This is a genomic window from Pseudomonas carassii (assembly GCF_036324045.1).
GTDB classification, from domain to species: domain Bacteria; phylum Pseudomonadota; class Gammaproteobacteria; order Pseudomonadales; family Pseudomonadaceae; genus Aquipseudomonas; species Aquipseudomonas peradeniyensis.
Genome location: NZ_JAZDCT010000039.1, coordinates 1 through 56554, shown reverse-complemented (window position 1 = coordinate 56554; position 56554 = coordinate 1). Strand labels below are relative to the sequence as shown.

50 protein-coding genes and 1 riboswitch (1 of these 51 cut by a window edge) are annotated in these 56554 nt (G+C 64.9%); of the genes, 32 read left to right on the top strand and 18 right to left on the bottom strand.

The annotated features are described in order from the left end of the window. On the bottom strand, positions 1 to 1558 hold the 5' portion of the coding sequence (locus V0R62_RS23000; RefSeq protein WP_330105350.1) for an acyl-CoA dehydrogenase. 239 nt of this gene lie to the left of the window's left edge; only the first 1558 of its 1797 coding nucleotides appear in the window; its start codon is at positions 1556 to 1558; its stop codon lies off the left edge, out of view. Between the two features lie 236 nt (positions 1559 to 1794). Between V0R62_RS23000 and V0R62_RS22995 the strand changes: the two genes are divergently transcribed. Next, on the top strand, positions 1795 to 2088 hold the full coding sequence (locus V0R62_RS22995; RefSeq protein WP_330105349.1) for a helix-turn-helix domain-containing protein: 294 nt from the start codon (positions 1795 to 1797) through the stop codon (positions 2086 to 2088). 9 nt (positions 2089 to 2097) lie between these two features. On the opposite strand, the gene V0R62_RS22990 is transcribed toward V0R62_RS22995, so the two are convergent. Together V0R62_RS22990 and V0R62_RS22985 are read right to left on the bottom strand one after the other, a co-directional pair. Then, entirely contained in the window at positions 2098 to 2700 is a 603-nt protein-coding gene (locus tag V0R62_RS22990; protein WP_330105348.1) for a hypothetical protein, read from the bottom strand. Then, the gene (locus tag V0R62_RS22985) at positions 2701 to 2874 is read right to left on the bottom strand and encodes a hypothetical protein (protein WP_330105347.1); all 174 of its coding nucleotides are present in this window, start codon (positions 2872 to 2874) and stop codon (positions 2701 to 2703) included. It abuts the gene before it with no gap. Between the two features lie 425 nt (positions 2875 to 3299). Between V0R62_RS22985 and V0R62_RS22980 the strand changes: the two genes are divergently transcribed. Continuing rightward, complete coding sequence (locus V0R62_RS22980; protein WP_046854291.1) at positions 3300 to 3542, top strand: hypothetical protein; 243 nt, start codon at positions 3300 to 3302, stop codon at positions 3540 to 3542. A 40-nt stretch (positions 3543 to 3582) separates the two neighbouring features. Then, positions 3583 to 3846 carry a DUF3077 domain-containing protein gene (locus V0R62_RS22975; RefSeq protein ID WP_050704112.1) on the top strand — a complete coding sequence of 88 codons (264 nt, stop codon included), beginning with the start codon at positions 3583 to 3585 and terminating at the stop codon, positions 3844 to 3846. A 182-nt stretch (positions 3847 to 4028) separates the two neighbouring features. Here the strand turns inward: V0R62_RS22975 and putA are convergent, their stop codons facing one another. Beyond that, a complete protein-coding gene (putA, locus tag V0R62_RS22970; RefSeq protein ID WP_330105346.1) occupies positions 4029 to 7979 on the bottom strand; it encodes a trifunctional transcriptional regulator/proline dehydrogenase/L-glutamate gamma-semialdehyde dehydrogenase in 3951 nt (1316 codons plus the stop codon). Positions 7980 to 8092: 113 nt separating this feature from the next. Then, positions 8093 to 8338: a hypothetical protein gene (locus tag V0R62_RS22965; protein WP_330105345.1), complete on the bottom strand. Its 246-nt coding sequence runs from the start codon at positions 8336 to 8338 to the stop codon at positions 8093 to 8095. Between V0R62_RS22965 and putP the strand changes: the two genes are divergently transcribed. From putP to V0R62_RS22920, 9 genes are all read left to right on the top strand, one after another. Beyond that, the gene (gene putP / locus V0R62_RS22960; protein ID WP_330105344.1) at positions 8337 to 9815 is read left to right on the top strand and encodes a sodium/proline symporter PutP; all 1479 of its coding nucleotides are present in this window, start codon (positions 8337 to 8339) and stop codon (positions 9813 to 9815) included. The genes V0R62_RS22965 and putP overlap by 2 nt on opposite strands. Positions 9816 to 9958: 143 nt before the next feature. After that, entirely contained in the window at positions 9959 to 10795 is an 837-nt protein-coding gene (locus V0R62_RS22955) for a 23S rRNA (adenine(2030)-N(6))-methyltransferase RlmJ (RefSeq protein WP_330105343.1), read from the top strand. A 238-nt stretch (positions 10796 to 11033) separates the two neighbouring features. Further along, positions 11034 to 12791 carry a carbamoyltransferase family protein gene (locus V0R62_RS22950; RefSeq protein WP_186715797.1) on the top strand — a complete coding sequence of 586 codons (1758 nt, stop codon included), beginning with the start codon at positions 11034 to 11036 and terminating at the stop codon, positions 12789 to 12791. Further along, positions 12775 to 13905 (top strand): glycosyltransferase, encoded by a 1131-nt coding sequence (locus V0R62_RS22945; RefSeq protein ID WP_330105342.1) that lies wholly within the window; start codon positions 12775 to 12777, stop codon positions 13903 to 13905. Before V0R62_RS22950 ends, V0R62_RS22945 begins: the two co-directional genes overlap by 17 nt. Beyond that, the gene (locus V0R62_RS22940) at positions 13905 to 14801 is read left to right on the top strand and encodes an antimicrobial resistance protein Mig-14 (protein ID WP_330105341.1); all 897 of its coding nucleotides are present in this window, start codon (positions 13905 to 13907) and stop codon (positions 14799 to 14801) included. The genes V0R62_RS22945 and V0R62_RS22940 overlap by 1 nt, the downstream gene beginning before the upstream one ends. A gap of 2 nt (positions 14802 to 14803) precedes the next feature. Next, positions 14804 to 16231, top strand: coding sequence for a PIG-L family deacetylase (locus V0R62_RS22935; protein WP_330105340.1), 1428 nt, complete (start codon positions 14804 to 14806; stop codon positions 16229 to 16231). Continuing rightward, positions 16228 to 17190: a glycosyltransferase family protein gene (locus tag V0R62_RS22930; protein WP_330105339.1), complete on the top strand. Its 963-nt coding sequence runs from the start codon at positions 16228 to 16230 to the stop codon at positions 17188 to 17190. The genes V0R62_RS22935 and V0R62_RS22930 overlap by 4 nt, the downstream gene beginning before the upstream one ends. Positions 17191 to 17211: 21 nt before the next feature. Next, on the top strand, positions 17212 to 17979 hold the full coding sequence (locus V0R62_RS22925) for a glycosyltransferase family 2 protein (protein ID WP_330105338.1): 768 nt from the start codon (positions 17212 to 17214) through the stop codon (positions 17977 to 17979). Then, positions 17972 to 19132 carry an O-antigen ligase domain-containing protein gene (locus tag V0R62_RS22920; protein ID WP_330105337.1) on the top strand — a complete coding sequence of 387 codons (1161 nt, stop codon included), beginning with the start codon at positions 17972 to 17974 and terminating at the stop codon, positions 19130 to 19132. The genes V0R62_RS22925 and V0R62_RS22920 overlap by 8 nt, the downstream gene beginning before the upstream one ends. 65 nt (positions 19133 to 19197) lie before the next feature. Here V0R62_RS22920 and V0R62_RS22915 read toward each other — a convergent pair whose 3' ends face one another. After that, a complete protein-coding gene (locus V0R62_RS22915) occupies positions 19198 to 19836 on the bottom strand; it encodes a phosphotransferase (RefSeq protein WP_330105336.1) in 639 nt (212 codons plus the stop codon). Between the two features lie 109 nt (positions 19837 to 19945). Between V0R62_RS22915 and msbA the strand changes: the two genes are divergently transcribed. After that, positions 19946 to 21748 (top strand): lipid A export permease/ATP-binding protein MsbA, encoded by a 1803-nt coding sequence (gene msbA / locus V0R62_RS22910; protein ID WP_330105335.1) that lies wholly within the window; start codon positions 19946 to 19948, stop codon positions 21746 to 21748. A 132-nt stretch (positions 21749 to 21880) separates the two neighbouring features. Continuing rightward, positions 21881 to 23302 (top strand): bifunctional D-glycero-beta-D-manno-heptose-7-phosphate kinase/D-glycero-beta-D-manno-heptose 1-phosphate adenylyltransferase HldE, encoded by a 1422-nt coding sequence (gene hldE / locus V0R62_RS22905; RefSeq protein ID WP_330105334.1) that lies wholly within the window; start codon positions 21881 to 21883, stop codon positions 23300 to 23302. Positions 23303 to 23365: 63 nt separating this feature from the next. Here hldE and V0R62_RS22900 read toward each other — a convergent pair whose 3' ends face one another. The 4 genes from V0R62_RS22900 to V0R62_RS22885 all read right to left on the bottom strand — a co-directional run bounded on the left by V0R62_RS22900 (position 23366) and on the right by V0R62_RS22885 (position 26885). Next, a complete protein-coding gene (locus V0R62_RS22900; protein ID WP_330105333.1) occupies positions 23366 to 24334 on the bottom strand; it encodes a metal ABC transporter ATPase in 969 nt (322 codons plus the stop codon). A 37-nt stretch (positions 24335 to 24371) separates the two neighbouring features. Continuing rightward, positions 24372 to 25184, bottom strand: a complete 813-nt coding sequence (locus V0R62_RS22895) for an aldo/keto reductase (protein ID WP_330105332.1) — start codon at positions 25182 to 25184, stop codon at positions 24372 to 24374. Next, positions 25181 to 26356: an NAD(P)/FAD-dependent oxidoreductase gene (locus V0R62_RS22890; RefSeq protein ID WP_330105331.1), complete on the bottom strand. Its 1176-nt coding sequence runs from the start codon at positions 26354 to 26356 to the stop codon at positions 25181 to 25183. The genes V0R62_RS22895 and V0R62_RS22890 overlap by 4 nt, the downstream gene beginning before the upstream one ends. A gap of 196 nt (positions 26357 to 26552) precedes the next feature. Further along, a complete protein-coding gene (locus tag V0R62_RS22885; RefSeq protein ID WP_110734838.1) occupies positions 26553 to 26885 on the bottom strand; it encodes a DMT family transporter in 333 nt (110 codons plus the stop codon). A 90-nt stretch (positions 26886 to 26975) separates the two neighbouring features. On the opposite strand from V0R62_RS22885, the gene V0R62_RS22880 reads away from it, so the two are divergent. Beyond that, complete coding sequence (locus V0R62_RS22880) at positions 26976 to 27866, top strand: LysR family transcriptional regulator (RefSeq protein WP_050707182.1); 891 nt, start codon at positions 26976 to 26978, stop codon at positions 27864 to 27866. A 38-nt stretch (positions 27867 to 27904) separates the two neighbouring features. Then, positions 27905 to 29176: a lipid IV(A) 3-deoxy-D-manno-octulosonic acid transferase gene (waaA, locus tag V0R62_RS22875; RefSeq protein WP_330105330.1), complete on the top strand. Its 1272-nt coding sequence runs from the start codon at positions 27905 to 27907 to the stop codon at positions 29174 to 29176. A gap of 117 nt (positions 29177 to 29293) precedes the next feature. On the opposite strand, the gene V0R62_RS22870 is transcribed toward waaA, so the two are convergent. Further along, positions 29294 to 30727: a TolC family outer membrane protein gene (locus V0R62_RS22870; RefSeq protein WP_330105329.1), complete on the bottom strand. Its 1434-nt coding sequence runs from the start codon at positions 30725 to 30727 to the stop codon at positions 29294 to 29296. Between the two features lie 160 nt (positions 30728 to 30887). Next, positions 30888 to 30994: riboswitch (TPP riboswitch) on the top strand. A gap of 156 nt (positions 30995 to 31150) precedes the next feature. Between V0R62_RS22870 and thiC the strand changes: the two genes are divergently transcribed. Both thiC and cytX read left to right on the top strand, forming a co-directional pair. Next, the gene (gene thiC, locus V0R62_RS22865; protein ID WP_330105328.1) at positions 31151 to 33031 is read left to right on the top strand and encodes a phosphomethylpyrimidine synthase ThiC; all 1881 of its coding nucleotides are present in this window, start codon (positions 31151 to 31153) and stop codon (positions 33029 to 33031) included. Positions 33032 to 33196: 165 nt separating this feature from the next. Beyond that, positions 33197 to 34480: a putative hydroxymethylpyrimidine transporter CytX gene (gene cytX, locus V0R62_RS22860; RefSeq protein ID WP_330105327.1), complete on the top strand. Its 1284-nt coding sequence runs from the start codon at positions 33197 to 33199 to the stop codon at positions 34478 to 34480. Here the strand turns inward: cytX and V0R62_RS22855 are convergent. Continuing rightward, a complete protein-coding gene (locus V0R62_RS22855; protein ID WP_330105326.1) occupies positions 34449 to 35195 on the bottom strand; it encodes an RsiV family protein in 747 nt (248 codons plus the stop codon). The two genes, cytX and V0R62_RS22855, sit on opposite strands and share 32 nt — an antisense overlap. Positions 35196 to 35380: 185 nt before the next feature. Here V0R62_RS22855 and V0R62_RS22850 point away from each other — a divergent pair, with 185 nt between their 5' ends. The 9 genes from V0R62_RS22850 (at position 35381) to V0R62_RS22810 (ending at position 44684) form a co-directional block, all read left to right on the top strand. Next, on the top strand, positions 35381 to 35998 hold the full coding sequence (locus V0R62_RS22850; RefSeq protein WP_330105325.1) for an NUDIX domain-containing protein: 618 nt from the start codon (positions 35381 to 35383) through the stop codon (positions 35996 to 35998). Next, a complete protein-coding gene (locus tag V0R62_RS22845; protein ID WP_330105324.1) occupies positions 35989 to 36441 on the top strand; it encodes a DUF1249 domain-containing protein in 453 nt (150 codons plus the stop codon). Before V0R62_RS22850 ends, V0R62_RS22845 begins: the two co-directional genes overlap by 10 nt. 85 nt (positions 36442 to 36526) lie before the next feature. After that, positions 36527 to 37330, top strand: coding sequence for a 3',5'-cyclic-AMP phosphodiesterase (gene cpdA / locus V0R62_RS22840; RefSeq protein WP_330105323.1), 804 nt, complete (start codon positions 36527 to 36529; stop codon positions 37328 to 37330). A gap of 154 nt (positions 37331 to 37484) precedes the next feature. Next, positions 37485 to 38093: a YqiA/YcfP family alpha/beta fold hydrolase gene (locus V0R62_RS22835; RefSeq protein ID WP_330105322.1), complete on the top strand. Its 609-nt coding sequence runs from the start codon at positions 37485 to 37487 to the stop codon at positions 38091 to 38093. A gap of 33 nt (positions 38094 to 38126) precedes the next feature. Beyond that, positions 38127 to 40031: a DNA topoisomerase IV subunit B gene (parE, locus tag V0R62_RS22830; RefSeq protein ID WP_186716226.1), complete on the top strand. Its 1905-nt coding sequence runs from the start codon at positions 38127 to 38129 to the stop codon at positions 40029 to 40031. Further along, positions 40028 to 41014, top strand: a complete 987-nt coding sequence (locus V0R62_RS22825) for an esterase-like activity of phytase family protein (protein WP_330105321.1) — start codon at positions 40028 to 40030, stop codon at positions 41012 to 41014. The genes parE and V0R62_RS22825 overlap by 4 nt, the downstream gene beginning before the upstream one ends. Then, positions 41011 to 41529, top strand: coding sequence for a retropepsin-like aspartic protease family protein (locus tag V0R62_RS22820; RefSeq protein ID WP_050707170.1), 519 nt, complete (start codon positions 41011 to 41013; stop codon positions 41527 to 41529). Before V0R62_RS22825 ends, V0R62_RS22820 begins: the two co-directional genes overlap by 4 nt. A 10-nt stretch (positions 41530 to 41539) precedes the next feature. Next, a complete protein-coding gene (parC, locus tag V0R62_RS22815) occupies positions 41540 to 43798 on the top strand; it encodes a DNA topoisomerase IV subunit A (protein ID WP_330105320.1) in 2259 nt (752 codons plus the stop codon). Between the two features lie 175 nt (positions 43799 to 43973). Continuing rightward, complete coding sequence (locus V0R62_RS22810) at positions 43974 to 44684, top strand: PqiC family protein (RefSeq protein WP_330105319.1); 711 nt, start codon at positions 43974 to 43976, stop codon at positions 44682 to 44684. 236 nt (positions 44685 to 44920) lie between these two features. Here V0R62_RS22810 and V0R62_RS22805 read toward each other — a convergent pair whose 3' ends face one another. Continuing rightward, the gene (locus tag V0R62_RS22805) at positions 44921 to 46372 is read right to left on the bottom strand and encodes a histidine kinase (protein WP_330105318.1); all 1452 of its coding nucleotides are present in this window, start codon (positions 46370 to 46372) and stop codon (positions 44921 to 44923) included. 136 nt (positions 46373 to 46508) lie between these two features. Here V0R62_RS22805 and serB point away from each other — a divergent pair, with 136 nt between their 5' ends. Continuing rightward, positions 46509 to 47723 carry a phosphoserine phosphatase SerB gene (gene serB, locus V0R62_RS22800; RefSeq protein ID WP_330105317.1) on the top strand — a complete coding sequence of 405 codons (1215 nt, stop codon included), beginning with the start codon at positions 46509 to 46511 and terminating at the stop codon, positions 47721 to 47723. A 172-nt stretch (positions 47724 to 47895) separates the two neighbouring features. On the opposite strand, the gene asd is transcribed toward serB, so the two are convergent. From asd to V0R62_RS22785, 3 genes are read right to left on the bottom strand one after another with little or no spacing between them, the layout of a single operon-like run. Next, entirely contained in the window at positions 47896 to 48759 is an 864-nt protein-coding gene (asd, locus tag V0R62_RS22795) for an archaetidylserine decarboxylase (protein WP_028688274.1), read from the bottom strand. 9 nt (positions 48760 to 48768) lie between these two features. Further along, on the bottom strand, positions 48769 to 49578 hold the full coding sequence (gene rhdA / locus V0R62_RS22790; protein WP_330105316.1) for a thiosulfate sulfurtransferase: 810 nt from the start codon (positions 49576 to 49578) through the stop codon (positions 48769 to 48771). Between the two features lie 44 nt (positions 49579 to 49622). Next, positions 49623 to 51158 carry an HDOD domain-containing protein gene (locus V0R62_RS22785; protein WP_330105315.1) on the bottom strand — a complete coding sequence of 512 codons (1536 nt, stop codon included), beginning with the start codon at positions 51156 to 51158 and terminating at the stop codon, positions 49623 to 49625. A gap of 130 nt (positions 51159 to 51288) precedes the next feature. Between V0R62_RS22785 and motA the strand changes: the two genes are divergently transcribed. Then, the gene (gene motA, locus V0R62_RS22780; RefSeq protein WP_023630652.1) at positions 51289 to 52140 is read left to right on the top strand and encodes a flagellar motor stator protein MotA; all 852 of its coding nucleotides are present in this window, start codon (positions 51289 to 51291) and stop codon (positions 52138 to 52140) included. Positions 52141 to 52143: 3 nt separating this feature from the next. Further along, complete coding sequence (gene motB, locus V0R62_RS22775; RefSeq protein WP_330105314.1) at positions 52144 to 53160, top strand: flagellar motor protein MotB; 1017 nt, start codon at positions 52144 to 52146, stop codon at positions 53158 to 53160. Positions 53161 to 53192: 32 nt separating this feature from the next. Here motB and V0R62_RS22770 read toward each other — a convergent pair whose 3' ends face one another. Then, positions 53193 to 53672 carry a molecular chaperone Tir gene (locus V0R62_RS22770; RefSeq protein WP_330105313.1) on the bottom strand — a complete coding sequence of 160 codons (480 nt, stop codon included), beginning with the start codon at positions 53670 to 53672 and terminating at the stop codon, positions 53193 to 53195. 145 nt (positions 53673 to 53817) lie between these two features. Further along, positions 53818 to 54849 (bottom strand): small ribosomal subunit biogenesis GTPase RsgA, encoded by a 1032-nt coding sequence (rsgA, locus tag V0R62_RS22765; protein ID WP_330105312.1) that lies wholly within the window; start codon positions 54847 to 54849, stop codon positions 53818 to 53820. Positions 54850 to 54958: 109 nt separating this feature from the next. Between rsgA and orn the strand changes: the two genes are divergently transcribed. After that, positions 54959 to 55501: an oligoribonuclease gene (orn, locus tag V0R62_RS22760; RefSeq protein WP_028688268.1), complete on the top strand. Its 543-nt coding sequence runs from the start codon at positions 54959 to 54961 to the stop codon at positions 55499 to 55501. Positions 55502 to 55593: 92 nt separating this feature from the next. Then, positions 55594 to 56205 (top strand): trimeric intracellular cation channel family protein, encoded by a 612-nt coding sequence (locus V0R62_RS22755; RefSeq protein ID WP_023630647.1) that lies wholly within the window; start codon positions 55594 to 55596, stop codon positions 56203 to 56205. The last annotated feature ends 349 nt before the right edge of the window (positions 56206 to 56554 follow it).

Sequence of the window (56554 nt, the reverse complement as noted above, 5' to 3'; positions counted from 1 at the left end):
CCAGCGCGCCAGCGACCTTGCCGGCGGCCAGGTCGCCGAGCAGGGCGAGGGTCACGCTTTGCAATCGGTTAACCAGGTGCTCCAGGGGCTGGCGCAACGGATCGAGGTTCGGGTGATGGCTGGCGCGCTCGCAGGTGCCGGCGATCAGGCGAATCAGTTGCTTGAGCCCGGCGCCGTTGTTCTGCGCCAGCTTGCGCCCGAGCAGGTCGAGGGACTGGATACCCTCGGTGCCTTCGTGGATCGGGTTGAGACGGTTGTCGCGATAGTACTGCTCGACCGGGTACTCGCGGGTGTAGCCGTGGCCGCCAAGGATCTGGATCGCCAGTTCGTTGGCCTTCAGGCAGAACGCCGAGGGCCAGGACTTGACGATGGGCGTGAGCAGGTCGAGCAGTTCCAGGGCTTGTCGGCGTGTGTCTGCATCCGCGGCGGTGTGGGTGTCATCGAACAGCCGGGCCGCGTACAGGCCCAGGTCGAAAGCACCCTCCACGTAGGCCTTCTGTGCCAGCAGCATGCGCTTCACATCGCTGTGCTCGATGATCGGTACGGCGGGGCTGTGCGGGTCCTTGTTGTCCGGCAGGCGGCCCTGTGGACGTTGACGGGCATAGTCCAGGGAATACAGGTAACCGGCGTAACCCAGCATCACCGCGCCCATGCCGACGCCGATGCGCGCCTCGTTCATCATCTGGAACATGCAGGCCAGGCCCTGGTGCGGCTGGCCTACCAGGTAGCCGACGCACTGGCCGTTGTCACCGAAGTTCAGCGCAGTGGAGGTGGTGCCGCGCCAGCCCATCTTGTGGAACAGGCCGGCCAGCAGCACGTCGTTGCGTGGCCCGAGGCTGCCGTCGGCATTGACCAGGTACTTGGGCACGATGAACAGCGAGATGCCCTTCACCCCGGGCGGTGCGTCCGGCAGCTTGGCCAGGACCATGTGCACGATGTTCTCCGAAAGCTCGTGGTCGCCGCCGGAGATAAAGATCTTGTTGCCCTTGAGCCGGTAGGTGCCGTCGCCTGCAGGTTCGGCGCGGGTGCGGATATCGGCCAGGGACGAGCCGGCATGGGGCTCGGTCAGGGCCATGGTGCCGAAGTAGCGGCCTTCGATCATCGGTTGCAGGAGCAGGCGTTGCTGTTCGTCGCTGCCGAAGCTCTCGATCAGGTTGGCCGCGCCCATGGTCAGGAACGGGTAGGCCGTGGTCCCGGCGTTGGCGGCCTGGAAGTGGGCGAAGCAGGCTTGCGATACCAGGCTGGGCAACTGCATGCCGCCGACTTCGAAGTCGCGGTTGGCGTTGAGGAAGCCCGCTTCGAGGAATGCGTCGACCGCAGGTTTTACCTCCGGGATCAGCTCGGCACGGCCGTCCAGGTAGCGCGGCTCGTGTTCATCGCCCTTGCGGTTGTGCGGGGCGAAGTACTTTTCGGCAATGGTGCGGGCGGTGGTCAGCGCCGCGTCGAAGGTCTCGCGGCTGTGCTCGGCGAAGCGCGGGCGCTGGGTCAGGGCCTCGGCGTCGAGGACTTCGTAGAGTTCGAAGGCGAGGTTGCGGCTGCTGAGGAGTTGCTCGGACATGGCGGCATTCCTGGGTCGGGATGCAGCGAGTCTAGGCAAGGTGATGGGGCAGGGGACAGGTTAATTGGTTTGGGTGATATGGGGGCAGAAGTTGCCATCGCCCAGGCCGTTTTGGGTTGCGCCGGGCGGTATGGGCGTGGGTGTTACCCGTCGCAAAGCCTTGTCACGCAATTGCACTTATATCGATAACGATATGGAGCTATTTTTGCCGCTCACGGTGGATGGAGGGCTTTGCGATGACAAACGAACGCTCCACTTCGGTGTGGGATGCGCTGTTCGACTCACCCGAAGAGGCCGAGAACCTGTGGCTTCGGGCGAATCTGATGAAGGTGTTGACCAGGATTGTCCGGTCCTGGGATCTGCCACAGAAAGACGCAGCACGGCGACTGCATCTGACTCAGCCACGCTTGAGTGACTTGCTCAATGGCAAGATCGACAAGTTCTCGCTGGATGCATTGGTGAATATTCTGGCGAACGCAGACCTGGAAGTTGACTTCACGGTGAGAGCGAAATCTGCCTGCTGCCGCTAAAGGCATTCATCAGGATTGGAGCAACGTGCCGTCGGAATCCAAGGGGCGAAAAAAGCCTTTGATACAACTGACATCGCGTACACAAAGCTGAATGTGCGTCTCCTGTCGGAAGGCGGTACCGGGGTAAAGCTCGGCGCCTTCCAGAAATGGAGAGCGGATAGATTGATAGGGCTCTAATTCAACAAGCTCTCGGGCTGTGTGAAGGAGTTGGAAGACAGCGCAGTCCAGATACCGCTTGAGGTTGTCCATATCGCCTGGGAAGCCCAGTGCGTTTTGAGGAATTACGCCACCTTTATCTATCAGCAACTGGTAGGCGATACCAAGCTCTTGTAGTGCGCCTTCGTCCGTAAGGTTCAGACACAAGCCGAGGTTGATTACCGCTCCAATTACATAGGGGCTCTTTATACTTCCTTGGCCGCGTTTATGCTCCTTCAGGCGTCGGGCATAACTAAGCGCGCGGTCGGGGCTGTTTTCCCAGAAATAGGCGCCTTCACCGAGCCAGTCGTAAGCATTGACACTGGGTGAAATAGGTTCGCCAGCGAGGATGGCTTCGCCTACCTCGCGATCACAGCCATGGAAGCCCAAGACGAATGATGGAAGGCATCGATACATCTAGCGGTAAGGCGCCTTAAGTTCACCTTCTTCAGTGAAAACCCCGGTTTTTACCCAGAATGCCCTGGCTTCGTCGGGGTTGCGTGACAGAATCTGTGCGAGCTGACGAATGCGCTGGACTGCCTCGATGTGTGGGTTTTCGGCTCTCGACCTGTTCTGTGCTTTTGCACTCATGAAGACCTCCCTGCAATCAATGTCGGCGGATGCGGTAAGGTCGATTGTAGTGTTGATTGGTCTCGGGCGTCAGTATGCCTTTGCTGGCTAAGTACTCGGTATTTGGTTGCCATTTGTGAGCAAATTTCAGCTTTTCCCTATTGCTTGTAGTCCATTTCCCAAACAAGCTTTTCACCCCTTTCAAGCCATTGCGGTGCTCTGGGTTGGCCTCTAGTCTCGGACGGTCGCTGCAAAATCAGCGACCGGCTTTGACAGGCCGCTCTGAACAAAACCGCATGGCGCTGTTTTATGGCGGCTGTGCGTGGGGCACCTCGTGTGCGCCGGTTTCTGGTCTTGTTCACCGGTCTGTCAACCCATGTACAGCTGCCACCTTCTTGTTTGACAGCAACCGGTGGTGGTCCTTATCCACGAACAGGACCTTGACCATGCTTAAGATCGTTCCAGATCCACCCCACAACCCTCATTCCCTCGAAGACACCCTCATCCAGGCCACCGAATACGCCCTGTGCGCCTTGACCGTGGCCCATCATGCCGTACAGCTCAAACCCAGGTCGCCAGCTGCCGTGCTGATGATGGCGTCGATGCATGAAATGGAGTCGCTGCGTGTGTTGCTCGAGGCAGCGTTGATCCAGGTGCAGATGCCGGCGCAGGCGCCGACGTTGCATTAAGCCCAATCGCGGGGCACCGACCATTTCAGGGAGAAAAAGCATGACCACAGACAATACCCCCACCACCGTCGGCAAGACCAAGTTCTACCAAGGCGAAGGCATGACCGACCCGCTGTTCTGCATCGAACCCGGCATCCCCTGCCAGCATGCCCGCGACCAGGCGTCAGAGCTGATGGGCTGCGTACGCGACCTGACCATCACCGGGATCATGGAGGAGAAGCCCCAGCTGCTCTGGGCGTCGTATTACCTGAGCGCCCTGGCCAAGGCGCTGATGGATGATGCCGAGCTTGGCATGAAGCACTGAGACTTGTGCTGCCAGTGCCGCGAAAGGGCTGCGTAGCAGTCCCAGGATTTCAAAGATTGCTGGGGCCGCTTTGCGGCCCTTTCCCACAGGGACCGTGCCAGGTTGAGAAATCTTGGCAAGACAGTTGCTCCCACAAAAAAGGAGAGCCTGAGCTCTCCTTTTCCGTTCAACGACCGTCAGCGTCAGCCGATGGTCATCAGGCTGGCGTTACCACCTGCCGCCGCGGTGTTAACACTCACCGCCCGCTCGATCACCAGGCGCTCCAGGGCGATCTGGTGGTCGCCGCTCGACAGCCCGTGCACGCCGACGATCGCGCCGGCACGCTTGGCCACCTGCTCGCAGACGCCGCGCAGTTGGTCGGAGTGACCGTGGTGGATGACCGCGTCGAAGGCCACCTCGTCCTTGCTCCAGTCGGCCACCAGCTTGATCTTCGCTTGCAGCTCCTTCGGCAGACGGCCGCGCACGGTCTTGGCCGGCTCGCCGTCCTGGAACACCGCCGAGCTACCCACGGCCAGTACCGCCGCCAGCTGGGCCAGCAGGTCGGCCTCGTTGTCGGCCAGGCAAAGCACGTGTTCGCGTGGCAGCACGCTGTAGGTGTTGCGCTCGCCGGTCGGGCCTGGCAGCACGCGGGTGATGCCGCTCTGCGACTGCTCGGCGAACTGCTCGCACAGCGCGACCAGGTCGCTCATCTGGCTGCTGGCCGCCCAGGTCTTGAGGGTGGTCAGCGGCTTGAGCTGCTGGTCGCGCAGGGTGGTGTCGGCCTGGCTGCGCGCATCGTCGGCCTGGAAGTGGCGGGCGATGGCGTCGGCCGGGCGGGTCGACAGCAGGCGGTACAGGTACAGCGGGCCGCCGGCTTTCGGGCCGGTGCCCGACAGGCCTTCACCGCCGAACGGCTGCACGCCGACCACGGCCCCGACGATGTTGCGGTTGACGTACATGTTGCCGGCGTTGACGTTGTCCACCACCTTGGCGATGGTCTCGTCGATGCGGGTGTGCACGCCCAGGGTCAGGCCGTAGCCGGAAGCGTTGATCTGCTCGATCAGCTGGTCCAGGTCCTTGCGGTTGTAGCGCACCACGTGCAGTACCGGGCCGAAGATCTCGCGCTTGAGCTCGTCGAAGCTTTCCAGTTCGATCAGGGTCGGCATCACGAAGGTGCCGCGCTTGATCTCCTCGCCCTCGGCGATGGCCACCTGGTAGACGGTGCGGCCTTTGTCGCGCATGCCCTGGATGTGCTTCTCGATGCCGGCCTTGGCTTCGGCGTCGATCACCGGGCCGATGTCCACGGACAGGCGCTCCGGGTTGCCCAGGCGGCTTTCAGCCATGGCGCCCTTGAGCATCTCGATCACGCGGTCGGCGGAGTCTTCCTGCAGGCACAGCACACGCAGGGCCGAGCAACGCTGGCCGGCGCTGTCGAAGGCCGAGGAGACCACATCGATCACCACCTGCTCGGTCAGCGCCGAGGAATCGACGATCATGGCGTTCTGGCCACCGGTTTCGGCGATCAGCGGGATCGGACGGCCCTGGTTGTCCAGGCGGCCGGCGATGTTGCGCTGCAGCAGGCGGGCGACTTCGGTGGAGCCGGTGAACATCACGCCCTTGACGCGCTCGTCACCGACCAGGCCGGCACCGACGGTTTCGCCCTGGCCCGGCAGCAGTTGCAGCACGCCTTCGGGGATGCCGGCTTCCAGCAGCAGGCGCACGGCCTGGGCGGCGACCAGCGGGGTCTGTTCGGCCGGCTTGGCCAGTACGGGGTTGCCGGCGGCCAGCGCCGCGGCCACCTGGCCGGAGAAGATCGCCAGCGGGAAGTTCCACGGGCTGATGCACACCACCGGGCCCAGCGGGCGGCAGCTGTCGTTGCGCAGGTCATTACGTGCCTGCACCGCGTAGTAGCGTAGGAAGTCCACGGCCTCGCGCACTTCGGCGATGGCGTTGGCGAAGGTCTTGCCGGCTTCGCGCACCAGCAGGCCCATCAGCGGCTGGATGTCGGCTTCCATCAGGTCGGCGGCGCGCTCGAGGATCGCGGCGCGCTCGGCCGGCGGAGTGGCCTGCCAGATCGGCGCGGCGTTCAGCGCGCACTGGATGGCGTTGTCGACGTCGGCGACGGTGGCTTCCTGCACATGGCCCACGACATCGCGGTGGTCGGCCGGGTTGAGCACCGGTACGGCCGGCTGCTCGCTGGCGGCGCAGGCCAGCAGAGGGGTAGCTTTCCAGTCGTTGTGGGCAGTGGCCAGCAGGGCGCAGGACAGCGACGCCAGGCGGTGTTCGTTGGCCATGTCGATACCGGCCGAGTTGGCTCGCTCGTTGCCGTACAGCTCACGCGGCATCGGGATGCGCGGGTGCGGCAGGCCAATGCTGCCTTCCTGGGTGCCCATGCGCTCGATGCTGGCGACCGGGTCGGCGACCAGTTCCTGGATGGAGATCGAGTGGTCGGCGATGCGGTTGACGAACGAGGTGTTGGCGCCGTTTTCCAGCAGGCGGCGGACCAGGTAGGCCAGCAGGGTCTCGTGGGTGCCGACCGGTGCGTACACGCGGCACGGACGGTTCAGCTTGCCCTCGGAAATCTTGCCCACGACTTGCTCGTACAGCGGTTCGCCCATGCCGTGCAGGCACTGGAACTCGTACTGGCCCGGGTAGTAGTTTTGTCCGGCGATGGTGTAGATGGCCGACAGGGTGTGGGCGTTGTGGGTGGCGAACTGCGGGTAGATGGCTTCTGGCACGGCCAGCAGCTTGCGCGCGCAGGCGACGTAGGACACGTCGGTGTACACCTTGCGGGTGTAGACCGGATAGCCTTCCAGGCCCTCGACCTGGGCGCGTTTGATCTCGCTGTCCCAGTAGGCGCCCTTCACCAGGCGGATCATCAGGCGGTGGCGGCTACGCTTGGCCAGGTCGATGACGTAGTCGATCACGTACGGGCAGCGCTTCTGGTAGGCCTGGATGACGAAGCCGATGCCGTTCCAGCCGGCCAGCGACGGCTCGAAGCACAGGCGCTCGAGCAGGTCCAGCGACAGCTCCAGGCGGTCGGCTTCCTCGGCATCGATGTTCAGGCCGATGTCGTACTGCTTGGCCAGCAGGGTCAGCGACAGCAGGCGCGGGTACAGCTCGCTCATCACGCGCTCGTACTGGGCGCGGCTGTAGCGCGGGTGCAGGGCCGAGAGCTTGATCGAGATGCCCGGGCCTTCATAGATGCCGCGGCCGTGCGAGGCCTTGCCGATCGAGTGGATCGCCTGCTCGTAGGAGGCCAGGTATTTCTGCGCGTCGTGCTCGGTCAGCGCGGCTTCGCCGAGCATGTCGTAGCTGTAGCGGAAGCCCTTGGCTTCGAACTTGCTGGCGTTGGCCAGGGCCTCGGCGATGGTCTCGCCGGTGACGAACTGCTCGCCCATCAGGCGCATGGCCATGTCGACACCCTTGCGGATCATCGGCTCGCCGCTCTTGCCGATGATGCGGGTGAGCGAGGAGGTCAGCCCGGATTCGTTGTGGGTGCTGACTAGCTTGCCGGTCAGCAGCAGGCCCCAGGTGGCGGCGTTGACGAACAGCGACGGGCTGTTGCCCAGGTGCGGCTGCCAGTTACCGGTGCTGATCTTGTCGCGGATCAGCGCGTCACGGGTACCTTTGTCGGGGATGCGCAGCAGGGCTTCGGCCAGGCACATCAGCGCCACGCCTTCCTGGGACGACAGCGAGAACTCCTGCAGCAGGCCCTGGACGATGCCAGCACGGCCGCCGGCGCTCTTCTGGTTACGCAGTTTGTCGGCCAGGCTTGCGGCCAGCTTGTTGGTGGCCTCGGCCTGGGCAGCCGGCAGGCGAGCCTGCTCCAGCAGCATCGGCACCACTTCCTGCTCGGGGCGGCGGTAGGCGGCGGTGATCGCCGAGCGCAGCACCGACTGCGGCAGGATGCTTTCGGCGAATTCCAGGAAGCACTGGTGGGCATGGTCGGCGGCAACTTCGCCGGCGTCGTCGCCAGCGGCGGCATGGCCGTTGAGGTCGTTCAGGGTGGCGCCACCCTCGAGCTTCTCGAGATAGTTGAAGATCGCTTGCTTGATCAACCAGTGCGGCGTGCGGTCGATGGACTGCGCAGCTGCTTTGAGTCGCTCACGGGTCGGGTCGTCGAGTTTGACCCCAAGGGTGGTCGTCGCCATTTCTTATCCTCGTTATTGGCCACGGATGTGGCCTAAGCTGAAGGCAAGATTAGCTGTAGGACAATTCGGGTGCAACCGGGTGCAACCCGAAATCTTCACGGTAAAGGTGCAACTCATCTGAAGGACGTTTCCTTACAGCCGAAACGGTCTTTTTTGCTGCTTTTGCTTATGTAAAACGCTGTGTTTGCTCCGAAAAGGAGCAAAAAAGGGGCTTTATCCGAAAAACCATGGCTGGGTGCAACTTGCAAATGAAAAATGGTTGCACCTCGTTCATGTTGTTGCATAGGATTCGCCGCCTGGGTGCAACCGTCGCGTGCGGCGGTAGCAAGAGATAAAAACAACGCCAGGGCACAACTCATGGGCAATCCACTAACGATCACCTTCGTGATCTACATTGCGGCAATGGTGCTGATCGGCTTCGCCGCCTATCGCTCCACCAAGAACCTTTCCGACTATATTCTCGGCGGCCGTAGTCTCGGCAGCGTGGTCACCGCGCTTTCCGCCGGCGCATCGGACATGAGCGGCTGGCTGTTGATGGGCCTGCCGGGCGCCATCTACTTCGCAGGCCTTTCCGAGGCCTGGATCGCCATCGGCCTGACCGTCGGCGCCTACCTGAACTGGCTGTTCGTCGCCGGCCGTCTGCGGGTGCAGACCGAGCACAACGGTGACGCCCTGACCCTGCCGGACTACTTCTCCAGCCGTTTCGAAGACCAGACCGGCCTGCTGCGGATCATCTCGGCGATCGTCATCCTGGTGTTCTTCACCATCTACTGCGCTTCCGGCATCGTCGCCGGCGCCCGCCTGTTCGAAAGCACCTTCGACATGCCGTACGAGACCGCCCTGTGGGCCGGTGCCGCGGCCACCATCGCCTACACCTTCGTCGGTGGCTTCCTGGCGGTGAGCTGGACCGACACCGTGCAGGCCTCGCTGATGATCTTCGCGCTGATCCTGACCCCGATCATCGTGCTGATCTCCACCGGTGGCTTCGACACCACCTTCCTGGCGATCGAGGCGGTGAACCCGGCGCACTTCGACATGTTCAAGGGCGCGACCTTCATCGGCATCATCTCGCTGATGGGCTGGGGCCTGGGCTACTTCGGCCAGCCGCACATCCTGGCGCGCTTCATGGCCGCCGACTCGGTCAAGTCGATCGCCAACGCCCGCCGCATCTCCATGACCTGGATGATCCTGTGCCTGGGCGGTACCTGCGCCGTCGGCTTCTTCGGCATCGCCTACTTCTCGGCGCATCCTGAACTGGCGGGTCCGGTCACCGAGAACCACGAGCGCGTGTTCATCGAGCTGGCCAAGATCCTGTTCAACCCGTGGATCGCCGGTATCCTGCTGTCGGCCATCCTGGCCGCGGTGATGAGCACCCTGAGCTGCCAGCTGCTGGTGTGCTCCAGCGCCCTGACCGAAGACTTCTACAAGTCGTTCCTGCGCAAGAACGCCTCGCAGACCGAACTGGTCTGGGTCGGTCGCCTGATGGTCCTGGCCGTGGCCCTGATCGCCATCGCCATGGCCGCCAACCCCGAGAACCGCGTGCTGGGCCTGGTGGCCTACGCCTGGGCCGGCTTCGGTGCTGCCTTCGGTCCGGTGGTGCTGATCTCGGTGCTGTGGAAGGGCATGACCCGCAACGGCGCCCTGGCCGGTATCGTGGTCGGCGCGCTGACCGTGATCCTGTGGAAGAACTACGTCGGCCTGGGCCTGTACGAGATCATCCCGGGCTTCTTGTTCGCCAGCATCGCCATCTTCGTGGTGAGCAAGCTGGGCAGTCCGTCGAACAGCATGGTTTCGCGTTTTGAAACCGCTGATGCGGCGTATCACGCTGACAAGTAACGCCTGCTGAATCGGCGTTGTCCCTATCGCGGGGCAAGCCTGCTCCCACGTGTCCTCGGGCATTTGTGGGAGCGGGCTTGCCCCGCGATGCTTTTGTGTCTACTGCAAGGCAAGGTAAACTTGGCGCCCCCGCAGGAGTCCTCATGAACTATCGTCACGCCTTCCACGCCGGCAACCATGCCGACGTCCTCAAGCACATCGTGCACACCCGCCTCATCGCCCTGATGTCGCGCAAGGAGCAGCCGTTCGCCTACATCGATACTCACGCTGGCCTGGGTCTCTACGACCTGCAGGGCGACCAGGCGAGCCGTACCGGTGAATACCTCGAGGGCGTGGCCCGCCTGTGGAACCGCGACGACCTGCCGGAAGCGACCGCCGACTACCTGCGCATCATCAAGCGTCTGAACCCGGATGGCGAGCTGCGCTACTACCCGGGCTCGCCGGAGCTGGCGCGTCGCCTGATGCGCCAGCAGGACCGTGCCCTGCTCAACGAGAAGCACCCTGAAGACGGGGCGCTGCTCAAGGAGAACATGAAGAAGGATCCGCGGGTCACCGTGCACCTGGGCGAAGGCTGGCATATCCCGCGGGCGCTTCTGCCGGTGCAGGAAAAGCGCGCCATCATGCTGATCGATCCGCCGTTCGAGCAGGCCGACGAGCTCAAGCGCTGCACCGTGGCCATGAAAGAGGCGATCGGTCGCATGCGCCAGACTGTCGCGGCGATCTGGTATCCGATCAAGGACCAGCGCTCGCTGACCCGTTTCTATCAAGACCTGACCAGTACCGGGGCGCCGAAGCTGCTGCGGGTCGAGTTGTACGTGCACCACCAGGATAGCCCGCAGGGCCTGAATGGCTCGGGCTTGGCCATCGCCAACCCGCCGTGGGGCTTGGAGGACGAGCTCAAGACGCTGCTGCCCTGGCTGGCCAAGGAGCTGGCGCAGACCGCCGGCAGCTTCCGCATGGACTGGCTGATCGCTGAGTAGGCCGCAGCGCGTGCCCTTGTAGGAGCGGCCTTGCGCCGCGAAAGGGCTGCGCAGCAGCCCCGGCAATTCCAGCGACACAACGGAAGCCTGGGGCCGCTTCGCGCCCCTTTCGCGGCACAAGGCCGCTCCTACAAGGGGGCGGTGTGTCCGCCATCTTTGCGTTATAATCCCGCCCTTTAGCCGCCATCCGCCTGAATGGCCGGTGGCGCACTTCATACCGATTTGAGAGGCTAACCCCTTGGCACTGACGATTCTTGGCCTGTCCGGCGCCCTTAGCCATGACCCTTCCGCGGCCCTGTACATCGACGGCAAGCTGATTGCCGCCGCCGAAGAAGAGCGCTTCGTGCGTGACAAGCATGCGAAGAACCGCATGCCCTACGAGTCGGCGAAGTTCTGCCTGGAGCAGGCCGGCATCAAGCCGTCGGACGTCGACGTGGTGGCCATTCCGTTCGCCCCGATCAGCCTGTTCGGCAAGGCCCGTTGGCACTATGCCAAGCGCTACTGGTACGCCCCGGACCGCGCCCTCGACGCGCTGCTCATGGGCAACCGCCGCTACAAACGCTACCGCAAGAAGATCGTCTGGTGCCTGGAGCAACTGGGCTTCGATCCGAAGAAGATCAAGATCGAGCCGGTCGAGCACCACCTGGCCCACGCCTCCAGTGCCTACCATTGCTCGGGTTTCAAAGAGAAAACCGCGATCCTCGGTATCGACGGCAAGGGCGAGTACGCCACCACCTTCTTCGGCTACGGCGAAAACGGCAAGATCCACAAGATCAAGGAATTCTTCGATCCGGACTCGCTGGGCGGCCTGTATGGCGCGATCACCGAGTTCCTCGGTTTCGAAATGCTCGATGGCGAGTTCAAGGTCATGGGCATGGCGCCGTATGGCGACGCCAGCAAGTATGACTTCTCGCGCCTGGCCAGCTTCGAAAACGGCGAGCTGGTGATCAACACCGAATACGCCAACGTCATCGGCCTGCGCCGCTATAAAGAGAAGGGCAAGGGCTTCTACTTCTCGCCCAAGCTGATCGAGTGGCTGGGTCCGAAGCGCGAAGGCGATATCGCCGACGAGCCGTACATCCACTACGCCGCCAGCATGCAGGCGCTGTTCGAGAAGCTGGCCCTGCAGATGATCGACCATTACCTGGGCGACACGCTGAAAGAGACCGGCAAGCTGGCCTTCGCCGGCGGCTGCGCGCTGAACGTCAAGCTGAACCAGAAGATCATCGCCCGCGACGACGTGAAAGAGCTGTTCGTCCAGCCGGCCTCCGGCGACGCCGGTACTGCGGTAGGTGCTGCTGCCTACGTTTCCCACGCCCGTGGCGTGCCGGTCGAGAAGATGGAGCATGTCTACCTCGGCCCTGCGTACTCCAATGAAGACGTGATCGCCGCCTGTGCCCGTCACCCGAGCCAGCCGACATGGCGCAAGCTCGAGAACATGCCAGAGCAGATCGCCAAGATCATGGTCGATGGCAATCCGGTGGCCTGGTTCCAAGGTCGCATGGAGTTCGGTCCGCGCGCGCTGGGTGGTCGTTCGATCATCGGCTGCCCGAGCGTTGAAGGCGTGGCCGATCGCATCAACCACCAGATCAAGTTCCGCGAGCGCTGGAGACCTTTCTGCCCGTCGATGCTGGACACCGTCGCGCCGCAGATGATCAAGATCGATCACCCCGCGCCGTTCATGACCTTCACCTTCGAAGTCGCCGAAGAGTGGAAGACCCGCGTGCCGGAAGTCGTCCATGAGGACGGCACTTCGCGCGCCCAGGTGCTCAAGCGCGAGTACAACCCGCGCTACTACGACATGATGAAGGCGCTGGAAGACCTGACCGGCAACGGCGTGTCGCTGAACACCTCGCTGAACCGCCGTGGCGAACCCATGATCTGCTCGCCGACCGACGCCCTGAACATGTTCTTCGGCTCGGACCTGCAGTACCTGATCATGGAAGACATCCTGGTGGTCAAGGAAGGCGCCGCGCCGTATGACCAGCCGCTCTGAACCGCGCATCCTGCAGTTCTGCCATGGCTATGACGGGCCGTTTCTCGATTGTGCCCGTCAATACGCCAGCCTGTTCCAGGGCAGCGGCTACAAGGTCACTACCGTGTTCCTCACCGGGGCAGCCGACGCGCAGGTCGCGGCCGGCTGTGCCTCGGACGAGGTGCTGTTTCTCGAGTTCAGCTCCAAGGCCGTGCGCGGCCTGAAGCTGGGTGCGATCCGCGCGCTGCGCAAGATCGCCGCGCAACGCAATTTCAGCTTTTGCATCGCCCACCGCTTCAAGCCGATCTATGTCGCGCTGCTGGGGACCGGCTTGCCGGTAATCGGCGTGCACCATGCCTTCGGCGATTATGAGCGCAAGGGGCGGCGGCTGTTCGCCAACCTGTTCCGCAAGCGCCTGAGCCTGCTCGGGGTATCGGACGCGGTGCGCGACGACATGCGTCGCTGCCTGGGCCAATGGCCGGCCGAGCGTATTCAGACCCTGTACAACCGTATCGACGTCGAGGCACTGCAGGCCAGCCTGGTGTCGCGTGACGAGGCACGCCGTGCCTTGGGCCTGGATGAGCGGGCCTGGGTGGTCGGCAACGTCGGCCGCCTGCATCCGGACAAGGACCAGGCCACGCTGCTGCGCGGTTTTGCCGAAGCCTTGCCGGGGCTGCCGGCCGGCGCGCGCCTGGCGATCCTGGGCAAGGGGCGTCTCGAGGCCAAGCTCAAGGCCCTGGCCGCTGAGCTGGGTATCACCAGTCAGGTCGACTTCCTCGGCCAGGTGCCGGATGCCCGCCGTTATTTCCGTGCTTTCGACGTGTTCGCCCTGAGCTCCGACCATGAGCCGTTTGGCATGGTCCTGCTCGAAGCCATGGTCGCTGGCGTACCGGTGCTGGCCACCGCCTGTGGTGGCGCCCGGGAAGTGGTCGAGGGCGTGGGTGTGCTGTTCCCGCTGGGCGATGCCGCGCAGCTGGCCCAGGGCTTGAAGCACATGGCCGGACTGGACGCGCAGCAGCGCGAGGCATGCGCCGGGCATATGCTGCAGCGTCTGCAGCAGCGCTTCAGCGACCAGGCGGTGCGGGATGCCTTCTGGCAACTGCCGCAAGTCCGTGCGCTGATGGCGGAGGCCTGATGCTCAATCATTTCAAGGCCTGGCGCGAACGCGGCTGGCAAGTGATCGACGCGGCCGCCTACAACGACGCCTGGCAGCGTCATGGCGGCAGTGTCGCCACGCACCCGTTGGTGATCGAGCAACTGGCGGACCTGGCCGGGATCCCGGTGCGTTACCTGGGCTGGTTTCAGGGCACCGAGCTCAAGGCCGCGCTGCCGACCTGGGGGCGCCATCTGGCGCTGTCCAAGGATGTGCTCAAGCGCGAAGGCAAGAAAGGCCTGTTCGACCTGGGCAATGCCGAGATCATCCTGCCGGCCGCCGCCGATGCCGGGGCGCCGCTGCGCCACGCCGGTCGCTACCTGTCGGAGTTGAACCAGGGCCGTTTCGCCGGCCTGAAGGCGCAACCCGAGCAGTTGGCCATGGCGCGGCCCCATGAAGACCTGTCGAAGAAATTCCGCTACAACCAGCGTCGTGAGCTGCGCCTGCTGGAAGAGGCGGGCGGCCAGGTGCGACCGATCGGCGATTTCACGGCAGCCGAGATCGCCGCGATGTACTGTGATCTGTTCCAGCGTCGCTGGGGCTTCCCGGCCACCGGCGCGGCCCGCATGGCCGAGGTGGTCGAGCGCCTGCGCGAACTGCTGATCGGTTCGGTGCTGTTCCTCGAGGGGGCACCAATCGCCATTCAACTGGTGTATCGCGTTGAGGGGGCGCAATGGATCAGCGTCGAATATGTAAACGGCGGTGTCGATCCAGAGACCAAGGCTTTCAGCCCTGGTAGCGTACTGAGTTTCCTCAATACCCAGGCCGCCTGGGAGGATGCCAATGCCCGCGGCAAGGCGCTGCGGTTCTCGTTCGGTCGGGCCGACCGGGAGTACAAGGATCGTTGGTGCAATCCCGTCAACGTCTTCCAGGTCTGAACATGAGCGCCAACAAACAGCAACTGCTCAAGCGTCATCGCAAGCGCAAACGGGTGATCCTGCTGCTGGCGTTGGTCATGCTGCTGCTCTCGGCGTTGTGGGCGCCATGGTTGCCGCCCGTGCTCGCGGTGTTGCTGTGGGTGGCCCATGAGGCCTGGTTTTCCGACCACCTGTTCTATGTGCCGGGCAGCGACTACCAGTACGACCTGCAAGCCAGTGAGCGCCATGCGCTGCGCGGCCAGGATGGCGTGCTGGCCTTGCCGGGCGATTGCTCGCTGGACGGCAGCGAGACCCTGTTGTTGCAGGTGAGCCTGCGTGCCGGCTGGTTGGGGCGGCTGTTCGATCCGGCAGTACGCATCGAAGGTGGTGCAGCCGATTGCCAGGCTTTCGAGCGGGGTGTGCGGGGTGTGCGTTATCTGAATTTGAGCGGGCAGGCCGAGGCGCTGCGCGCCGGGAGGTTACGCCTGAGCGGTCGTCATTGCCACATCGCGCCGGAGATGGAGCTGCTGGTGCTGCGCCACCCCGACTACCTGGCCGGCACCCTGATGGTTATCGCTCCCCATGCCGACGATGCCGAGCTGGCGGCGTTCGCTGCCTATTCCCAGGCGAAGAGCAGCTGGATCGTGACCCTCACCGCTGGCGAGATCGAGAACGAGTACTACCGCGACACCTTTGGCCTCGACCTGGCCGAGGCGGCCCGGCTCAAGGGTCAATTGCGCAGTTGGGACAGCGTCGCCGTGCCGCGTTGGGCCGGCGTGCCTTCCAGCCAATGCGTGCAGTTGGGCTATTTCTGCATGCAGTTGCCCGCCATGCAGGCCGAGCCTGGGGCATCGGTTCCGTCGCGCGAGGCAGACCTGGCCGACACCCGGCCATTCCGTCGTTTCAATGAGGTCGCGTTGCAAAGCGACGCCGATGGCCGACCGACCTGGACCAACCTGGTCCAGGACCTGCGCGAGCTCATCGAGCGCGCGCGTCCGACAACCATCGTGATGCCTCACCCGACCCTTGATCCGCACCCGGACCATGTCTGTGCCCATGACGCCTTGCAGCAGGCGTTGCAGAGCGTCGACTGGCGACCTGAAACCCTGCTGTTCTACGCCAACCACCTGCATGACAATGACCGTTGGCCGATGGGCGATGCCGGTATGGGGGTGCCTTTACCGCCCTTCTTCGATGCAGGCATGCCCATGCGCCCCTGGGTGCTAGGGGTGAGTGCGCAAGAGCAGAGGCAAAAGGCCATCGCTTTGGGTATGATGCACGACCTGCAGCCCGCGGCTCCGCTCAAGCGCCGAATCCGCCGATTCCTGCAGCGCTGCCTCGCCGCCCGGCGCTGGCCCGCATTCGGTGAAAATGAATTCTTCCGCAAGGCCGTGCGGCGCCACGAACTGTTGTGGGTCGGCACAATGATCGACAAGAGAGAGCCACGGTGAAAGTCCTGTTCCTGGTCCAGAAAGAGCAACGCGCCATCCTGGACCGTCTGTACGAAGGCATCGCGGCTGACTGCGAGTGCGATATCCGTTGGCTGACCGATGCCGAGCAGGCGGATCTGCGCGGTTACTTCCGCCAGCATGTGCAGGTCGAGCAGTACGATCGCATCCTGTTTTTCCTGCGGTTCAAGAAAGAGATGCGTCAGGTGCGTTTCATTCGTACGATCCCGAACCTGGTGATCCTCGAGCACGACGCGTACCAGAACTACATCCCCTGCAAGTACACCGGCAAGTTCAGCGAGTACTATCGCCAGTTGCCGTGGGCGCGGGTCATTACCTCGGGCGCGGTGGTTACCCGCCGTCTGCGCGACGAGGGCTTCGACGCGGTATTCGTGCCCAAGGGCTACGACCAGGGGCTGCTGCGCAACGAAAACCGCGAGCGGGATATCGAGTTGGCGTTCGTCGGCAGCCTGCGCAGCGTGGCCTACTCCGGGCGCAAGCAGATGCTCGAGTCGATCGCCGCGGTGGAAAATCTGCTGATCACGCGCACCAAGTCTGGCGAGGAGTACAGCCAGACCCTCAGCCGTATCCGCTTTTTCGTCAGTGCCGACGTCGGCATGGGCGAGTACATGATCAAGAACTTCGAAGCCATGGCCTGTGGCTGTGTCCTGTTCGCCTATGACCAGGGCGAGGAGGAGAACCAGGCGCTGGGCTTCGTCGACATGCACAATATCGTGCTCTACCGCGACCTCGAGCAGTTGCGCGAGAAGCTTGCCCAGCTGCGTGACGATCTCGCCCTGGCCGAGCGCATCTCGCGCAATGGCCAGCAGTTGGTCGAGCAGCGCTACACCTTCCACGCGCTCGGGCAGGCGATCACCGAGGCCATGCGCGCGCCGCTGCGTCCGGCCGCGAAGTCCGGCCTGCTGGAGCGTTTGCTGCTGGCCATCGGCCTGTCGCGTTAGTCCCCACTCATCGAGGAAGCCATGATCTTCAGTGAAAACAGCGAGATCACACTGGTGGTGACCAGCTGTGGTCGATTCGAACTGCTCAAGCGCACGCTCGAAAGTTTCGACCTCTACAACACGGCGCCCATCCGTGAAGTCTTCATCACCGAAGACTCCGGTGACGAGGCGGTGCGCGGCTGTATCCCCGAGCATTGGCGCGAACATACCACCTTCATTGTCAACAACCCCAAGCTTGGGCAGTTGCGCTCGGTGGATGCCGCCTATTCGCAGGTCAAGACGTTCTGGGTGTTCCATTGCGAGGACGACTGGGCCTTCTATCGCCCGGGCTTCGTCGAGGAATCCCAGGCGCTGCTGGAGGCCGACCCGCAAGCGTTGCAGGTCTGGCTGCGCAGCTTCAACCATGACCTGCAGGTACACAGCCCCTATGTGTTCCTCGAGGCGCGTCAGGTGCTGCAGGGTATTGCCTTCCACAAGCTGGGCTCGCACAAGGCGGAATGGCAGGGGTTCTCGTTCAACCCAGGCCTGCGCCGACTCGCCGACTATCAGGCGCATGCGCCCTACGCATCGCACTCCGGCGAAAAGAGCCTGTCGCGGCTATACGCGGAGCGGGACCGCTACGCGTTGATCCTGGAAAACGATGCCGTGCTGCACACGGGTTTCGGCGAGCATGTGGAAATGCCGGAAGAAAAAATCAAGAAGGCACGTCGCAAGCGCATGGATCGCATCCGCTTGTTGGGTGTGCTGGTCGTTGGGCTCTTGCTTGGATGGGTGTTGAAGGATGTTTGAAGGGATTGGCAACGATAACCGCACGAGCCGGCGCTACTTCAGCGCGGCATTGATCGTGTTCCTGGCCAGCTTCGTGCTGATGGCCTCATCGAAATGGACCAACAACCTCTTCTACGCGTTCATCGCGTTGCCAGGCCTGGTATTCCTGGTGAAGGAGCGAGGCGCCGGGCTGTTGAGCGATAAGCTTGGTCTGGCGTGGCTGGTGTTCCTGCTGTGGTTCCTGGTGCCGGCGGCGATTGCCGGTGACGGGCAGTTCTACAAGCACATCGTCTACGTGACGTTGTTTGTCTTCGTCGTGGCCGGCTTGGTGAATCACGAATTTCTGCGTTCCTGGGTATTTGCTCGCGCGCTGTTCTGGGTCATCTGCCTGTATATCTATGGCTATGCGCTCTACGCCTATGCGACAGGGTTGTATGCCGTGGGCCAGCGTGTCGATCTGCTGCCGGCGCGGATGGAAAACGTGATTTACGTCAGCATCTGGCTGCTGTGCGCCCTGGCGCTGGTCATGCCGCACTGGCTGCGTCGGCAGCGCTGGGTCGAGGCCTTTGCCGCCGTGGTGCTTTCGTTGGTGGCGGTGAGCTTCGTGCTGCAGACCCGCACGGCCATGGTCGGTGCTGCCTTCCTGTTCGCTGCCTGGGCGGCTTGGGCGCTGTGGCGCTTCCCGCGAATCGCTGGCGCCTGGTTGCTGGTGTTCGCGGTGCTGGGTGGCGTGGTGCTCTGGTTGATCAAGGACGCTGGTTGGGTGCATTCGGTCATCGCTCGTGGCGACTCCTTCCGTGGTGAGCTGTTCCGCGTCATGGTCGGCGAATGGCAGAACTGCGGCTGGGCCTTGGGTTGCGGCGTCGAGTTCCATACCGACAAGTTGCTTGCCGGCACCATGCCGATCCAGCATCCGCACAACATTTTCGTTGCCTTGGGTCTTTACACCGGCGGTGTCTCGCTGGTGCTGTTCCTGGTGATCGTCGCGATGACCCTGGTCCAGGCTGTGCGTTTGCGTGATCCGTGGGGCATGTACCTGGCCTGCGCCCTGGTGATGCTGAACTTTGACGGCAGCAAGCTGATTGGCAATCCGGATGAGCTGTGGCCGCTGGTACTGCTGCCGGCGGCCATGGTGCTGGGCCGTGGCTTGCAGCAGCGCTGCTCGATAGGCTGATCCCTTACGGGTTGCGAAATTGATAGGGAGCTGCTTGCAGCTCCCTTTTCGTTGTGGCGGAGAGCTCAGGCCAGGGCGCTGGTCAGGTCCTGGCGGCGGCACACCTGCTGGCTGGCCAGGTAAGCCTCGACGAAGGCGTTGTCGCCATCGCCAAGCAGCCACTGACGATCTTCGCGGTAGCGCAGCATGTGGCGGAAATTGCGCAGGCGTTGCGACCTGCGCAGTGGCGAGCGGCTGGTGCGCAGGTCGGCGACGTCGATCAGCCCCAGCTCGCCTTCGGGGGTGAGTACCACGTTACCCAGGTGCGCCGAGCGGAAATACACCCCGGTGTCGTGCAGCCTGGCAATGAAGCGTCCAAGTTGCCCACGCAGCCCGCTCTGCGTGTCGGATTGCTCCAGCAGTTGGCGCAGGGTGTGGCCGGGCAGCGGTTCGTAGTGCACGGCATCGCGGGCAATCTCGGCGATCCGGTAAACCGCCTTGACCTGCGGGCAGGGGATGCCGCGTTCGGCCAGGGCCAGGCAATTGTCGGCGAAGCGCCGGGCATAGGGGTACCAGGCCGCCGAGCTGATCAGGCGCTTGCGCCGGAACAGCTTGAGCATCGAGCCGTCCCTCAGGCGCAGGACCTTGTCGCCAGTGCCATCGGCTTCGAGGACGTGGGCGCCCTCGCGCAGGGCAAGGTAACGGGCGTGGTCAAGTGCGTGCATCAAGCCTCCGGGGCCAGGTTCGGGACAGCCGTCTATCTTAACCTGCGGCGGGCGGTGCAAGACACCGCGTGTGTTATAATCCCGACTCTTTTTGACCCGACGGATTCTCATGACAGTTCCCGAATCGTCTTCCCCTGCAAGCCTGAAGATCTACCTGCGCCTGCTGGGCTACGTCAAACCCTATATCGGCATCTTCCTGCTGAGCATCGTCGGTTTCGTGATCTTCGCCTCGACCCAGCCGATGCTGGCCGGGATCCTCAAGTATTTCGTCGACGGCCTGAGCAATCCGCAGGCAGTACTGTTCCCCGACGTGCCCTACCTGCGTGACCTGCAGTTGCTGCAGGCGGTGCCGCTGCTGATCATCCTGATTGCCGCCTGGCAAGGATTGGGTTCGTTCCTCGGCAACTACTACCTGTCCAAGGTCTCGCTGTGCCTGGTGCACGATCTGCGGGTCGAGTTGTTCAACAAGCTGCTGGTCCTGCCCAACCGCTACTTTGACAACCACAATTCCGGGCACCTGATCTCGCGCATCACCTTCAACGTGACCATGGTCACCGGGGCCGCCACCGACGCCATCAAGGTGGTCATCCGTGAGGGCCTGACGGTGGTGTTCCTGTTCGCCTACCTGCTGTGGATGAACTGGAAGCTGACGCTGGTGATGGTGGCGATCCTGCCATTGATCGCGGTGATGGTGAGCACCGCCAGCAAGAAGTTTCGCAAGCAGAGCAAGAAGATCCAGGTGGCCATGGGCGACGTCACCCACGTGGCCTCCGAGACCATCCAGGGTTACCGCGTGGTGCGCAGCTTCGGTGGCGAAAGCTACGAGGAGCGCCGTTTCGAGAAGGCCAGCCAGAGCAACACCGACAAGCAACTGCGCATGACCAAGACCGGCGCGCTGTACACGCCGATGCTGCAACTGGTGATCTACACTGCCATGGCGGCGCTGATGTTCCTGGTGCTGTTCCTGCGCGGCGAGGCTTCCGCGGGCGACCTGGTGGCCTACATCACCGCTGCGGGCCTGCTGCCCAAGCCGATTCGCCAGCTCTCCGAAGTCAGCTCGACCATCCAGAAGGGCCTTGCCGGCGCCGAGAGCATCTTCGAGCAACTGGACGAGAAGCCCGAAGTCGACAACGGCACCATCGAGAAGGCGCGGGTCGAGGGGCGCCTGGAAGTGCGCAACCTCAGCTTCACCTACCCGGGGACCGAGCGTCAGGTGCTCAGCGATATCAGCTTCACCGCCGAGCCCGGGCAGATGATCGCCCTGGTGGGGCGCTCGGGCAGTGGCAAGTCGACGCTGGCGGCGTTGATCCCGCGCTTCTACCACCACACGGAAGGGCAGATCCTGCTCGACGGCGTGGAGATCGAGGAATACCGCCTGCGCAACCTGCGCCGGCATGTTTCCCAGGTGACCCAGCATGTCACCCTGTTCAACGACACCGTGGCCAACAACATCGCCTACGGCGACTTGGCCGGCGCGCCACGCGCGGATATCGAGGCCGCCGCCGCCGATGCCTATGCCAAGGAGTTCGTCGACCAGTTGCCCAAGGGCTTCGATACCGAAGTCGGCGAGAACGGTGTGCTGCTTTCCGGCGGCCAGCGCCAGCGCCTGGCGATTGCCCGGGCCTTGCTCAAGAATGCGCCGCTGCTGATTCTCGACGAGGCCACCTCGGCCCTGGATACCGAGTCCGAACGGCATATTCAGGCGGCCCTGGACCATGTGATGGAAGGGCGCACCACCTTGGTGATCGCACACCGGCTGTCGACCATCGAGAAGGCCGACCTGATCCTGGTCATGGACCAGGGCCGCCTGGTGGAGCGTGGCACCCACGCCGAACTGCTCAAGGCTAATGGCCATTACGCCCGTCTGCACGCCATGGGGCTGGACGAGGCCGAAAAGGCCAACATCACCTGAGTCAGCGTCACGGCGGGGCCTCGAAGGCCTCGCCGGTCAATCGATACAGCATCGCCGCGGTTGGCCGTAAAGTCCTGCGCATCCCTGTGCTAATATCCTGCCCCTGTTCACTTTTCCAAAAATGGGTTGCCCATGAAGTTGTCCATGCCGCGTTTCGATCAAGCCCCGGTACTGGTGGTCGGCGATGTCATGCTCGACCGCTACTGGCATGGCGGTACTTCGCGTATTTCGCCTGAAGCGCCAGTGCCGGTGGTCAAGGTCGATCAGATCGAGGATCGCCCCGGCGGCGCGGCCAACGTGGCCTTGAACATCGCTGCCCTCGGCGCGCCCGCTTCTCTGGTCGGCGTCACCGGCCAGGACGAGGCTGCCGACAGCCTCGCCAACAGCCTGCACGCCGCCGGTGTGCGCTCGATCTTCCAGCGTATCGCCCACCAGCCGACCATCGTCAAGTTGCGGGTGATGAGTCGTCACCAGCAACTGCTGCGCATCGACTTTGAAGAGCCGTTCGCCACCGACCCGCTGTCGCTGGGTGCGGAGGTCGATGCCCTGCTCGAAGGTATCAAGGTGCTGGTGCTGTCCGACTACGGCAAGGGTGCGCTGCAGAACCATCAGGCGCTGATCCAGGCCGCCCGCGGCAAGGGCATCCCGGTACTGGCCGACCCCAAGGGCAAGGATTTCTCGATCTACCGCGGTGCCAGCCTGATCACCCCGAACCTCAGCGAGTTCGAGACCATCGTCGGCCGTTGCGCCGATGAAACCGAGCTGGTCGCCAAAGGCCTGAAACTGCTCGAAGAACTGGACCTGGGCGCACTGCTGGTGACCCGAGGCGAGCATGGCATGACCCTGCTGCGTACCGGCCACCCGGCCCTGCACCTGCCGGCCCGCGCCCGTGAGGTGTTCGATGTCACCGGTGCCGGCGACACGGTGATTTCCACCCTCGCCGCCGCCATTGCCGCGGGCGAGGACCTGCCGCATGCCGTCGCCCTGGCCAACCTGGCCGCCGGCATCGTGGTCGGCAAGCTGGGTACCGCCGCCATCAGCGCGCCTGAACTGCGTCGCGCCATCCAGCGTGAAGAGGGCTCGGAGCGCGGCGTGCTGGGCCTGGAGCAGCTACTGCTGGCCATCGACGATGCCCGTGCGCACAACGAGAAGATCGTCTTCACCAATGGCTGCTTCGATATCCTCCACGCGGGTCACGTGACCTACCTGGAACAGGCTCGCGCCCAGGGCGACCGGCTGATTGTCGCCATCAACGACGATGCCTCGGTCAGCCGCCTGAAAGGCCCAGGCCGGCCGATCAACAGCGTCGACCGACGCATGGCCGTGCTGGCCGGCCTCGGTGCGGTGGACTGGGTCATCAGTTTCCCTGAGGACACGCCGGAGAACCTGCTGCGCCAGGTCAAGCCGGATGTGCTGGTCAAGGGCGGTGACTACGGTATCGACCAGGTGGTCGGTGCCGATATCGTCAAGGCCTACGGCGGCACGGTGAAGGTGCTGGGGCTGGTGGAGAACAGTTCGACCACGGCGATCGTCGAGAAGATCCGCAAGCACTGATACGTTGCAGATCGCGGGGCAAGCCCGCTCCCACGAAGCATTGGGAGCAGGCTTGCCCCGTATTCATTTATGCAGCGAGGTCCGCGCCCGGGCTAGCAGTTCCCGTGCCTTGTCTCCGAACCGTTCCAGGTGGGACGCCGGCGCGGGCTTGCTTTCGACCAGCCCCTGCTGCTTCAGCCAGTCCTTCCAGCGCACCCGCTCATCCCGCACCACCCAGCCATCCTGGCGGGCGAAGCTCTCGGCCAGCCACAGTCCGCGCGTACCCGCAGGTGTCAGCTGGTCCTTCTTCAAGGTGTACAGTTCGGCCACGGGTTGACCGTCCTTGAGCGGCATCAGGTAAAGGTCCGGCCGCTTGCGATTGAGCCTGGCCACCAGCTGATCGCCCTCCAGGCGCTCGTCAACATGGAACAGGCTCAGCGACTTGGCTTCCCTGGGCACCTGAAGGCGCAGGTCGTAGATCAGCTGCAACGACGCCGTGGGCAGGTGCACATAGGCGCGTGGCCGCTCCAGCAGCATCAGGTTGGCGCAATGCACTGGCCGGGCGGCGCCGGACTCGGGCGACAGCACGAACGGCAGGGCCTCGCGATAATGCAGGGCGTCGGCATAGGGCGCTGGCAGCCAGGTGTCGTTGAAGCGACCGCCCAGCCAGCCCTCGGGGGTTTCCAGCAGGCATTCCTCGGCCACTTCCTGGATCGCCGTGTGCAGCGGCAGGTTCAGCTCGTGGGCCGGGACATAGCCGGAAATCAGCTTGAGCACCACGTCGCCACGGTCCTGGCGGCGCTGGCGGACCAGCACCCAGTAGTCGCGGCCCTGCCAGTGCAGGGTCAGGCGCACCGACACGCCGAGGTTGGCCAGTTCCGCCACGAAGTGCTCGGGGTCGGCGACCTGGATGGCCTTGCGCCGCTGCAGGGTCTGGGCGAAATTCAGCGGCATGCCGATGCTCTGGTAGGTCAGGCCTTCGGGCGTGGCCTCGACGTGCAGCGGCAGAGTCTTGAAGTTGCTCGGATTCTTGCGGATCAGCGTACGCGGCACGAGGCTCCTCCTTGCGTTGGTCCCCCGCCCGGGCGGCTCAGGGCCGGCCCAGGATGCGGGCGACGGTGGCCACGTTGTGGGCCAGATGCAGCGGGTTGATGGTGCCGACAATGGCACTGCTCACGCCCGGGTGGGCGAACAGCAATTCGAAACTGGCCTGCACCGGATCGACCCCGGGCGCCAGGCAGATATGTCCGCTGGCCAGGGCTTTCTTCACCAGAATGGCCTTGCCGTGTTCGGCAGCGTAGTCCAGCACGGGCCGCTCCGCCTGCTCGTTGAGGTTGTAGGTGACCATGGCGCAATCACCTTGCTCCAGCGCCTTCAGGCCGCCGGCGACAGTCTTGCCGGACAAACCATAGCCGAGAATCTTGCCTTCCTGCTTGAGCGCGGCAAGGGTTTCGTACACCCCCTCCTGCTCGAGGATCGCCAGGTCGTTGCCGTCGGAATGCACCAGCACCAGCTCGATGCGGTCGGTCTCCAGGCGCTTGAGGCTGCGCTCGACCGAGCGGCGGGTGTGGGCGGCGCTGAAATCGAAGTGCGACTGGCCGGCTTCGAACTCTTCGCCGACCTTGCTGACGATCACCCACTGGTCGCGCTGGCCGCGCAGCAACGGGCCGAGGCGCTCCTCGCTGCGGCCATAGGCCGGTGCGGTGTCGATCAGGTTGATGCCCAGCTCGCGGGCCTGGGCGAGCAGCAGGCGGGCGGTTTCGTCATCGGGGATGGTGAAACCGTTGGGGTACTTCACGCCCTGGTCGCGGCCAAGCTTGACCGTACCCAGGCCCAGCGGCGACACGCGCAGACCGGTGCTGCCCAGGGGGCGGTGATGATCGTGCAGGGTCGGCAGGCTCATGGCAGCAGTTGCTCCCAGGCAGGCAGTGCCAGTGGTGGGCGGGGCAGGTCGGCGAGGTCCGGCAGGCTCGCCGGGCGAATGCCGTCACGTTCGAAGCTGGCCAACACGCGATCGGCGAAGTCCGGCGCCAGGGCCAGCTTGGTCGGCCAGCCGACCAGCAGGCGCTGCTGGTCGGCGAGGAAGGCGTTGTCCGGGCGCACCAGGCCCGATTGCGCGGGCTCGGCACGGTCGACGCGCAGGGTGGCCCAGCGCACCTGGGCCTGGTCGACCCACGGCAACAGGCTGGCGACTTCCTTTTGCGCCGCGGCGATCTGCGCGGCGGGCTCGCGGGCCACGCCATCGGCCTCGGCGATGTCGCCACCCAGGTACCACACCCATTGGCCATCGGCGGCCAGGTGGGTGGTCACGGTGATGCGCGGCTTGGGCCCGCCGCCCAGGCAGTGGGCGTACAACGGCTTGAGGTTGGGGCCCTTGGCCAGGACCATGTGCAGCGGACGGCGCTGCATGGCCGGTTGGCTCAGCCCCAGGGCGTGCAGCAGCGCTTCGGTGCCGCCGCCGGCGCTGAGGACGATGCGTTGGGCGCGGATCTCGCGGCCATCGACCACCAGCCCGGCCAGTTCGTCGCCGTCGCGCAACGGTTCGATACGCTCGCCGGCCAGCAGGCTGTCGCCCGCCAACTGCGCCAGGTTGGCCAGCAGGCTGGGCACGTCGATGACCAGTTCGGCCAGGCGGTAGACCTTGCCCTTGAACGCGCGGTCTTGCAGGGCCGGCGGCAGTTGCTCGCCCTTGACCTGGTCAACCCGGCCGCGCACGGCCTTGCTGGCGAAGAAACTGGTGAGGTTGCCGGCCAGGGTGCCGGGGGACCACAGGTAGTGGGCGTCGGACAGCAGGCGGGTATCAGTCAGGTCCAGCTCGCCGTTGCCGGCCAGCGCTTCGCGCCAGCGCCGCGGCATGTCGGCGATGGCCTCGGAGGCGCCGCTGAGGGCGCCGTGCAGGGCGTACTTGGTGCCGCCGTGGATGATGCCTTGCGACTTGATGGTCTGCTCGCCACCCAGGCTGGCGCGCTCCACCAGCACCGTCGAATAGCCCAGGCGGCGCAGCCGGGCATTGAGCCAGAGGCCTGCGACCCCGGCGCCGACGATCAGCACGTCAGTGGTAATGGCGGATGGCATGCGGGCACCTCGAAAACTGGGACAGGTGCGCAGTATACAGCGTCGGGGCGGCGTGGGCTTTGCGATCCTGGGGCTGCTGTGCAGCCCTTTCGCGGCACAAGGCCGCTCCTACAGGGGCCGCGCAGGCTTGGGATTGTGGGAGCGGTCTTGTGCCGCGAAAGGGCCGCAAAGCGGCCCCAAAATCCTCAGGGAAGCATCAATGCCCGGCAGTATTGGAAAACACCTGGATCACCACCACCCCGCCGACGATCATGGCCATGCCCAGCATCGCCGGCATATCCAGCTTCTGCCCATAGATCACCAGCGCCGCGATGCTGATCAGCACGATGCCCAGCCCCGACCAGATCGCATAGGCGATGCCCACCGGAATGCTGCGCACCACCAGGGTCAGCATCCAGAACGCCACGCCGTAGCCGCACACCATCAGCAGCAGCGGCAGCGGCGTGTTCAGCCCCTTGACCGCTTTCATGGAGGCGGTGGCGATGACTTCGGCGCAGATGGCGATGGCGAGATAGGTGTAGGCGTTCATGGTGCGGGTCCTCCGTTGCTGGATGGGCATTCTAGGGAATCCCTGGATGCGGTAAAGTCATTACCTATCTGCTTTGGAGATAGGTTGGACATGACTGAACACTGGAGCCTCGAACAACTGCGCCTGTTCGTGCGGGCCGCCGAGTTGCGTTCGTTTTCCGCCGTGGCCCGCGAGCAGCGCAAGGCCCAGTCGGCGATCAGCAGCGCCATCGCCTTGCTCGAGACAGACCTGGGCGTGACCCTGTTCGAGCGCAGCAGCGGCCGGCAGCCGCGCCTGACCGAAAGCGGCGCCGCGCTGCTGGAGGACGCCCGCGAGCTGTTGCGCCAGTGCGAGCGCCTGGATGGCCGGGCGCTGGCCTTGATGCGCGGGCAGGAGGCGTTGCTGCGGGTGGCGCAGGACGAGGCCATGCCCTACCAGCCGGTGATCGACAGCCTTGACGAGCTGGCGGCGCGTTATCCCTACCTGGAGGTGCAACTGGCCAGCGGCGCCCAGGGCGATGTGGCGCGCAAGCTGGTGGAGCGGCGCGCCGACCTGGGCTTGTTCTTCCACCATGAAAGCATCCCCGCCTCGTTGGAGCGGCGCGCTCTGGGCAGTGTCGAGATGGTCACGGTGTGTGCCATCGACCACCCGCTGGCACACCTGGCCAAGGTCAGCCGCCAGCAACTGGCCCGTCACCGCCAGCTGTTGATCACTCCGCAGCAGAGCGGCTACCCCGGCGGCGAGGCGATCAGCCCGCAGGTCTGGCGCGCCGACAGTTTCTACGCCATGGCCGAGTTGCTGATGCGTGGCCTGGGCTGGGCCTGGCTGCCCCGGCATGTGGTGCAGTACCCCACCTACCAGACGCAGATGGTCGAACTGGACAGCGAGTGGCGCCCGCCGGCGCTGGTGGCGGAGCTGGCCTGGCGTCGCGACGAACCGTTGGGGCCGGCCGCGCAATGGCTGGCCGAGCGCTTCGCCGTGCACCTGCGGGCGATTGGCTGACAGGCCTTTTCATCCAGTTCCTAGTAAACTCCGCCGCCATGAACAGAACCCTCTATACCCTGCTGTTTCACCTGGGCCTGCCGCTGGTCGCGCTGCGCCTGTTCCTGCGCGGGCGCAAGGCGCCGGCGTACCGTGCGAGGATCGCCGAGCGCTTCGCCTGCCAGCTGCCGCCCATGCACCAGGGCGGCATCTGGGTGCATGCGGTCTCGGTGGGCGAGAGCATCGCCGCCGCGCCGATGGTGCGGGCCCTGCTCAAGCAGTACCCGGACCTGCCGATCACGCTCACCTGCATGACCCCGACCGGCTCCGAGCGCATCCGCGCGATGTTCGAAGGCGAGCCACGGGTGCAGCACTGCTACCTGCCTTATGACCTGCCGTGGGCGGCCGGGCGTTTCCTCGACCATGTGCGCCCGCGTCTGGGCATCATCATGGAAACCGAGCTGTGGCCGAACCACATCCACCAGTGCGCCAGGCGCGGCATCCCGGTGGCGCTGGCCAATGCCCGGCTGTCCGAGCGCTCCGCCCGTGGCTATGCCCGCTTCGCCGGCCTGACCCGGCCGATGCTCGAGGAGATGAGCCTGATCGCCGTGCAGACCGAAACCGAGGCCGAGCGTTTCCGGGCGCTCGGGGCGCACGACGAATGCGTGCAGGTGACCGGTTCGATCAAGTTCGACCTGAAGGTCGACGATCAACTGCTGCCACGGGCCCGCGCATTGCGGGAACAGTGGGCTGCCCGGCAACGTCCGATATGGATCGCTGCCAGTACCCACGATGGCGAAGACGCGTTGATTCTCGAGGCTCATCGTGAGCTGCTTAAGGTCCACAGCGATGCGTTGCTGATCCTGGTGCCGCGCCATCCCGAGCGCTTCGCGGCGGTGCATGAGCTGTGCGCCGGCCAATTCGCCACGGTGCGTCGCTCGACCGGCGATGTGGTCACGGCGCAGACCCAGGTGCTGCTGGGCGACACCATGGGCGAGCTGCTGTTCCTCTATGCTCTGGCCGACATCGCCTTCGTCGGCGGCAGCCTGGTGGCCACCGGCGGGCACAACCCGCTGGAGCCGGCGGCGCTGGCGCTGCCGGTGCTCATGGGGCCGCATGTGTTCAACTTCCTCGAGATCAGCGCGATGCTGCGCGAGGCGGGGGCGTTGCAGCAGGTGGACGACGCCGAAGGGCTGGCCGGGGCGGTGCGTCGGTTGGTCGAGCTGCCGCAGGATGCGCGGCGCATGGGCGAGGCGGGCAGGGCGGTGATGCGGGCCAACCAGGGGGCGTTGCAGCGGTTGCTGGATGGTCTGGCAGGTTTGATGAAATAAGCGTCCTTGGGAGCGCTTTGCGCTCCTTTCGCGGCACAAGGCCGCTCCTACAGGGGGTTGCGCTCTCCTATAGGAGCGGCCTTGTGCCGCGAATGGGGCGCGAAGCGGCCCCAGCTCTCAAGGCCGGCGTTCGAAGTTCTTCGCCGCCGCCGCCGCCAGGTCCGGTGGCAGGAAATCCTTGTCCGGGTTGTAGTCGGCCTTCAGGTACCGCCCCAGGTCCTGCAGGTCCTGCGGGCTCAGGGTGCCGGCGGCCTGCTTCAGGCGCAGGTTGTCGAGAATGTAGTCGTAGCGGCTGTTGTTGTAGTCACGCACCGAGGTGTACAGCTGGCGCTGCGCGTCGAGCACGTCGACGATGTTGCGGGTGCCGACCTGGTAGCCGATCTCGGTGGCCTCCAGCGCGCTCTGGTTGGAGATGATCGACTGCTTGCGCGCCTGCACCTGTTCCACGTCGGTGTTCACCGCGCGGTGCAGGTTGCGGGTGTTCTCCACCACCTGGCGGCGCAGGCTTTCGCGCTGCTGCTCGCTCTGGGTCAGGCGGGCGTAGGCCTCGCGTACCTGGGAACTGGTCAGGCCGCCGCTGTAGATCGGGATGTTCAACTGCAGGCCGACGCTGGTCTGCTCGACATCGCCGCCGTAGCGCACGCCGTTCTGCGAGGGGTTGGTGAAACCGAGGTTGTCGTTGTCGCCCTTCTGGTACTTGGCCACCGCGTCGAGGGTCGGCGCATGGCCGGCCTTGCGCTGGCGCACGGTCTCCTCGGCGGCCGCCACGGCGTGGTTGGTCGCCAGCAGGTTGAGGTTCTGCCGCCCGGCGGTCTCGACCCAGGCCTTGGCGTCGTTGGGCGTGGGCACCTGCACCGGCAGGGTGTGGACCACGCCCTGGATCGCCGTGTACTGGCGGTTGGTCAGGGTGATCAGGGCCTCGAAGGCATCCTGCACCTGGCGCTCGGCAATGATCCGGTTGGCCCGGGCGGTGTCGTAGCTGGCCTGGGACTGCAGCACGTCGGTCTTGTCCGAGAGGCCGACGTCGAAGCGCTCGTTGGATTGGTCGAGCTGGCGCTTGAAGGCGGCTTCTTCGGCCTTGGTCGAGGCCAGGTTGTCCTGGGCGCGCAGCACCGCGAAGTAGTTCTCGGCGCTCTGCAGGATCAGATTCTGCTCGGTGGCCGACAGTTCCAGGGCGGCCTGTTCGTTGACCGCTTCGGCGGCCTGCAGCTGGAACCAGCGGTCGGCACGGAAAATCGGCTGCGCCAGGGTGGCGCTCCAGGCGTTGCCGCTGCGGTTGGAGGTGACTGACGGCTCGTCGAGCTTGGTCCGGGTGTTCATCATCTCGGCGCCGGCCGAAAGGTTCGGCAACAGGCCGGCGCGGGCCTGGGGCACAACTTCACGGCGTGCGCCGTAGTCGGCGCGGGCGGCGGCCAGGTCGGCGTTGTTGTCGACCGCTTCCTGGTAGACGCTGACCAGGTCGGTCTTCACCGTCGTGGGCGTATCCGCTGCCCAGGCCACTCCGTGGGACGCACAAGACACGGCAATTGCCAGTGAGAGTTTGCGCAGCATAGGGCAATCCTTGATCAAATTTTATTTACTGTACTGTCGGGTATCGAGCGATGCGCCAGTGTAGTGCCGCACGCCGTCATCAACAATCCGCCGCTTGTGCCATTTATCACCCCCGGATTTACCCGCTTGGCTTTGCCGGCCACTCCAGTCTAGACTGCGCATGTTCTTGTCGGGGTGCCTTGAAGCAAAGGCTGAGATCGCAGAGGTGCGGATCCCGTTGAACCTGATCAGGTTAGCGCCTGCGTAGGGAACAAGATTGCTCTCATATCCCGGGAGCCTCTTGTGCCAGGTCCGGGATCGCCACAGCTGTTTACAGCCCACGGCACCCCATGTCCGGCACTGCACTCGTCAACACGGGTGCGTCCACGCCTTTCAGGTTCACCCCGACATTCCACCGCCTGGAAGCTGTCTGGAGAGCCTGTGATGAGCAAACAAGAAAAAACAATCAGTCTGAGCGAGTCGGCCCAAGTCGACCAACAGTCCGTGCAACCCCTGCCCAATTCGCGCAAGGTCTATGTCGAAGGTTCGCGCCCCGATATCCGCGTGCCCATGCGCGAGATCAGCCTGCACGACACCCCCACCGACTTCGGCGGCGAGAAGAACGCCCCGGTGCTGGTGTATGACACTTCCGGCCCGTACACCGACCCCAATGTCATCATCGACGTGCGCAAGGGCCTGGGCGATGTGCGCTCGGCCTGGATCGACGCCCGTGGCGACACCGAACGCCTGGATGGCCTGAGCTCGAACTTCGGCCAGCAGCGCCTGAACGACGCGGAGCTGGCCAAGCTGCGCTTCGCCCATGTGCGCAACCCGCGCCGCGCCAAGGTCGGCGCCAACGTCACGCAGATGCACTACGCGCGCCAGGGCATCATCACCGCCGAGATGGAATACGTCGCCATCCGCGAGAACATGAAACTGCAGGAAGCCCGCGCCGCCGGCCTGCTGAACCAGCAGCACGCCGGCCACAGCTTCGGCGCCAGCATCCCGAAAGAGATCACCCCCGAGTTCGTCCGCGAAGAGATCGCCCGCGGCCGCGCGATCATTCCAGCCAACATCAACCACACCGAGCTGGAGCCGATGATCATCGGCCGCAACTTCCTGGTGAAGATCAACGGCAACATCGGCAACAGCGCCCTGGGCTCCTCGATCGAGGAAGAAGTGGCCAAGCTGACCTGGGGCATCCGCTGGGGCTCGGACACGGTCATGGACCTGTCCACCGGCAAGCACATCCACGAAACCCGCGAGTGGATCATCCGCAACTCGCCGGTGCCGATCGGTACCGTGCCGATCTACCAGGCCCTGGAGAAGGTCAACGGCGTGGCCGAGGACCTGACCTGGGAGCTGTTCCGCGACACCCTGATCGAACAGGCCGAGCAGGGCGTGGACTACTTCACCATCCATGCTGGCGTCCTGCTGCGCTATGTGCCGCTGACCGCCAAGCGCGTCACCGGCATCGTCAGCCGCGGCGGCTCGATCATGGCCAAGTGGTGCCTGGCGCACCATAAAGAGAACTTCCTGTACACACACTTCGACGAGATCTGCGAGATCATGAAGGCGTACGACGTCAGCTTCTCGCTGGGCGACGGCCTGCGCCCGGGCTCGATCGCCGACGCCAACGACGCCGCCCAGTTCGGTGAGCTGGAGACCCTCGGCGAGCTGACCAAGATCGCCTGGAAGCACGACGTGCAGTGCATGATCGAAGGCCCCGGCCACGTGCCGATGCAGTTGATCAAGGAGAACATGGACAAGCAGCTCGAGTGCTGCGACGAGGCGCCGTTCTACACCCTCGGCCCGCTGACCACCGATATCGCCCCGGGCTACGACCACATCACCTCAGGGATAGGCGCGGCGATGATCGGCTGGTTCGGTTGCGCCATGCTCTGCTACGTCACGCCCAAGGAGCACCTGGGCCTGCCGAACAAGGATGACGTGAAGACCGGCATCATCACCTACAAGATCGCCGCCCATGCCGCGGACCTTGCCAAGGGCCACCCGGGCGCGCAGATTCGTGACAACGCGTTGTCCAAGGCGCGCTTCGAATTCCGTTGGGAAGACCAGTTCAACCTCGGCCTGGACCCGGACACCGCCCGCTCCTTCCACGATGAGACGCTGCCCAAGGAGTCGGCCAAGGTCGCGCACTTCTGCTCGATGTGCGGGCCGAAGTTCTGTTCGATGAAGATTACCCAGGAAGTGCGTGAGTACGCGGCCAAGATCGAGACCGTTGACGTGACGGTCGAACAGGGCATGCGTGAGCAGTCCGAGCGGTTCCGCCAGGAAGGCAGCCAGTTGTACCAGAAGGTGTAAGTAGACCTTGGGGGCCGCTTTGCGGCCCTTTCGCGACGCAAGGCCGCTCCCACAGGTCCTGTGTATGGCTCAAGTCATGCACGGAACCTGTGGGAGCGGCCTTGTGTCGCGATACGAGGACGCAGTCCTCGCCAGCAACAACTCCAATATTCCGGCGAGCCTCCCATGACATCACCCAGCCACTTCTCCCCCGACCACCCCGTCCCCACTCATCACCGCCAGTTCGGCGCCCGCGACCTGTTCTCGCTGTGGTTCTCCCTCGGCATCGGCCTGATGGTGCTGCAGGTCGGCGCCCTGTTGGCGCCGGGGCTGGGCCTGGCCGGCTCGATCCTGGCGATCGCCCTCGGCACGGCGGTGGGCGTGCTGCTGCTGGCGGCGGCGGGGGTGATCGGCAGCGACACCGGCCTCTCGGCCATGGCCACCCTGCGCCTGACGCTGGGTAGCCACGGCGCGCGCCTGCCGGCCTTGCTCAACCTCCTGCAGCTGGTGGGCTGGGGCTCGTTCGAAATCATCGTCATGCGCGACGCCGCCAGCCTGCTGGGCGCCCGTGCCTTCGGCGAGGGCAGTGGCTGGAGCAGCCCGCTGCTGTGGAGCCTGTGCTTCGGCGCCCTGGCCACCCTGCTGGCGGTCAGCGGGCCGCTGGCGTTCGTGCGCAAGGTCCTGCGCAAATGGGGCATCTGGCTGCTGCTGGGTGCCTGCATCTGGCTGACCTGGAACCTGTTCGCCAAGGCCGATCTGGCCGCGCTGTGGCAGCGCCCGGGGGATGGTTCGCTGTCCCTGGCCCTGGGCTTCGACATCGTTATCGCCATGCCGCTGTCGTGGCTGCCGCTGATCGCCGACTATTCACGCTTCGGCCAGCGTGCCAGCCGGGTGTTCGGCGGTACGGCGCTGGGTTTTTTCATCGGCAATGCCTGGCTGATGAGCCTGGGCGTGGCCTATACCCTGGCCTTCGCCCCGAGCGGTGAAGTGAATGCGCTGCTGCTGGCGCTGGCCGGCGCCGGGCTGGGTATTCCGCTGCTGCTGATTCTGCTGGACGAGTCGGAAAACGCCTTCGCCGACATTCATTCCGCAGCGGTTTCCACCGGGCTGTTGATCAGACTGAAAGTCGAGCACCTGGCCTTGGCCATCGGCGTGCTGTGCACGCTGATCGCCCTGCTGGCGCCGCTGGCCCAGTACCAGAACTTCCTGCTGCTGATCGGCTCGGTGTTCGCGCCGCTGTTCGGCGTGGTGCTGGTGGATCACTTCGTGGTCCGTCGCCGTCGCCTGCCGGCGCTGGTCGAGGGCTTGCACTGGCAGGCGCTGCTGGCCTGGGCGGTGGGGGTGGCGGCCTATCACCTGCTGGCCAGCCAGGCGCCGGAGCTGGGCGCTACCCTGCCGGCACTGCTGCTGGCAGGGGGGCTGCATCTGCTGCTATCGCTCAGCCGCGGCCGGGAAACAGCTCGGGCCTGATCACGCCGTTGAGGCGCGGGTAGGGGATCTTCAGCTCGACGTGGCCCATCGAGTAGGGGGCGATGGCGTAGACCTCGTACTTGATCACCACCGCGCCGTAGGTCAGGGCGATGTGCGGCGACTGCTTGAACGGCCAGGTCTTGACGAACTCGGGGTCCTTGTCCATGCCGGTGCTGATCAGCCAGGCGCGGTGGGATTCCTCGGCGGTCTTCCAGAAGGTCGCTTCCTGGCCGGGCACCAGCATGTCGTCCAGGGTCAGCACCTTGTCCAGCTTGCGCGAGTAGTTGATGAAGCCGCGCCCGGGCATGCCATGGGCACCGCCGCTGTCCAGGTAGCTGGACAGCTCGACGATCACCAGCCCGTCATGCTGCTCGCGTACCTTGGCTTGCAGGTAGCTGCTGTTGCGCTTGTCGGCGCGGGCCAGGTACTGCTGTTCATAGGCTTGCAGCGAGGCCGGCGGGGTGCCGCGCTGGTTGTCCTCGGTGAGCATCAGCAGGCGTTTCTCGATGATGGCGTCGAGCTTGGGCAGGGCGGGGAAGTGCACCACGTCGATGTTGACCAGCGGGCAGTCGCTCTCGCTGCAGCCGGGCTTGACGTGTTCCCAGGCCTCGCGCTTGACCTCGAGCGGGGCGCGGTAATTGGGCGCGAACAGGCTCTGGCAGGCGCCGAGCGCCAGTGCCAGGACGGCCACGGAAGTCAGTTTGACAAGCGTCATGTTGCCTCTTTCACAACGGTGATGATCGGCCTTGGACCGCCTGCGCGGCCTTCAGTTCGCCACTAAGCTAACAGAGAGTGCCGCGCCTGTCCCGGCTGCCCGAACGGTCGCCGGAAAGGGGTGAAACCGGGCGGCGCGCAGAGTAGGATTGCGCGATGCGGTAAACGAGGTATCAAGGAGTTTGCATGACGGACACGTTGAATTCAGTGCCCACCCAGGTCGAGATCGCCCGACGCGAGCAATTGTTCAAGGGCTTCTACAAGCTCGACAAGCTGCACTTGCGCCATGAACTGTTCGCCGGTGGCATGAGCCGTGAGTTCACTCGCGAGCTGTTCGTGCGCCATGACGCCGTCTGTGTGCTGCCCTACGATCCGCAGCGCGACGAAGTGGTACTGATCGAGCAGTTTCGCGTGGGGGCCATGGGCAAGGTCGGCAACCCCTGGCTGATCGAGATGGTCGCCGGGTTGATCGACAAGGATGAGCAGCCGGAAGAGGTTGCCCATCGCGAAGCCCAGGAAGAGGCTGGCCTGAGCTTTTCGGCACTGTGGCCGATGACGCGCTATTTCCCTTCGCCTGGTGGCAGCGACGAGTACGTCCACCTGTTCCTGGGCCGTTGCACCAGCGAGGGCGCCGGTGGCCTGCATGGCCTGGAAGAAGAGAGCGAGGACATTCGCGTGCGCGTCTGGGCGTTCGAGGACGCCCTGCAGGCGGTGCGCGACGGGCGCATATGCAACGCCGCCGCGATCATCGGCCTGCAATGGCTGGCACTCAACCGTGACGAAGTCCGAGGTATGTGGAAGTGAACCTGCTGCGCGAGCGCTATCGGGTCGACCTGGTCGGGCTGCAGTCGGCCTGCGAGGCCAACTATGCCCGCCTGATGCGCCTGCTGCCGGACATGCGCAGTACGCAGAGCTCGCGGCGCATCGGCATGACCCAGGGCGACCAGATGCTCGGCGTGCTGGTGCTCGAAGTGCTGCTGGCCTGTCCCTATACCACCACCCTGAAGGTGCGCCAGGAGCACAGCCTGCCCTGGCTGCCGGTGCCCGAGCTGGAAGTGCAGGTCTACCATGACGCGCGCATGGCCGAGGTGGTCAGCGCCGAGCATGCTCGCCGCCTGCGCAGCATCTACCCGTATCCCAACACGGCGATGCACCAGCCGGACGAGAAGGCCCAGCTCAACCTGTTCCTCGGTGAATGGCTGAGCCACTGCCTGGCCTGCGGCCACGAGTTGGAAGCGGTGCGCTGAAATGTGATGCGCGTCGGTTTCGAGTATTTGCTCGACACCGATCCGCCGCCATAATCGGTGCTGAATCCGTTCGAGGAGACGGCCGTTGCCGCAACCACACTCACTTCCGTCACCCATCCATGTGGTGCAACTGACCGACGCCCACCTGTTCGCCGACCCGGCGGGCACCTTGCTGGGCCTGAATACCCGCGCAAGCCTCGGGCATGTGATCGATCAGGTGCGCCGCGAGCAGCCGCGCATCGACCTGCTGCTGTGCACGGGTGATCTGTCGCAGGATGCCAGCGTTGCCTCCTACCAGGTATTTAGCGAGTTGACCTCGAAGTTGGGAGCGCCGGCGCGCTGGCTGCCGGGCAATCATGACGAGGCCCAGGTGATGCTGGCCGTGGCGCCGGAGCTGGTGCAGGCGGTGACGGACATTGGTCAATGGCGCATCGTCATGCTCGATTCGGCAGTGGTCGGTGCCACCTTCGGCGTGTTGGCGGATGACCAGCTGGCGTTGTTGGACCAGGCGCTGAACAGTGCGGGCGAACGCCATTGCCTGGTGTGCTGCCATCACCAGCCGGTGGATATTGGTTGTGCCTGGATCGCGCCGATCGGTCTGCGCAACGCCGATGAACTGTTGCAGCGCCTGCACGGTTATCCACAGGTGAAGGCGATGCTGTGGGGGCATATCCATCAGGAATGGGACGAGGTGCGCGCCGGCATCCGTTTCCTTGCCACGCCGTCGACCTGCATCCAGTTCGCGCCGCGCAGCGAGGAGTTCAGGGTGAGCGAGGAGCAGCCGGGCTACCGCTGGTTGCGTCTGCATGCCGACGGGCGGTTGGAGACCGGGGTGGAGCGGGCGCGCGATTTCGAGGTGAGGCTGGATTTCGACAGTCCGGGCTACTGAGTCGGGGGACCACTTTGCGGTCCTTTCGCGACACAAGGCCGCTCCCACAGAGATCGTGCCACCGGCTGTTTGAAGAATTTGTTGCGAAAATCCCCCCGCTGCGCCAATGCCCTTCGAACGCGCTACACTGCGCGTCTTTGCGTCCGGGGGCAGCATGTCGGGTTCCATCCTCTATATTCATGGCTTCAACAGCTCGCCGCTGTCGAAGAAGGCGCGCCAGCTCGAGGCGGTGATGCAGCAGCTCGGCCTGGCCGAGCAACTGCGCGTCCCGGCCCTGCATCACCACCCGCGCCAGGCCATTGTTCAGCTGGAGGCCGCCATCGCCGAGCTCGGCACCCCCTTGCTGGTCGGCAGCTCACTCGGCGGCTACTATGCCACCCATCTGGCCGAGCGCCACGGCCTCAAGGCCCTGCTGGTCAACCCGGCGGTTGGCCCGCACCGCCTGTTCGACGGCTACCTTGGCACCCAGCGCAACCTTTATACCGATGAGGCCTGGGAGCTGACCCACGATCACGTGGACGCCCTGGCCGAACTGGAAGTGCCGCCGCCGCAGGACGCCGCCCGCTATCAAGTGTGGTTGCAGACCGCCGATGAAACACTGGACTATCGCCACGCCGAGCGCTATTACCGCGCCTGTGCCCTGCGTATCCAGGCCGGTGGCGACCACAGCTACCAGGGCTTCGCCGAGCAGCTCCCGGCCCTGCTGGCCTTCGCCGGCATTGCCCGCGGGCAGTATGCGGCGCTGGATTTTTCTGTATTTTGACTTTTGCATTCACCAGACTGACGACGAGAACCCATGGCCAATCCCAGCGCTAGCGCCTATAACGCAGACGCCATCGAAGTCCTCTCGGGCCTTGACCCGGTCCGCAAGCGGCCGGGCATGTACACCGACACCAGCCGGCCCAACCACTTGGCCCAGGAAGTCATCGACAACAGCGTCGACGAAGCCCTGGCAGGCCATGCCCGCTCGGTGCAGGTGATCCTGCATGCCGACCACTCGCTGGAGGTCAGCGACGATGGCCGCGGCATGCCGGTGGACATCCACCCCGAAGAGGGCGTTTCCGGCGTCGAGCTGATCCTCACCAAGCTGCACGCCGGCGGCAAGTTCTCCAACAAGAACTACCAGTTCTCCGGCGGCCTGCACGGCGTCGGCATCTCGGTGGTCAACGCCCTGTCGAGCCAGGTGCGGGTGCGCGTGAAGCGCGACGGCAACGAATACCAGATGACCTTCGCCGACGGCTTCAAGGCCAGCGAGCTGGAAGTGGTCGGCACCGTCGGCAAGCGCAACACCGGCACCAGCGTGTACTTCACCCCCGATCCGAAGTACTTTGACTCGCCGAAATTCTCCATCAGCCGCCTCAAGCATGTGCTCAAGGCCAAGGCCGTGCTGTGCCCGGGGCTGTCCATCAGCTTCGAGGACAAGGGCACCGGCGAGAAGGTCGAGTGGCACTACGAGGACGGCCTGCGTTCCTACCTGGTCGACTCGGTCAGCGAGTACCTGCGCCTGCCCGACGAGCCGTTCTGCGGCAGCCTGGCCGGCAACAAGGAAGCCGTGGACTGGGCCCTGCTGTGGCTGCCGGAAGGGGGCGACAGCATCCAGGAAAGCTACGTCAACCTGATCCCCACCGCCCAGGGCGGTACCCACGTCAACGGCCTGCGCCAGGGCCTGCTGGATGCCATGCGCGAGTTCTGCGAGTTCCGCAACCTGCTGCCACGCGGGGTCAAGCTGGCGCCCGAGGATGTCTGGGAACGCATCAGCTTCGTGCTGTCGATGAAAATGCAGGAGCCGCAGTTCTCCGGGCAGACCAAGGAGCGCCTGTCGTCCCGCGAGGCGGCGGCGTTTGTCTCCGGCGTGGTCAAGGACGCCTTCAGCCTGTGGCTCAACGCTCATCCCGAGCTGGGCATGCAACTGGCCGAGCTGGCCATCAGCAACGCCGGTCGTCGCCTGAAGGCAAGCAAGAAGGTCGAGCGCAAGCGCATCACCCAGGGCCCGGCGCTGCCCGGCAAGCTGGCCGACTGCGCAGGCCAGGATCCGATGCGCGCCGAACTGTTCCTGGTCGAGGGTGACTCCGCCGGTGGTTCGGCCAAGCAGGCCCGGGACAAGGAATTCCAGGCGATCCTGCCGCTGCGCGGCAAGATCCTCAACACCTGGGAAGTCGATGGCGGCGAAGTCCTGGCCAGCCAGGAAGTGCACAACATCGCCGTGGCCATCGGTGTCGACCCGGGTGCTACCGACCTCAGCCAACTGCGCTACGGCAAGGTCTGCATCCTCGCCGACGCCGACTCCGACGGCCTTCACATCGCCACCCTGTTGTGCGCGCTGTTCGTCCAGCACTTCCGTCCGCTGGTCGAGGCCGGGCACGTCTACGTGGCCATGCCGCCGCTGTACCGCATCGACCTGGGCAAGGAGATCTACTACGCCCTGGACGAAGCCGAGCGCGACGGCATCCTCGACCGGCTGGTCGCCGAGAAGAAGCGCGGCAAGCCGCAGGTCACCCGATTCAAGGGCCTGGGCGAGATGAACCCGCCGCAGCTGCGCGAGACCACCATGGACCCGAACACCCGACGCCTGGTCCAGCTCACGCTGGATGACGTGCAGGGCACCACCGAGATCATGGACATGCTGTTGGCCAAGAAACGCGCCGGTGACCGCAAGAGTTGGCTGGAGACCAAAGGCAACCTGGCCGAGGTCCTGGTTTGATTCGTCCGCTGCTCATGGCCTGCCTGGCGCTGTTCGCCCTGCAGGCCCAGGCCGGCGACTGGCCGCAGCTCAAGCTCAGCAGCGAGCACGTGGTCGATGGCATGCGCGGCGGCAACCTGTCGGGCCTGGCCTGGTGTCGGGGGGCGTTGTGGGCGGTGTCCGACCGCGATGACGACCGTATCTACCGCCTGGACCAGGAGGGCGCGGCCTGGCAGGCCCAGCCGCTGACCTTCACCCCGCCGCCGGCCCCGGATACCGGGTTGCCCTGGGGATTGAAGTCGCGCAACTGGGCGGCGTCGTATATTCGTGGCGGCGCGCTGGATTTCGAAGGCATCACCTGCGACCAGGCCGGCAACCTGTTCATCGTCAGCGAGGCCCAGGCCGCGGTGCTGCAACTGCCCCTGGAAGGCGAGCCGGACTGGCTGAGGATCGACCAGGCCATGGTGCGCCAGGCGCGGGCCAGTGGCATGCTGCTGCATTTCAACGCCCTGTTCGAAGGGTTGGCGATCAATCCGGCGGGCGACCGCCTGTGGCTGGCCGCCGAGCGTGAGCGGCGCGGGCTGCTTGCCGTGCAGCGCCAGCAATCGGTATGGACCTGCGGGCGCGGCTGCGTGCTGCTCAGTGAGGCCGGCGTGGAAATGCAGCCGTCGCAATTCCCCGAGGCACGCCCGGTTTCCCGCGACTTCGCCGACCTGGCCTGGTTCGAGGGCAAGCTGTTCACCCTTGAGCGCAACGCCTACCGCATCTGCCGGCGCGACGCCGACAGTGGCGCCGTGGAGCGCTGCTGGTCGTTCGCCGCCGATGCGCTGGTGGAATCGCGTCGCTATTCACAGCCCTATGGCCTGGCCGAGGCGCTGGTGATCGACAAGGACGGCGCCTGGATCGGCGTGGATAATAACGACCGCCCGCGGTCGGACGGTGAAACGCGCCCGGTCGTCTGGCGCTTCGGCGCGCCGGCCGGTGGCTGGAGCGCCAAGCCATGAGCCAGCCAGCGGGCAAGCGGGCGGGCAGGGTGCTGATGATCGTCGCCTGGGCGGCGGCGATGTTTTTGGCCACGCGCTTTTTCGGCCAATGGGAGGCGCGTCAGCAAAATCCCAACACCGTGGTGCAGAGCGAGCAGGGCGACGGCTTCGTCGAAGTTCGCCTGCTGAGCAACGGCCAGGGCCATTTCGTCGCCGACGGCGCGATCAATGGCCGGGTGGTGCATTTCATGCTCGATACCGGCGCCACCGATGTGGCGATCCCCGAGGCGCTGGCCCGCGATCTGGACCTGGCCCGCGGCGCCCCGGTGCAATTGAGCACCGCCAATGGCCGCACCGAAGGCTACCGCACCCGGCTCGACAGCCTGCAACTGGGTGATATCCACCTGCGCGACGTGCGCGCACTGGTGGTGCCCGGCCTGGATGGCCAGGCCGTGCTGCTGGGCATGAGTGCCCTGAAACAACTTGAATTTACCCAGCGCGGCGGCACCATGCTGCTGCGCCAGAACCTGAAATGACGAGGCCCGCATGAGCGACTCACTCGAACTCAGCCTTGAAGGCGTCGAACGCCGTTCCCTGGCTGACTTCACCGAACAGGCCTACCTCAACTACTCCATGTACGTGATCATGGACCGTGCCCTGCCGCACATCGGCGACGGCCTCAAGCCGGTGCAGCGCCGCATCGTCTATGCCATGAGCGAGTTGGGACTGGACGCCGACTCCAAGCACAAGAAGTCGGCGCGTACCGTCGGCGACGTGCTCGGCAAGTTCCACCCCCACGGCGACTCGGCGTGCTACGAGGCCATGGTGCTGATGGCCCAGCCGTTCAGCTACCGCTACACCCTGGTCGATGGCCAGGGCAACTGGGGTGCGCCGGACGATCCGAAGTCGTTCGCCGCCATGCGTTACACCGAGGCGCGCCTGTCGCGCTATTCCGAAGTGCTGCTCAGCGAGCTGGGCCAGGGCACCGTCGACTGGGTGCCGAACTTCGACGGTACTCTGCAGGAGCCGGCGGTGCTGCCGGCGCGCCTGCCGAACATCCTGCTCAACGGCACCACCGGCATTGCCGTGGGCATGGCCACCGACGTGCCGCCGCACAATTTGCGGGAGGTGGCCAGCGCCTGCGTGCGCCTGCTCGACGAGCCCAAGGCCACCATCGAGCAGTTGTGCGAGCACATCCAGGGCCCGGACTACCCGACCGAAGCCGAGATCGTCACCCCGCGCGCCGATATCCTCAAGCTCTACGAGACCGGCAAGGGCTCGATCCGCATGCGCGCGGTGTACCGCGTCGAGGACGGCGACATCATCGTCACCGCGCTGCCGCACCAGGTCTCCGGGGCCAAGGTGCTGGAGCAGATCGCCGCGCAGATGCAGGCCAAGAAGCTGCCGATGGTCGCCGACCTGCGCGACGAGTCGGATCACGAGAACCCTTGCCGCATTGTCATCATCCCGCGTTCGAACCGTGTCGATGCCGCCGAACTGATGCAGCACCTGTTCGCCACCACCGACCTCGAGAGCACCTACCGGGTCAACGTCAACATCATCGGCCTCGACGGCCGTCCGCAGCTGAAGAACCTGCGCGCGTTGCTGCTGGAGTGGCTGGAGTACCGGATCGGTACCGTTCGTCGCCGCCTGCAGCACCGCCTGGACAAGGTCGAGAAGCGCCTGCACCTGTTGGAAGGCTTGCTCACCGCGTTCCTCAACCTGGATGAAGTGATCCACATCATCCGCACCGAGGAGCACCCCAAGCAGGCCCTGATCGCCCGTTTCGACCTGACCGAGATCCAGGCCGACTACATCCTCGAGACCCGCCTGCGCCAGCTGGCCCGTCTGGAAGAGATGAAGATCCGTGGCGAGCAGGACGAGCTGCTCAAGGAGCAGAAGCGCCTGACTACCCTGCTGGGCAGCGACGCCAAGCTGCGCAAGCTGGTGCGCAGCGAACTGATCGAAGACGCCGAAACCTATGGCGACGACCGCCGCTCGCCGATCGTCGAGCGCGCCGAGGCCAAGGCCCTGTCGGAAAACGAGCTGATGCCGACCGAGCCGGTCACCGTGGTGCTGTCGGAGAAGGGCTGGGTGCGTTGCGCCAAGGGCCACGATATCGACGCCACGGGGCTTTCGTACAAGGCCGGTGACGGCTTCAAGGCCGCCGCGGCCGGACGCTCCAACCAATTCGCCGTGCTCATCGACTCCACCGGCCGCAGCTACTCGCTGGCCGCCCACAGCCTGCCGTCGGCCCGTGGCCAGGGCGAGCCGCTGACCGGTCGCCTGACTCCGCCGCCCGGCGCTACCTTCGAGTGCGTGCTGCTGCCGGAGGACGACGCCCTGTACGTGGTGGCCTCGGACGCCGGCTACGGTTTCGTGGTCAAGGGCGAGGACCTGCAGGCCAAGAACAAGGCCGGCAAGGGCCTGCTCAGCCTGCCCAACGGCGCCAAGGTGATGACCCCGCGCCCGGTTGCGAGTCGTGAACAGGATTGGCTGGCGGCTGTCACCACCGAAGGTCGCCTGCTGGTGTTCAAGGTGGCCGACCTGCCGCAGCTGGGCAAGGGCAAGGGCAACAAGATCATCGGCGTGCCGGGTGATCGGGTGGCCAGCCGCGAGGAGTACGTGACCGACCTGGCGGTGATCAGCGAAGGCTCGACCCTTGTATTGCAGGCTGGCAAGCGTACCCTTTCCCTGAAGCCGGATGATCTGGAGCATTACAAGGGCGAACGCGGTCGTCGCGGTAGCAAATTGCCACGTGGCTTCCAGCGCGTCGATGGGTTGATGGTGGAGACCCCGGCCTGACTGGATTGACCGTCTGCTGCGGCGTTTTCGGCGCCGCCTCGGGCGGAAATGCTGGAGTCTGGCGGCTAATTCGCGGATGATAGTGCCCGCGTGGCGCCGGCGTGGCCGAGTGCCCGAATGAATCTACATGAGTATCACTGCGGTCAGTCTGGAGACGACCGCCTGGATGGGATGAATGAAATTTCTGCGCCTTCCATTTGCGCTGCTGATGACTGGCTTGCTGGGCCTGAGCGGATGCAGCATGCATCAGCCGGTCGCCCTGTATCAGCTCGACAGTGGTGATCCCGGCCAGCCGACCCAGGCGGCGGGCATGGCGGTGGTGCTCGGCCCGGTATCGGTGGCCGACTACCTGCAACGCGAGACCTTTCTCCAGCGGCAGACCGATGGCAGCCTGACGGCGGCCACCGATGGCCGCTGGGCCGGCAGCCTTTCGTCGGATATCGACCAGTTGCTGGTGCGCCAGCTAGCCTGGCGTCTGGACAGCCAGCGCGTGGTGCTGGCACCGGCGAGCGCCGGCTTCACGCCGGACGTGCAGGTGCTGCTGTCGATCACCCGCCTGGATTCGGGCAAGAACCAGCCGGCGATCCTGGATGCCCAGTGGCGCGTGCTGGACCGCCGTGGCCAGGTGCGTGACAACCGCATCGTCCACCTCGAGCAGCCCCATGCGGGCACCGAGTCGGCGCAGGTCCAGGCCCAGGGGCAATTGCTGCAGAAGCTGGCCGAACAGCTGAGCACCGCGGTCAAGCCACTGGCCAACCAGCCGGCCATCGCCGAGGAGACGCCACGCAAGCAGGCGGCGCCGGTTCAGGTGAAGAAAGAGCCGGAGAAACCGAAGATTCCGATGGCTTCGCCGATTCGTACCGATATGGAAGTGTTCCGCTTCTGATATCCGCAGCCACAAAAAAGCCCGCAGCGATGCGGGCTTTTTTGTGGCTGCTAGATCGAGGCGCTGTTCCCTGTAGGAGCGGCCTTGCCGAGGCGTCGGACCGGTCGGAAAGGGGTGCGAAGCAGCCCCAGGAACTTCGTTCCATCGAAAATCCCTGGGGCTGCTACGCAGCCCTTTCCGACCGGTCCGACGCCTCGGCAAGGCCGCTCCTACAGGGATCGCGTAACCCCTAAATCTCAGGCCCGCCGCTCATGCATCCGTGCCAGCTGGCGTTCCAGCATCGACGGGTAAGGTTCCATCAGGCGTTCGACACAGCACGCGCCCTCGGGGCTTGCGATCGGCCGAATACGCGCACGCTGGCGTACCAGGGCGTCATCACTGATGCGGCGTTCCACCAGCAGCAGGTTGCGGCTGTGCTGCGACAGGGCCAGGGCGTCCTGGGCCTGTTCGGTCATCAGCAGGTCGACCTGATCCATGCCTTGCAGATCGTCAGCCAGCACCAGGCCCAGTTGCAGTTGCAGGGTGATGCCGCTGTCAGCCACCTCGATCTGCAGGGCGTGGCCAAGGGCACGCAGCAGCTCGCCGCAGCAGATGGCGTTGGTCAGGTAGTCCTCGCCGCTATCGCGGCTGTGGAACAACAGCAGGGTGCTGCCGTCGTTCAGGGTGTGGACTTCCCCTTCGTACAGCGAGGCGGCCTGGTCGAGGCAGTCGCGGTAGCGCTCCAGCAGCTCGGTCAGGCGGGTGCGTGGCAGGCGGCGCAGTTGCTCCTGGGAGCCCAACTGCACGGCCAGCACGGCGCTGAATTGCGGTTCGTCGGACTCGATGATCGCAGGCTTGGCCGGAGCGCTTTGCTCATCCATCAGGTCGGCGAAGGCGTCGTCGTCTTCGTCGTGATCGGCACTCTGTACCGCCGCCTTGGCCCGTGGAGCGACCTTGGCTGCGGGCACGTCATCGAAATCGTCTTCCTCGTCCTCTTCCTCCGGCTCCGGAGGCGGCGGTGGGGCGAGGCGGGCGTGCAGCTGACGGGCCAGGTCGCCGATCTCGTCCTGGCGGTCGGTGCCCGGCGTGTAGGGGTGCGGGTCACGCAACCAGACGCGCAGCTGCAACAGCGGGGTCGAGATGAAGCGGCCCAGGCGCAGGCTGAGGGTCAGGGCCAGGGCCAGCAGGATCGCGGCGAGAATGCCCATGCTCTGCAGGCTGATCAGCATCGGCTGCTGGAACTGGCTCATGTCCAGGCTGATGCGCAGCTGGCCGGCGGTCACGTCCTGGAAGGTGATCTTGGTCTGGTAGACCCCTTCGGTTTCGCCCAGCAGGCTGTTGCGCGGGCGCTGACCGGCCTCGGCGAGGATGCGGTTGTCCACGCTGTAGATGGCCGCATGGGCTACCAGCGGGTTCTTCACCAGGTTGCCCAGCAGTACGTTGAGACTGAGGATGTCGTTGGACACCAGCAGCTCGGTGGCCGAGGTGGCGGTCTGGGTGGTCAGGCTCTGGCCGACGGCATCGGCCTGCTCGTGCATGGCCTGCTTGAACTGCAGGCCCATCACGCAGGCGTAGATCACCAGGGCCAGGGCCACCAGGAAGATGTTGTGGCTGGCAATGCGCAGGGCCAATGGAATTCGGCGCTGGCTCAGGGCTCGGTAGATCATCAGGAAGAAGTTGTCGGGTTTTACGGGCGTGGGCCGGTTCACAGAGCGCGGCTCTTTATGGCGAGAAAGTTGCTGCGCAGTATAGCGATACGTGTTTTGTCGGCAAAGTATCGTTGGCGCCCGATGGTCATGGAAAATCGGTAGAATGCGCATTTTTCATCGAGTTGGAGCCCCGGTCTTGCGCGAAATCGTTTTGATCAACATCACTGGTGAAGACCGTCCAGGTCTCACCGCGGCCATTACCGGCGTCCTGCTCCAGGGCGGTGTGAACATTCTCGACATCGGCCTGGCGGTCATGCACGGCACCCTGTCGTTCGGCATCCTGGTCGACATCCCCGACAACGAAGTGGCCACCGCGCTGTTGCAGAGCGTGCAGTCCAAGGCTCACGAACTGGACCTGCAGGCCCGCTACACCCCCATTTCCGAGGCCGATTACCAGCACTGGGCCGACAGCCAGGGCGAGGCGCGCCATATCGTCACCCTGCTCAGCCGTCGGGTGACCCCGCAGCAGTTGCAGCGGGTCAGTGCGATCATCAGCCAGTACGGCTTGACCATCGAGCGCATCGAGCGGCTGTCCGCCCGCGTCGCGCTGGATGCCCCGACCGACAAGGGCAAGTCCGCGCTGGAAATTTCCGTGCGCGGCGAGGCCAGCGATGATCAGGCCCTGCGCGCCGACTTCTTTGCGCTGTCCGAAGAGCTGAACATCGACATCGCTTTCCAGCGTGACGACCTGTTCCGCCGCAACCGCCGCCTGGCGGTTTTCGACATGGACTCGACCCTGATCGAGGCCGAAGTGATCGACGAACTGGCCAAGGCCGCCGGCGTCGGCGAGCAGGTGGCGGCGATCACCGAGCGCGCCATGCGTGGCGAGCTGGACTTCCGCGCCAGCTTCAAGGAGCGCATGGCCTTGCTCAAGGGGCTGGACGTCAGCGTGCTCGACCAGATCGGCGCCTCGCTGCGCCTGACCGAAGGCGCCGAGCACCTGTTCGCCGAGCTCAAGCGCCTGGGCTACAAGACCGCCATCCTCTCCGGTGGCTTCACCTACTTTGCCCAGCAGGTGCAGGCGCGCCTGGGCATTGACTACGTGTTCGCCAATGAACTGGAGGTGGTCGACGGCAAGGTGACCGGCGTGGCCGTCGAGCCGATCGTCGATGCCCAGCGCAAGGCTGACCTGCTGCAGCAACTGGCCAGCGAGGAGGGCCTGCAGCTCGAGCAGACCATCGCCGTCGGTGATGGCGCCAACGACCTGCCGATGCTGTCCCAGGCCGGTCTGGGCGTGGCCTTCCGCGCCAAGCCGCTGGTGCGCCAGTCGGCCAAGCAGGCGATTTCGACGCTGGGCCTGGATGGTGTGCTTTACCTGCTGGGCGTGCGCGATCGCGAAGCGCGCGGTTGATCTTGAGCCGGGGCCGCGTTGCGGCCTTTGCGGCCGGTCCTACAGCTGATCGTGTCCCCCTGTAGGAGCGGCCTTGCGTCGCGAAAGGAGGGCGAAGCCCTCCCAGCAATCCCAAGGCAAAAAAAGGCCCTGCATGACATGAATCATGCAGGGCCTTTTTATTACCGGATGCTCAGGCCTGGGTCGGCTGCGCCAGCAGCTCACCCATGCGCACCGCAGAGCCGGCACCCAAGCTCTCGGCCCACTTCACCTGCTCCGGCCCGAACAGCACGATGGCGGTTGATCCCAGCTTGAAACGGCCCAGTTCGGCACCTTTTTCCAGGTGGATCGGCGCACGGCTGGCTTCGTCGTAGCGGAAGGTCTTCAGCTCGCGCTTCGGTGGCGTGACCAGGCCAGCCCAGACGGTCTCGATCGAGGCGACGATCATCGCACCGACCAGCACCACCGCCATCGGCCCACGCTCGGTGTCGAACAGGCAGACCACGCGCTCGTTGCGGGCGAACAGCTCAGGCACGTTTTCCGCAGTGGTCTGGTTGACCGAGAACAGCCGGCCCGGCACATAGACCATCTCGCGCAGGGTACCGGCCAGCGGCATGTGCACGCGGTGGTAGTCTTTGGGCGACAGGTAGATGGTGGCGAACTCGCCGCCCATGAACGGCGCGGCCAGGGCCGGATCGCCGCCCAGCAGCTCCAGGGCGCTGTAGCCGTGGCCCTTGGCCTGGAAGATGCGGCCGTGCTCGATCGGACCAAGCTGGCTGACGGCGCCATCGGCTGGGCAGAGGATCGCACCGGGGGTTTCGTCCAGCGGACGGGCGCCGGGCTTGAGGGCACGGGTGAAGAAGGCGTTGAAGTGCTCGTAGGCGCTGAGGTCTTCGACCAGCGCCTCGGACATGTTCACCTGGTAGCGCTTGGCGAACCAGGCGGTGAAGGCGTTCTTGAACCAGCGTGCGCGGCACTCGGCGACGCAGCCGGCCAGCCGCGACAGCAGGTGGTGCGGCAGCAGGTACTGGCTGATGATGAACAAGCGGGATTTCATTGAGCGTCCTTAAACTTCGACGGGCGTGTCGGGGTGGTTGCCCCATTCGCCCCAGGAACCGGCATAGCCCTTCACCCGTGGATAGCCGAGGGCCTTGGCCACGAGGTAGGTGAAACCGGAGCGGTGGTGGGTCTGGCAGTGGGTGATCACTTCCTTGTCGGGGGTGATGCCCAGGTTTTGCAGGACTTCGGCAATGTCCTTGCGGATGCGCAGGTGGTTGTTGAGGTCCATGCCGGCGGTCCACTCGAAGTTGATCGCGCCGGGAATGTGCCCGCCCTTGGCCGCCAGCACCTTCTCGCCGCTGTATTCCAGTGGCCCGCGGGCGTCCCAGATGACCAGGTCGGCGGCGCCCAGGCGGCTTTGCAGGTATTCGCGGGTGGCGGTGGGTTCGCCATGCAGGTGCAGGCTCACCGGGCCGCCGGCGACTTCGGGTGTTTCGGTGGACAGCTTGTCCGCCGGCCAGGCCTGGATGCCGCCGTTCAGGTAGTGGTAACCCTTGTGGCCGATCACGTCGAGCAGCCAGATGAAGCGCCCGGCCCAGCCGCCGCCCTCGTCGTCGTAGACCACGTAGACCGCATCGTCGCGGTGGCCGAGTTCACCGAACAGTTTTTCCAGGTCGGCACGGGCCGGCAGCAGGCCGGGGGCCGGGGGCTGGCCCAGCTGGGTGCGTTTCGGGTCGACGAAGCGGGCTCCGGGGATGTGCCCGCTGCCATAGCGGTTGGCGCTGGTCAGGTCGACCAGGATCAGCCGTGGCGAATCCAGGCGCGGCAGCAGGTCCTCGGCTTCGATCACCAGGGGCAGGCCGGAAAAGTCAGTCATCCACGTTCTCCAGGGTGGAAAGAGGGGCGATTGTAGCGCAAGGGTCAGGCATTGCGGGTGGCAAACACGGCCAGGGCGCGCTCCACGCATTGCGCGGTCTTGCCAAACGCCTGCACGCTGACGTCGGCCAGCGGCTTGCCGTCCTGGTCGGCTACCGCCAGCATCAGTACCTGGTCGCCCACCGCCAGCGAGCGCAGCAGCAGGTGCTCGCTGCGGAAGAAAGCGCGCAACGGTGCCGGCAGCAGTGCGCTGAACTGGGCATGGTTGTCGGGTGTCAGGCGCAGTTGCCCGGCTTTTGCCATCAACTTTTGCAACAATTTGTTCTGCTCGACGGGCAGCGCCATGGCGGCGGCCTCGCGTGGCAGGCCGGCGGTCTGCTGCACGCGCAGGTAGTCGGTGGCCTTGTCCAGGCTCAGCAGCATGATGCGCTGCATGCCGCAGGCCAGCAGGGCGTCGCGGGCCTGGGTGGCCAGGTGCACGGCGTTGCTGAACGGGCTGGGCTGGGCCAGCAGCTCCTGGCACAGCGCGCGCCAGCGGCCGAGGTCCTCGGTGCTGGGCGGTGGCGGGGTGAGCATGTCCGGGTGCGGCCGGCGCTGGTGCCAGGGCCAGATCAGCGCCTCGGCCGGGTGGAACAGCGCATGCCGGGCGTGATGGCGAGCGCTGGCCGCGGCCTGCTGGTGGACCTGTTGCTGAACATCGTCCAGGGTGGTCTGCAGGTACAGTGCGGTAAGCAGCTGCCAGCGCAGCAGGTGCGGGTTGTCCCAACCCACCTGGGCGGCCAGGGCGAGGCCGTTGGCCAGCAGCACGGTGTTGGGTGGCTGGTTGAACCAGCGGCGCAGGGCCGGCTCGTCGTCCAGGCGCTGCTGCTGGACCAGCGGGTCCTGTTCGCGGGCGATGTTCAGCACCTGGGCCAGTTGCTCGCGCTCGTCCATCAGCAGGCGGTAGCCCTGGGTCACCCACTCGGGCAGGCGCCAGTGCTCGGCCATGGCCTGGCACAGCTGCATGAGGCGCACGCCGAACAGTTCCCGCTCGACCTCGGCGGCTTCCTCGCCCTTGTGGATGACCCGCAGTTCCCAGGTGTCCAGCAGCTTGGGGTAGGCCAGGGCCAGCGGCCACAGTGGCGAGAGGAACAGCAGGCTGCCCCAGTGGATTTCCTGCCACAGCCGCGCCAGGCGACTGGCGAACAGGCCGTTGGCCTGTTGGGTGGCGTGCTGGCTGATCAGCAGGAACTGGCGCAGCACCGGCGGGATCTCGTCGGCCGGTATCGACGGCAGGCGCGCCAGCAACTGGCTGGTGCGGGCCAGCCCCAGGCGGTTGAGGGCGATTTCCAGGCTTTCGGCAGGCTCCGCCAGACTGGCGTTGGCCGGGTGGTTGGCCTCGCGCAGCACGCAGAGCACCAGCGCGGGGCTGTCCTGCATCAGTTCGGCGATGTCGCGCAGGGAGCGGCGGCTGTCGTTGATGGCCTGTAGAACACGGTCGTGGCTGTCTTTCGGCACCGGTACTCGAATCCCGTCGAGCAGCTTTACCCAGGCCTCTAGACTCGACGGAACCTGACTTGGCACCTTGGTTTCAATTGGCATATTGACATCAGTCCGAACTGGCTTTTCGCAATGAGTGGCTATAGTCTGGCGCAGTTCTGCCGATAAGTAGAAGAAGAGTTTTCAAGCTTCCGTTCCCTACCCTGACCACGACAGCAAGTGCTTCCAACTTATGGCTAAAATTATCGGCATCATCGTCGTATTCGCGAGCGTGCTCGGCGGCTACGTGCTTTCCCACGGCAAGATCGCGGCACTGATCCAGCCGTTCGAAGTGCTGATCATCGGCGGCGCGGCCTTTGGTGCGTTCCTCCAGGCCAACCCTGGTTACATGACCATGCATGTAATCAAGAAGTCGCTGAAGATGTTCGGCACCCGCTTCACCCACACCTTCTACCTTGAGGTGCTGGGCCTGGTGTACGAGATCCTCAACAAGAGCCGTCGTGAAGGCATGATGGCCATCGAGGGGGATATCGAGGACGCCGCGGCCAGCCCGATCTTCGCCAAGTACCCGGCCGTGCTGGGTGATGAGCGCATGACCGCGTTCATCTGCGACTACCTGCGGATCATGTCCACCGGCAACATGGCGCCCCATGAACTCGAAGGCCTGTTCGACATGGAGCTGCTGAGCATGAAGGAAGAGCTGGAGCACCCGTCCCACGCGGTGACCGGCATCGCCGACGGCATGCCCGGCTTTGGTATCGTCGCGGCGGTACTGGGTATCGTGGTGACCATGGCCTCGCTGGGCGATGGCGACCAGAAGTCCATCGGCCTGCACGTGGGCGCGGCGCTGGTCGGTACCTTCTTCGGTATTCTTGCCGCCTACGGCTTCTTCGGCCCGCTGGCCAACGCTCTGCGCCACGATGCGAAAGAGGAACTGAACGTCTACGAGGCGATCAAGGCCTCGCTGGTGGCCTCGGCCTCCGGCATGCCGCCGTCGCTGGCGGTCGAGTTCGGTCGCAAGGTGCTGTACCCGGCGCACCGTCCGAGCTTCGCCGAGCTGGAACAAGCAGTACGCGGTCGCTAAGCCATGGAGAACAATCAGCCCATCATCGTCAAGCGCGTCAAGCGCTTTGGCGACGGCCATCACGGCGGCGCCTGGAAAATCGCCTTCGCCGACTTCGCCACGGCGATGATGGCGTTCTTCCTGGTGCTCTGGCTGCTGTCGACGGCCACGCCCGAGCAGAAGATCGCCATCGCCGGTTACTTCAAGGACCCGATCGGCTTCTCCGAAAGCGGCACGCCCTATATCATCGACCTGGGCGGCTCGCCGCAACTGGCGCCGGAAAAGACCATCAACCCGGAAGTGAAGTCCGAGCCGACGCCCGACACCAGCCTGCAGCTGGACAAGGACAAGGTCGAGACCATGGCCGAGCAGGTCGAGCGCGAGCGCCTCGAGCTGCTGCTGCAGGAGTTGCAGAACAAGGTCGAGGAAAACCCGCAGCTGCAGAAGTTCAAGGACCAGATCCTGTTCGAGATCACCCAGGACGGCCTGCGCATCCAGATCATGGATGCCGAGAACCGGCCAATGTTCGACCTGGGCAGCGCACGGCTGCAGCCGTATTTCGAGGACATCCTGCTGGCCATGGCCGACACCATCAAGGCCGTGCCGAACAAGATCAGCATCAGTGGCCACACCGACGCCAAGCCGTATTCCGGCACCGGCGACTTCGGCAACTGGGAACTGTCGGCCAACCGCGCCAACGCCGCGCGTCGGGCCCTGGTTGCCGGTGGCTACCCGGATGAGCAGGTGGCACGGGTGGTCGGCTATGCCTCGTCGTCGCTGTTCGACCGGGCTAATCCGTTCAACCCGGTCAACCGTCGGATCGATATCATCGTCCTGACCAAGAAGGCCCAGCGCGATATCGAGGGTGAGCAGGGCAAGCCTGAGAATGCACCTCCGGCCAATCCCGCACCGCCTGCAGGCGCCGCACCCGGGGCCACCGCGGCACCGGGCGATGCGCCGATGCAGCCGCGCGAGCTGCGCCAGAAGCTGAACATCTTCGAGGATGGCGTGTTGAAGATGGACGAGGCCAAGGACCAGTAAATGACAGGGGCCGCTTAGCGGCCCCTGTGCATTCAGAAGCCGCGCCTGATCTTGGCCTTGAGGTCGGCGTGAAAGAAATCCGCGTTATCCCTGTCCGACAGGCTCCCGCGCCCGGTCATCGAGGCCATGGCGCGGCCAAAGGTCTGCTCGTCATGGTAGGCCCGCACGAACAGCTCGATATGCTCCCGCTCGCGCATCGCCGGCCATTTGCCCAGGTAATCCGGCAGGTCGCCGCTGCCCGCGTGATAGAAACTCACCCGGCGATTGAGCATGGCCGCGGCGCCCAACAGCCAGGCCGTCCACCAGTCGTCGACGGTGTGTTCGGACAACACGCCGATCCAGTGGGTGGCATCGGCCATGTGCTGGCAGAAACCGCCATGCAGGTCGTCCAGGGTCTGCCCTTCGCTGTCGAAGGGCACCAGATGGGTGGGGATGCCTTCGAGCAGCAGGCGTTCGTTGAGGATGAAGGCATCGAGCCGCTCATCCCGGCGGTAACTGATGAAAACCGGCATCCTTGTTGCCCTCCCTGATCAATGCCGACGACAAGGCATGACCATCGGGGAAAGCCGGGAGTGGGACAATAGGTGACCGCGAAACCGGAGCGATCCTACTCGCCCCGGTAACATTTCCTACGGCTCAGACAGGCAAACCTGCCAATCAGTAGGTATCTTCAGGCAGGCTGGCGATGATCGAGCGGTAGCTGTTCATCCGCTGCTGGGTGACGCTGCCGTCCTCCAGGGCCTTGAGCAGCGCGCAACCGGGCTCGCGGTCATGCTTGCAGTCGCGGAAGCGGCAGTTGCCGATCAGTTCGCGGAACTCGATGAAACCATCCTCCACGTCGTCGCGGCTGACATGCACCAGGCCGAACTCGCGGATGCCCGGCGAGTCGATCAGGTCGCCGCCGTTGGGGAAGTGGTACAGCCGCGCGGTGGTGGTGGTGTGGGTGCCCTGGCCGGACCACTCCGACAGGTCGCCGACACGGGTGCCGGCCTCGGGCAGCAAGCTGTTGACCAGCGAGGACTTGCCCACGCCGGACTGGCCGACGAACACGCTGATATGGCCGTCGAGGGTTTCCTGCAGGCGTTGCATGCCATCGCCGTGGTGGGCCGAGACTTCCAGCAGCGGGTAGCCCAGGCCGCGATAGACCTCGAGCATCGCCTGGAGGGTCGGGCCGTTCTCGTCGTCGATCAGGTCGGCCTTGTTCAGCAGCAGCAGCGGGCGGATGCCGGCATGCTCGGCGGCGACCAGGTAGCGGTCGATCAGGTTGGGGTGCGGCTCGGGCGCCGGGGCGAAGACGATGACGATCAGGTCGACGTTGGCCGCCACCGGCTTGAGCTGGCCGTGGTTGTTCGGTCGGCACAGTTCGGTGCTGCGCGGCATCTGCGCGACGATCACGCCGATCCCCTGGTTGCCGGCGCGCCAGACCACGCGATCGCCGGTGACCAGCGCCGGCAGGTTGGCCCGCAGGTGGCAGCGGAAGACCTGGCCGGCGGCTTCGCCGTCCTGGGCCTCGACCTCGACCTGCACACCGAAGTGGGCGATCACCAGGCCCAGTTGTTCCGGCCCCAGATCGCCACCCTCCAGCTCCTGCAGCACGTGCTGCTCGCGTTTGGCGGCGCGGGCGGCGCGCTCGCCCTGGATCTTTTCGATGCGCCAGTTCTGGCGGCGGTTGAGCTGGCGTTTGGCCATGAGTGTTCCGTGTCGGCGGGGCAGAAAGAAAACGGCGGGCAGTTTAGCACGGCACGCCCACGAGCCGCCCCGCTAGGCTAATATGACGGGCTATTCGAGGAGCCTTTTCATGCAGAACCCACAGAATCTGATCTGGATCGATCTGGAGATGACCGGCCTGGATCCGGACAACGACGTCATCATCGAGATGGCCACCATCGTCACCGACAGCGAGCTGAACACCCTGGCCGAAGGCCCGGTGATCGCCATTCACCACAGCGACGAAGTGCTGGCGCGCATGGACGAGTGGAACACCCGCACCCATGGCGCCTCGGGCCTGACCCAGCGCGTGCGTGAAAGCAAGGTGAGCATGGCCGAGGCCGAGGCGCAGACCATCGCTTTCCTCGAGCAGTGGGTGCCGAAGGGCAAGTCGCCGATCTGTGGCAACAGCATCTGCCAGGACCGCCGTTTCCTCTATCGCCACATGCGTGAACTGGAAAACTACTTCCACTATCGCAACCTCGATGTCTCCACGCTCAAGGAACTGGCCGCGCGCTGGGCGCCGGAAGTGCGTGACAGCTTCAAGAAGGGCAGTACCCACCTGGCGCTGGATGACATTCGCGAGTCGATTGGCGAGCTGCGTCACTATCGCGAGCATTTCATCAAGGTCTGACCTTGCCGAGCGCCGACGATCGTCGGCGCTCCCCCTTTTGGTGCCCTGCGCGACTGGGTAGACTGCGCGCCTTTCCCGCACGGACCTGCACCATGTTGCTGATGCTCTACCTCATCGCCATCACCGCCGAAGCCATGACTGGCGCCCTGTCCGCCGGCCGTCGCGGCATGGACTGGTTCGGCGTGGTGCTGATCGCCTGCGTCACCGCGCTGGGTGGCGGCTCGGTGCGCGACGTGCTGCTCGGGCACTACCCGCTAACCTGGGTGAAGCATCCGGAGTACCTGGTGCTGACCAGCTTCGCGGCGCTGCTGACGATTTTCATCGCGCCCTTGATGCGGCACCTGCGGTCGCTGTTCCTGGTGCTCGATGCCCTGGGGCTGGTGGCGTTCACCCTGATCGGCTGCATGACCGCGCTGGAGATGGGGCAGGGGTTCCTGGTCGCTTCGATCAGCGGGGTGATTACCGGGGTGTTTGGCGGCATCCTGCGGGATATCTTCTGCAACGATATTCCGTTGGTGTTTCGGCGTGAGCTCTATGCCAGTGTTTCGTTTGCGGCGGCTTGGTTCTACCTGGGGTGCGTTTACTTCAAGGTGCCGGCGGAGCAGGCCATGTTGCTGACATTGTTTGGTGGTTTTCTGGTGCGGTTGTTGGCTATTCGGTTTCATTGGGAGATGCCGAAGTTTCATTACAACGATCAACAGTAAATTAGCGCTGCGCTTTGAGAGGGTAAGTTATCCCTGTGGGAGCCGGCTAGTCACCGGGAGCCTATAACTTAGCTACCCTGCCGGTGGTTCGATAGTTGGTTCATGTTTGTTGATCTTGATCTTGATCTTGATCTTGCTTCTAAGTGCGCGATAGTTCAGGCGCCGCCAATTGCGACTTCAGGAGGCCGAGCGGAGTTCTTGCGGAGGGAGGTGACGGGCATGGATGCCCGTCAAGCGCTGCGCCCCAGGATGGGGCGTTCAGCGCGGTCCTCCCGGGAGCAAGAACGGAGCGAGGGGACCCCGGAGCGAAGCGTAGGGGCCGGATGAATGGAGCGAGGATTTTTGGTGA

Excerpts from the sequence above, each read along its gene's own strand:
- motA (WP_023630652.1), top strand. The coding sequence starts at position 51,289 with ATGGCTAAAATTATCGGCATCATCGTCGTATTCGCGAGCGTGCTCGGC.
- V0R62_RS22870 (WP_330105329.1), bottom strand. The coding sequence starts at position 30,727 with ATGCTGCGCAAACTCTCACTGGCAATTGCCGTGTCTTGTGCGTCCCAC.
- V0R62_RS22820 (WP_050707170.1), top strand. The coding sequence starts at position 41,011 with ATGAGCCAGCCAGCGGGCAAGCGGGCGGGCAGGGTGCTGATGATCGTC.
- V0R62_RS22990 (WP_330105348.1), bottom strand. The coding sequence starts at position 2,700 with ATGTATCGATGCCTTCCATCATTCGTCTTGGGCTTCCATGGCTGTGAT.
- V0R62_RS22835 (WP_330105322.1), top strand. The coding sequence starts at position 37,485 with ATGTCGGGTTCCATCCTCTATATTCATGGCTTCAACAGCTCGCCGCTG.
- V0R62_RS22940 (WP_330105341.1), top strand. The coding sequence starts at position 13,905 with ATGCTCAATCATTTCAAGGCCTGGCGCGAACGCGGCTGGCAAGTGATC.
- orn (WP_028688268.1), top strand. The coding sequence starts at position 54,959 with ATGCAGAACCCACAGAATCTGATCTGGATCGATCTGGAGATGACCGGC.
- V0R62_RS22915 (WP_330105336.1), bottom strand. The coding sequence starts at position 19,836 with ATGCACGCACTTGACCACGCCCGTTACCTTGCCCTGCGCGAGGGCGCC.
- V0R62_RS22770 (WP_330105313.1), bottom strand. The coding sequence starts at position 53,672 with ATGCCGGTTTTCATCAGTTACCGCCGGGATGAGCGGCTCGATGCCTTC.
- parC (WP_330105320.1), top strand. The coding sequence starts at position 41,540 with ATGAGCGACTCACTCGAACTCAGCCTTGAAGGCGTCGAACGCCGTTCC.
- V0R62_RS22755 (WP_023630647.1), top strand. The coding sequence starts at position 55,594 with ATGTTGCTGATGCTCTACCTCATCGCCATCACCGCCGAAGCCATGACT.
- rhdA (WP_330105316.1), bottom strand. The coding sequence starts at position 49,578 with ATGACTGACTTTTCCGGCCTGCCCCTGGTGATCGAAGCCGAGGACCTG.
- V0R62_RS22945 (WP_330105342.1), top strand. The coding sequence starts at position 12,775 with ATGACCAGCCGCTCTGAACCGCGCATCCTGCAGTTCTGCCATGGCTAT.
- parE (WP_186716226.1), top strand. The coding sequence starts at position 38,127 with ATGGCCAATCCCAGCGCTAGCGCCTATAACGCAGACGCCATCGAAGTC.
- V0R62_RS22995 (WP_330105349.1), top strand. The coding sequence starts at position 1,795 with ATGACAAACGAACGCTCCACTTCGGTGTGGGATGCGCTGTTCGACTCA.
- V0R62_RS22890 (WP_330105331.1), bottom strand. The coding sequence starts at position 26,356 with ATGCCATCCGCCATTACCACTGACGTGCTGATCGTCGGCGCCGGGGTC.
- V0R62_RS22885 (WP_110734838.1), bottom strand. The coding sequence starts at position 26,885 with ATGAACGCCTACACCTATCTCGCCATCGCCATCTGCGCCGAAGTCATC.
- motB (WP_330105314.1), top strand. The coding sequence starts at position 52,144 with ATGGAGAACAATCAGCCCATCATCGTCAAGCGCGTCAAGCGCTTTGGC.
- V0R62_RS22810 (WP_330105319.1), top strand. The coding sequence starts at position 43,974 with ATGAAATTTCTGCGCCTTCCATTTGCGCTGCTGATGACTGGCTTGCTG.
- V0R62_RS22935 (WP_330105340.1), top strand. The coding sequence starts at position 14,804 with ATGAGCGCCAACAAACAGCAACTGCTCAAGCGTCATCGCAAGCGCAAA.
- V0R62_RS22880 (WP_050707182.1), top strand. The coding sequence starts at position 26,976 with ATGACTGAACACTGGAGCCTCGAACAACTGCGCCTGTTCGTGCGGGCC.
- V0R62_RS22980 (WP_046854291.1), top strand. The coding sequence starts at position 3,300 with ATGCTTAAGATCGTTCCAGATCCACCCCACAACCCTCATTCCCTCGAA.
- V0R62_RS22955 (WP_330105343.1), top strand. The coding sequence starts at position 9,959 with ATGAACTATCGTCACGCCTTCCACGCCGGCAACCATGCCGACGTCCTC.
- cytX (WP_330105327.1), top strand. The coding sequence starts at position 33,197 with ATGACATCACCCAGCCACTTCTCCCCCGACCACCCCGTCCCCACTCAT.
- V0R62_RS22920 (WP_330105337.1), top strand. The coding sequence starts at position 17,972 with ATGTTTGAAGGGATTGGCAACGATAACCGCACGAGCCGGCGCTACTTC.
- V0R62_RS22895 (WP_330105332.1), bottom strand. The coding sequence starts at position 25,184 with ATGAGCCTGCCGACCCTGCACGATCATCACCGCCCCCTGGGCAGCACC.
- asd (WP_028688274.1), bottom strand. The coding sequence starts at position 48,759 with ATGAAATCCCGCTTGTTCATCATCAGCCAGTACCTGCTGCCGCACCAC.
- V0R62_RS22965 (WP_330105345.1), bottom strand. The coding sequence starts at position 8,338 with ATGAGTTGTGCCCTGGCGTTGTTTTTATCTCTTGCTACCGCCGCACGC.
- thiC (WP_330105328.1), top strand. The coding sequence starts at position 31,151 with ATGAGCAAACAAGAAAAAACAATCAGTCTGAGCGAGTCGGCCCAAGTC.
- V0R62_RS22975 (WP_050704112.1), top strand. The coding sequence starts at position 3,583 with ATGACCACAGACAATACCCCCACCACCGTCGGCAAGACCAAGTTCTAC.
- V0R62_RS22850 (WP_330105325.1), top strand. The coding sequence starts at position 35,381 with ATGACGGACACGTTGAATTCAGTGCCCACCCAGGTCGAGATCGCCCGA.
- putA (WP_330105346.1), bottom strand. The coding sequence starts at position 7,979 with ATGGCGACGACCACCCTTGGGGTCAAACTCGACGACCCGACCCGTGAG.
- V0R62_RS22985 (WP_330105347.1), bottom strand. The coding sequence starts at position 2,874 with ATGAGTGCAAAAGCACAGAACAGGTCGAGAGCCGAAAACCCACACATC.
- V0R62_RS22925 (WP_330105338.1), top strand. The coding sequence starts at position 17,212 with ATGATCTTCAGTGAAAACAGCGAGATCACACTGGTGGTGACCAGCTGT.
- msbA (WP_330105335.1), top strand. The coding sequence starts at position 19,946 with ATGACAGTTCCCGAATCGTCTTCCCCTGCAAGCCTGAAGATCTACCTG.
- waaA (WP_330105330.1), top strand. The coding sequence starts at position 27,905 with ATGAACAGAACCCTCTATACCCTGCTGTTTCACCTGGGCCTGCCGCTG.
- hldE (WP_330105334.1), top strand. The coding sequence starts at position 21,881 with ATGAAGTTGTCCATGCCGCGTTTCGATCAAGCCCCGGTACTGGTGGTC.
- V0R62_RS22785 (WP_330105315.1), bottom strand. The coding sequence starts at position 51,158 with ATGCCAATTGAAACCAAGGTGCCAAGTCAGGTTCCGTCGAGTCTAGAG.
- putP (WP_330105344.1), top strand. The coding sequence starts at position 8,337 with ATGGGCAATCCACTAACGATCACCTTCGTGATCTACATTGCGGCAATG.
- V0R62_RS22855 (WP_330105326.1), bottom strand. The coding sequence starts at position 35,195 with ATGACGCTTGTCAAACTGACTTCCGTGGCCGTCCTGGCACTGGCGCTC.
- rsgA (WP_330105312.1), bottom strand. The coding sequence starts at position 54,849 with ATGGCCAAACGCCAGCTCAACCGCCGCCAGAACTGGCGCATCGAAAAG.